This is a genomic window from Micromonospora eburnea, from assembly GCF_900090225.1.
Lineage (GTDB): Bacteria > Actinomycetota > Actinomycetes > Mycobacteriales > Micromonosporaceae > Micromonospora > Micromonospora eburnea.
Window position 1 is genome coordinate 6,625,770 of record NZ_FMHY01000002.1, and the last position, 55,339, is coordinate 6,681,108.

56 protein-coding genes and 2 riboswitches (2 of these 58 only partly in view) are annotated in these 55,339 nt (G+C 72.9%); of the genes, 23 read left to right on the plus strand and 33 right to left on the minus strand.

Annotation, left to right across the window (positions count from 1 at the left end; genetic code table 11):
* From GA0070604_RS28930 to GA0070604_RS28940, 3 genes are all read right to left on the minus strand, one after another.
* Positions 1-200: the 5' portion of a DUF2516 family protein gene (locus GA0070604_RS28930; protein WP_091125622.1), read on the minus strand. It extends 121 nt beyond the left edge of the window; 200 of the gene's 321 nt are visible here — the first part of the coding sequence; its start codon is at positions 198-200; its stop codon lies beyond the left edge, outside the window.
* 72 nt (positions 201-272) lie between these two features.
* Entirely contained in the window at positions 273-1,082 is an 810-nt protein-coding gene (locus GA0070604_RS28935) for a hypothetical protein (RefSeq protein ID WP_091125626.1), read from the minus strand.
* On the minus strand, positions 1,079-1,768 hold the full coding sequence (locus tag GA0070604_RS28940) for a helix-turn-helix domain-containing protein (RefSeq protein WP_091125629.1): 690 nt from the start codon (positions 1,766-1,768) through the stop codon (positions 1,079-1,081). Before GA0070604_RS28940 ends, GA0070604_RS28935 begins: the two co-directional genes overlap by 4 nt.
* Positions 1,769-1,878: 110 nt before the next feature.
* On the opposite strand from GA0070604_RS28940, the gene GA0070604_RS28945 reads away from it, so the two are divergent.
* A complete protein-coding gene (locus GA0070604_RS28945) occupies positions 1,879-2,676 on the plus strand; it encodes an alpha/beta fold hydrolase (protein ID WP_141721406.1) in 798 nt (265 codons plus the stop codon).
* A 71-nt stretch (positions 2,677-2,747) separates the two neighbouring features.
* Here the strand turns inward: GA0070604_RS28945 and GA0070604_RS28950 are convergent, their stop codons facing one another.
* From GA0070604_RS28950 to GA0070604_RS28965, 4 genes are all read right to left on the minus strand, one after another.
* Positions 2,748-3,707, minus strand: coding sequence for an asparaginase (locus tag GA0070604_RS28950; protein WP_091125633.1), 960 nt, complete (start codon positions 3,705-3,707; stop codon positions 2,748-2,750).
* Positions 3,708-3,801: 94 nt separating this feature from the next.
* Entirely contained in the window at positions 3,802-4,629 is an 828-nt protein-coding gene (locus GA0070604_RS28955) for a beta-keto acid cleavage family enzyme (protein WP_091125636.1), read from the minus strand.
* Between the two features lie 116 nt (positions 4,630-4,745).
* Positions 4,746-5,858: a CAF17-like 4Fe-4S cluster assembly/insertion protein YgfZ gene (gene ygfZ / locus GA0070604_RS28960; protein ID WP_091125640.1), complete on the minus strand. Its 1,113-nt coding sequence runs from the start codon at positions 5,856-5,858 to the stop codon at positions 4,746-4,748.
* Positions 5,855-6,283 (minus strand): Fur family transcriptional regulator, encoded by a 429-nt coding sequence (locus GA0070604_RS28965; RefSeq protein ID WP_091125643.1) that lies wholly within the window; start codon positions 6,281-6,283, stop codon positions 5,855-5,857. The genes ygfZ and GA0070604_RS28965 overlap by 4 nt, the downstream gene beginning before the upstream one ends.
* Positions 6,284-6,352: 69 nt before the next feature.
* Between GA0070604_RS28965 and GA0070604_RS28970 the strand changes: the two genes are divergently transcribed.
* Positions 6,353-7,345, plus strand: coding sequence for an aminotransferase class IV (locus tag GA0070604_RS28970; RefSeq protein ID WP_091125647.1), 993 nt, complete (start codon positions 6,353-6,355; stop codon positions 7,343-7,345).
* Here GA0070604_RS28970 and GA0070604_RS28975 read toward each other — a convergent pair.
* Positions 7,309-7,896 (minus strand): heme-binding beta-barrel domain-containing protein, encoded by a 588-nt coding sequence (locus tag GA0070604_RS28975; protein WP_091125651.1) that lies wholly within the window; start codon positions 7,894-7,896, stop codon positions 7,309-7,311. The genes GA0070604_RS28970 and GA0070604_RS28975 overlap by 37 nt on opposite strands.
* Before the next feature lie 37 nt (positions 7,897-7,933).
* Positions 7,934-8,038, minus strand: a complete 105-nt coding sequence (gene mtfM / locus GA0070604_RS34040; RefSeq protein ID WP_274534545.1) for a small membrane protein MtfM — start codon at positions 8,036-8,038, stop codon at positions 7,934-7,936.
* A gap of 23 nt (positions 8,039-8,061) precedes the next feature.
* Here mtfM and GA0070604_RS28980 point away from each other — a divergent pair, with 23 nt between their 5' ends.
* The gene (locus GA0070604_RS28980) at positions 8,062-8,424 is read left to right on the plus strand and encodes a DsrE family protein (protein ID WP_091125654.1); all 363 of its coding nucleotides are present in this window, start codon (positions 8,062-8,064) and stop codon (positions 8,422-8,424) included.
* Positions 8,425-8,457: 33 nt separating this feature from the next.
* On the opposite strand, the gene GA0070604_RS28985 is transcribed toward GA0070604_RS28980, so the two are convergent.
* From GA0070604_RS28985 to GA0070604_RS29005, 6 genes are all read right to left on the minus strand, one after another.
* A complete protein-coding gene (locus tag GA0070604_RS28985) occupies positions 8,458-9,324 on the minus strand; it encodes a hypothetical protein (protein WP_091125658.1) in 867 nt (288 codons plus the stop codon).
* Positions 9,325-9,499: 175 nt separating this feature from the next.
* Positions 9,500-9,823, minus strand: coding sequence for a DUF1416 domain-containing protein (locus tag GA0070604_RS28990; RefSeq protein WP_091127491.1), 324 nt, complete (start codon positions 9,821-9,823; stop codon positions 9,500-9,502).
* Between the two features lie 5 nt (positions 9,824-9,828).
* A complete protein-coding gene (locus GA0070604_RS28995; protein WP_091125661.1) occupies positions 9,829-10,677 on the minus strand; it encodes a sulfurtransferase in 849 nt (282 codons plus the stop codon).
* 206 nt (positions 10,678-10,883) lie between these two features.
* Positions 10,884-10,961, minus strand: coding sequence for an Ms5788A family Cys-rich leader peptide (locus tag GA0070604_RS34425; RefSeq protein WP_311202345.1), 78 nt, complete (start codon positions 10,959-10,961; stop codon positions 10,884-10,886).
* Between the two features lie 138 nt (positions 10,962-11,099).
* Complete coding sequence (locus tag GA0070604_RS29000; protein ID WP_091125665.1) at positions 11,100-11,885, minus strand: LmeA family phospholipid-binding protein; 786 nt, start codon at positions 11,883-11,885, stop codon at positions 11,100-11,102.
* An 83-nt stretch (positions 11,886-11,968) separates the two neighbouring features.
* Entirely contained in the window at positions 11,969-13,018 is a 1,050-nt protein-coding gene (locus tag GA0070604_RS29005) for a hypothetical protein (RefSeq protein WP_091125669.1), read from the minus strand.
* A 254-nt stretch (positions 13,019-13,272) separates the two neighbouring features.
* Between GA0070604_RS29005 and GA0070604_RS29010 the strand changes: the two genes are divergently transcribed.
* The 7 genes from GA0070604_RS29010 (at position 13,273) to pstB (ending at position 20,518) form a co-directional block, all read left to right on the plus strand.
* A complete protein-coding gene (locus tag GA0070604_RS29010; RefSeq protein WP_091125672.1) occupies positions 13,273-13,986 on the plus strand; it encodes a winged helix-turn-helix transcriptional regulator in 714 nt (237 codons plus the stop codon).
* Between the two features lie 176 nt (positions 13,987-14,162).
* Positions 14,163-15,014, plus strand: a complete 852-nt coding sequence (locus GA0070604_RS29015; protein ID WP_091125675.1) for a polysaccharide deacetylase family protein — start codon at positions 14,163-14,165, stop codon at positions 15,012-15,014.
* Between the two features lie 93 nt (positions 15,015-15,107).
* Positions 15,108-16,034, plus strand: a complete 927-nt coding sequence (mshD, locus tag GA0070604_RS29020) for a mycothiol synthase (RefSeq protein ID WP_091125679.1) — start codon at positions 15,108-15,110, stop codon at positions 16,032-16,034.
* Positions 16,035-16,399: 365 nt separating this feature from the next.
* Positions 16,400-17,506 carry a phosphate ABC transporter substrate-binding protein PstS gene (gene pstS / locus GA0070604_RS29025; RefSeq protein ID WP_091125682.1) on the plus strand — a complete coding sequence of 369 codons (1,107 nt, stop codon included), beginning with the start codon at positions 16,400-16,402 and terminating at the stop codon, positions 17,504-17,506.
* 44 nt (positions 17,507-17,550) lie between these two features.
* Entirely contained in the window at positions 17,551-18,636 is a 1,086-nt protein-coding gene (gene pstC / locus GA0070604_RS29030; protein ID WP_091125686.1) for a phosphate ABC transporter permease subunit PstC, read from the plus strand.
* Complete coding sequence (gene pstA / locus GA0070604_RS29035; RefSeq protein ID WP_091125689.1) at positions 18,633-19,721, plus strand: phosphate ABC transporter permease PstA; 1,089 nt, start codon at positions 18,633-18,635, stop codon at positions 19,719-19,721. Before pstC ends, pstA begins: the two co-directional genes overlap by 4 nt.
* Before the next feature lie 20 nt (positions 19,722-19,741).
* A complete protein-coding gene (pstB, locus tag GA0070604_RS29040; RefSeq protein ID WP_091127492.1) occupies positions 19,742-20,518 on the plus strand; it encodes a phosphate ABC transporter ATP-binding protein PstB in 777 nt (258 codons plus the stop codon).
* Positions 20,519-20,598: 80 nt separating this feature from the next.
* Here pstB and GA0070604_RS29045 read toward each other — a convergent pair whose 3' ends face one another.
* Positions 20,599-21,786: an epoxide hydrolase family protein gene (locus GA0070604_RS29045; RefSeq protein ID WP_091125691.1), complete on the minus strand. Its 1,188-nt coding sequence runs from the start codon at positions 21,784-21,786 to the stop codon at positions 20,599-20,601.
* Positions 21,787-21,848: 62 nt separating this feature from the next.
* Here GA0070604_RS29045 and GA0070604_RS29050 point away from each other — a divergent pair, with 62 nt between their 5' ends.
* Positions 21,849-22,805 (plus strand): helix-turn-helix transcriptional regulator, encoded by a 957-nt coding sequence (locus GA0070604_RS29050; protein ID WP_091125694.1) that lies wholly within the window; start codon positions 21,849-21,851, stop codon positions 22,803-22,805.
* Between the two features lie 10 nt (positions 22,806-22,815).
* Here the strand turns inward: GA0070604_RS29050 and GA0070604_RS29055 are convergent, their stop codons facing one another.
* The gene (locus GA0070604_RS29055; RefSeq protein ID WP_091125698.1) at positions 22,816-23,637 is read right to left on the minus strand and encodes an NUDIX hydrolase; all 822 of its coding nucleotides are present in this window, start codon (positions 23,635-23,637) and stop codon (positions 22,816-22,818) included.
* Positions 23,638-23,779: 142 nt separating this feature from the next.
* Between GA0070604_RS29055 and GA0070604_RS29060 the strand changes: the two genes are divergently transcribed.
* On the plus strand, positions 23,780-24,772 hold the full coding sequence (locus tag GA0070604_RS29060; protein ID WP_091125701.1) for a Gfo/Idh/MocA family protein: 993 nt from the start codon (positions 23,780-23,782) through the stop codon (positions 24,770-24,772).
* A gap of 55 nt (positions 24,773-24,827) precedes the next feature.
* Here GA0070604_RS29060 and GA0070604_RS29065 read toward each other — a convergent pair whose 3' ends face one another.
* On the minus strand, positions 24,828-25,832 hold the full coding sequence (locus GA0070604_RS29065; RefSeq protein ID WP_091125704.1) for an inorganic phosphate transporter: 1,005 nt from the start codon (positions 25,830-25,832) through the stop codon (positions 24,828-24,830).
* Between the two features lie 4 nt (positions 25,833-25,836).
* Positions 25,837-26,463 carry a DUF47 domain-containing protein gene (locus GA0070604_RS29070; RefSeq protein ID WP_091125708.1) on the minus strand — a complete coding sequence of 209 codons (627 nt, stop codon included), beginning with the start codon at positions 26,461-26,463 and terminating at the stop codon, positions 25,837-25,839.
* A 399-nt stretch (positions 26,464-26,862) separates the two neighbouring features.
* Between GA0070604_RS29070 and sigJ the strand changes: the two genes are divergently transcribed.
* Positions 26,863-27,816 carry an RNA polymerase sigma factor SigJ gene (gene sigJ, locus GA0070604_RS29075; protein ID WP_091125712.1) on the plus strand — a complete coding sequence of 318 codons (954 nt, stop codon included), beginning with the start codon at positions 26,863-26,865 and terminating at the stop codon, positions 27,814-27,816.
* Between the two features lie 8 nt (positions 27,817-27,824).
* On the opposite strand, the gene GA0070604_RS29080 is transcribed toward sigJ, so the two are convergent.
* Positions 27,825-28,331 carry a DUF402 domain-containing protein gene (locus GA0070604_RS29080; protein WP_091125717.1) on the minus strand — a complete coding sequence of 169 codons (507 nt, stop codon included), beginning with the start codon at positions 28,329-28,331 and terminating at the stop codon, positions 27,825-27,827.
* Between the two features lie 126 nt (positions 28,332-28,457).
* Between GA0070604_RS29080 and GA0070604_RS29085 the strand changes: the two genes are divergently transcribed.
* Positions 28,458-30,593, plus strand: a complete 2,136-nt coding sequence (locus GA0070604_RS29085) for an ATP-dependent DNA helicase (protein ID WP_091125721.1) — start codon at positions 28,458-28,460, stop codon at positions 30,591-30,593.
* Between the two features lie 303 nt (positions 30,594-30,896).
* Here the strand turns inward: GA0070604_RS29085 and GA0070604_RS29090 are convergent, their stop codons facing one another.
* The gene (locus GA0070604_RS29090; protein WP_091127493.1) at positions 30,897-32,165 is read right to left on the minus strand and encodes an AI-2E family transporter; all 1,269 of its coding nucleotides are present in this window, start codon (positions 32,163-32,165) and stop codon (positions 30,897-30,899) included.
* A 170-nt stretch (positions 32,166-32,335) separates the two neighbouring features.
* On the opposite strand from GA0070604_RS29090, the gene GA0070604_RS29095 reads away from it, so the two are divergent.
* Positions 32,336-32,683, plus strand: coding sequence for a GroES family chaperonin (locus GA0070604_RS29095; RefSeq protein ID WP_091125724.1), 348 nt, complete (start codon positions 32,336-32,338; stop codon positions 32,681-32,683).
* An 80-nt stretch (positions 32,684-32,763) separates the two neighbouring features.
* Positions 32,764-32,931, plus strand: coding sequence for a hypothetical protein (locus GA0070604_RS32815; protein ID WP_167363591.1), 168 nt, complete (start codon positions 32,764-32,766; stop codon positions 32,929-32,931).
* 66 nt (positions 32,932-32,997) lie between these two features.
* Here GA0070604_RS32815 and GA0070604_RS29100 read toward each other — a convergent pair whose 3' ends face one another.
* Positions 32,998-34,488 carry a PrsW family intramembrane metalloprotease gene (locus tag GA0070604_RS29100; protein WP_091125728.1) on the minus strand — a complete coding sequence of 497 codons (1,491 nt, stop codon included), beginning with the start codon at positions 34,486-34,488 and terminating at the stop codon, positions 32,998-33,000.
* 23 nt (positions 34,489-34,511) lie between these two features.
* A riboswitch (SAM riboswitch) is annotated at positions 34,512-34,632 on the plus strand.
* A gap of 50 nt (positions 34,633-34,682) precedes the next feature.
* On the opposite strand from GA0070604_RS29100, the gene GA0070604_RS29105 reads away from it, so the two are divergent.
* The gene (locus GA0070604_RS29105; protein WP_091125732.1) at positions 34,683-35,972 is read left to right on the plus strand and encodes an aminotransferase class V-fold PLP-dependent enzyme; all 1,290 of its coding nucleotides are present in this window, start codon (positions 34,683-34,685) and stop codon (positions 35,970-35,972) included.
* Between the two features lie 19 nt (positions 35,973-35,991).
* Here GA0070604_RS29105 and GA0070604_RS29110 read toward each other — a convergent pair whose 3' ends face one another.
* On the minus strand, positions 35,992-37,251 hold the full coding sequence (locus tag GA0070604_RS29110) for an FUSC family protein (protein ID WP_244162258.1): 1,260 nt from the start codon (positions 37,249-37,251) through the stop codon (positions 35,992-35,994).
* A gap of 76 nt (positions 37,252-37,327) precedes the next feature.
* Between GA0070604_RS29110 and GA0070604_RS29115 the strand changes: the two genes are divergently transcribed.
* Positions 37,328-37,969: an HD domain-containing protein gene (locus GA0070604_RS29115; protein WP_091125739.1), complete on the plus strand. Its 642-nt coding sequence runs from the start codon at positions 37,328-37,330 to the stop codon at positions 37,967-37,969.
* Here the strand turns inward: GA0070604_RS29115 and GA0070604_RS29120 are convergent.
* On the minus strand, positions 37,935-38,222 hold the full coding sequence (locus GA0070604_RS29120; protein WP_091125744.1) for a DUF4031 domain-containing protein: 288 nt from the start codon (positions 38,220-38,222) through the stop codon (positions 37,935-37,937). The genes GA0070604_RS29115 and GA0070604_RS29120 overlap by 35 nt on opposite strands.
* A 7-nt stretch (positions 38,223-38,229) precedes the next feature.
* Entirely contained in the window at positions 38,230-40,044 is a 1,815-nt protein-coding gene (locus GA0070604_RS29125) for a glycerol-3-phosphate dehydrogenase/oxidase (RefSeq protein ID WP_091127494.1), read from the minus strand.
* Between the two features lie 160 nt (positions 40,045-40,204).
* On the opposite strand from GA0070604_RS29125, the gene GA0070604_RS29130 reads away from it, so the two are divergent.
* The 3 genes from GA0070604_RS29130 to GA0070604_RS29140 all read left to right on the plus strand — a co-directional run bounded on the left by GA0070604_RS29130 (position 40,205) and on the right by GA0070604_RS29140 (position 44,035).
* A complete protein-coding gene (locus GA0070604_RS29130) occupies positions 40,205-42,700 on the plus strand; it encodes a S8 family serine peptidase (protein WP_091125747.1) in 2,496 nt (831 codons plus the stop codon).
* Between the two features lie 69 nt (positions 42,701-42,769).
* Positions 42,770-43,699 carry a GNAT family N-acetyltransferase gene (locus tag GA0070604_RS29135; RefSeq protein WP_091125750.1) on the plus strand — a complete coding sequence of 310 codons (930 nt, stop codon included), beginning with the start codon at positions 42,770-42,772 and terminating at the stop codon, positions 43,697-43,699.
* Between the two features lie 93 nt (positions 43,700-43,792).
* A complete protein-coding gene (locus GA0070604_RS29140; protein ID WP_091125753.1) occupies positions 43,793-44,035 on the plus strand; it encodes a hypothetical protein in 243 nt (80 codons plus the stop codon).
* Between the two features lie 63 nt (positions 44,036-44,098).
* Here GA0070604_RS29140 and groL read toward each other — a convergent pair whose 3' ends face one another.
* From groL to GA0070604_RS29155, 3 genes are all read right to left on the minus strand, one after another.
* Positions 44,099-45,721: a chaperonin GroEL gene (gene groL / locus GA0070604_RS29145; protein ID WP_091125757.1), complete on the minus strand. Its 1,623-nt coding sequence runs from the start codon at positions 45,719-45,721 to the stop codon at positions 44,099-44,101.
* Between the two features lie 275 nt (positions 45,722-45,996).
* Positions 45,997-46,872, minus strand: coding sequence for a hypothetical protein (locus GA0070604_RS33800; protein ID WP_244162115.1), 876 nt, complete (start codon positions 46,870-46,872; stop codon positions 45,997-45,999).
* 674 nt (positions 46,873-47,546) lie between these two features.
* Positions 47,547-47,750, minus strand: a complete 204-nt coding sequence (locus GA0070604_RS29155) for a cold-shock protein (protein WP_013288855.1) — start codon at positions 47,748-47,750, stop codon at positions 47,547-47,549.
* Between the two features lie 221 nt (positions 47,751-47,971).
* On the opposite strand from GA0070604_RS29155, the gene GA0070604_RS29160 reads away from it, so the two are divergent.
* The gene (locus GA0070604_RS29160; protein ID WP_091125764.1) at positions 47,972-48,496 is read left to right on the plus strand and encodes a GNAT family N-acetyltransferase; all 525 of its coding nucleotides are present in this window, start codon (positions 47,972-47,974) and stop codon (positions 48,494-48,496) included.
* A 114-nt stretch (positions 48,497-48,610) separates the two neighbouring features.
* Here the strand turns inward: GA0070604_RS29160 and paaN are convergent, their stop codons facing one another.
* From paaN to thrC, 3 genes are all read right to left on the minus strand, one after another.
* Positions 48,611-50,284, minus strand: coding sequence for a phenylacetic acid degradation protein PaaN (paaN, locus tag GA0070604_RS29165; protein WP_208602189.1), 1,674 nt, complete (start codon positions 50,282-50,284; stop codon positions 48,611-48,613).
* 53 nt (positions 50,285-50,337) lie between these two features.
* Positions 50,338-51,357 carry a GNAT family N-acetyltransferase gene (locus GA0070604_RS29170; protein WP_091125771.1) on the minus strand — a complete coding sequence of 340 codons (1,020 nt, stop codon included), beginning with the start codon at positions 51,355-51,357 and terminating at the stop codon, positions 50,338-50,340.
* Positions 51,358-51,715: 358 nt separating this feature from the next.
* The gene (thrC, locus tag GA0070604_RS29175; RefSeq protein ID WP_091125774.1) at positions 51,716-53,005 is read right to left on the minus strand and encodes a threonine synthase; all 1,290 of its coding nucleotides are present in this window, start codon (positions 53,003-53,005) and stop codon (positions 51,716-51,718) included.
* Positions 53,006-53,017: 12 nt separating this feature from the next.
* Positions 53,018-53,150: riboswitch (SAM riboswitch) on the minus strand.
* A gap of 185 nt (positions 53,151-53,335) precedes the next feature.
* Here thrC and GA0070604_RS29180 point away from each other — a divergent pair.
* Positions 53,336-53,881: a DUF4232 domain-containing protein gene (locus GA0070604_RS29180; RefSeq protein WP_091125778.1), complete on the plus strand. Its 546-nt coding sequence runs from the start codon at positions 53,336-53,338 to the stop codon at positions 53,879-53,881.
* A gap of 85 nt (positions 53,882-53,966) precedes the next feature.
* Here the strand turns inward: GA0070604_RS29180 and GA0070604_RS29185 are convergent, their stop codons facing one another.
* On the minus strand, positions 53,967-54,419 hold the full coding sequence (locus tag GA0070604_RS29185; RefSeq protein ID WP_091125782.1) for a DoxX family protein: 453 nt from the start codon (positions 54,417-54,419) through the stop codon (positions 53,967-53,969).
* Between the two features lie 165 nt (positions 54,420-54,584).
* On the minus strand, positions 54,585-55,339 hold the 3' portion of the coding sequence (locus GA0070604_RS29190; RefSeq protein ID WP_091125785.1) for an ABC transporter permease. Its footprint extends 133 nt past the window's final position; the window shows 755 of its 888 coding nt (coding positions 134-888); its start codon lies beyond the right edge, outside the window; its stop codon occupies positions 54,585-54,587.

The window sequence follows — 55,339 nt, forward strand, 5'->3', positions numbered from 1 at the left end:
GGCAGCGTCAGAACCAGGCAGAGCGCCAGAATCGCGATCCAGCCGCCCTTGGGCAGCGTGCCGATCGCGGCGAACGCATCGGAGCGCTGGGTGATCGCATGCACCAACGCCACTCCCTCGATCACCAGGGCGAAGACGAGCAGGATCAGCTCGATCACGTAGCGGACTTCGTACACGAAGATCGGCGCGGCGTAGGCCATGTCGGCAAGCTTATGCCGAGACCCCGGAAACGTCCGAGAGGACGCCGTCCGGGGTCTCGGTCCAGGATCGACCTACTCGGCGGTCGGACGGGTCCGCCTGGTGGTCTTCGGCAGCTTCGCCGACGGGGTGTCCGGCTTGGCCGCAGCGGACTTGGCGGCCTTGGCGGCGGTGGACCGGGTGGCCCGGGTCCGCTTCACCGCGGCCGGCTTGCCCTCGACCGGCTTGGCCTCGGCCGGGCTGGGCACCTCGGCCGGGCTGGGCACCTCGGCCGGCTGCTCGGCCTCGACAGCCGGCTGCGCGACCTCAGCGACCGGCTGCCCCGCCTCGGCGGCCGGCGTGCGGTCGGCCTCGGTCGCCTCGATGTCGGCGTTCACCGTGTCCGCGGCCTCCAGTACGCCGCTGCCGACGACCCGCTCACCCCGGGCCACCAGATCGGCGTACGCCGCCAGGGCGCGCTCCTGGGCGTCGGCCATGGCGCGCTCGGCCCGGGCCTGCGCGGACTGCGCGCCGGCCAGCACGGCGGCGGCGTTACGGGCGGCCGCCTCGCGGAGCTTGGGCAGGTCGAACTCGGCCGCGGCCCGCTCCCGCAGGCCGCTCGCGCTCACATTGGCCGCCCGCTCCCGGAGGCCGCTCGCGCTCACATTGGCGGCCCGCTCCCGGAGGCCGGTCGCGGTGAGGTTGGCGGACTTCAGCGTCTCGGTCGCCTTCTGGCGCAGCTCGACGCCGGTGACGACGGCCTTGCCGCCGAGGTCGGCGACGACCCGGGGGCCCAGCTCGCCCACCACGCCGGGGAGCTTGCGCAGCTGTTCGAGAGCCAGCTCACCGACGCCAGCGGCGGCGTAGAGCGGGGCCGGAATGCGGTTGGTCTTCGGCTGGGTCATGACTTCTCCTCCTCGGCCGCACCGGCGGCCTGCCGGACCGCCCCACGGGCGGTCTCCTCCTCGGTAGCGGCGACGGTGTTCGGGGCGGGGGCCGGCCCCGCCTCGGTGACGGCGACCGACTCCAGGACCGCCTCGGTCGGGCTGACGCCCGGCGTCGCGGGGCCGGTCGCGGCCGGCGTGACGGTGGCCGGAGCCTGTGGCGCCTCGCCCGGCGCCCCGGCCGTCGGGGCCGGTCCGGCCGCCGCCCGCGCGGCGGGGCTCTCAGCCGGCCCGGCCGCCGCCTGCCCGGCGGCGCTCTCGGCCTGCTCGGCGGCGGCCTGCGCGGCGGCGGTCGCCTCGGCGAGCCGGGCGTTCTCCCGGCGGAACGTCTCGTAGATCTGGGTGAGCGACTGCTTCTGGGCCATGGTCAGCTCGGGGTCGACGGAGATCGCCGCGAGCACGCCCTGCCCCTCCTTGGCGTCGAGCAGCCCGGCCCGGAGGTACATCGCCGGGGTGGAGACCCGCAGGGCGCTGGCGAGTTGCTGGAGCACCTCCGCGCTCGGCTTGCGCAGGCCGCGCTCGATCTGACTGAGGTACGGATTGCTGACGCCGGCCTGCTCCGCGAGCTGGCGCAATGAGATCTTCGCGTTCCGGCGCAGGTCGCGAATGAACCCGCCGACGTCGGGAAGGTCCTTGCTGGTGGCCATGACTCCACGCTAGCTCGCCCCGCTAGCTGCTGCAAGCAAAATGCTTGCCACAGTTAGCAGGCCCCGGCCGGCCGGTTGCGCGCACCGAATCCGGTCCGTACCGTGCCCACGTGGCCAAGATCGAAATCAATGGCGCCCTGCTCGCGTACGACGAGGCGGGCAGCGGCAGCCCGGTGGTGCTGCTGCACGCCGGGATCGCCGACCGGCGGATGTGGCAGGGCCAGGTCCCCGCGCTCGCCGCCCGATATCGGGTGATCTCCGTCGACCTGCGCGGATACGGCGAGTCCGAGTTGCCGCCCGCACCGTTCACGCATCACGACGACGTGGTGGGGCTGCTGGACGCCCTCGGCATCGCGCAGGCCGCCCTGGTGGGCTGCTCGTTCGGCGGCAAGGTCGCGGTGGACACCGCGCTCGCGTACCCGGGGCGGGTCTCCGCGCTGGCCCTGTTCGGCGCCCCGGTCTCCGGTAACGAGTGGTCCGAGGAGGCCGAGCAGCTCTGGGAAGAGCTGGTCGGCGAGGTGGACCCGGAGGACTTCGCGGCGACCGCGGCCGGAGAGGTGCGGTTCTGGGTGGTCGGCCCGACCCGCCGACCGGAGGACGTCGACCCCGAGCTGATCCGGTTCGCCGAGGAGATGGACCGGCGGGCGCTCGCCGCCGAGCAGGCGCTCAGCGCCGTCGACGTGGAGGAACTCGACCCCCCGGCGATCGACCGGCTGGCCGAGCTGCCGATGCCGGTACTGGTCGGCACCGGCGCGGACGACCTCGCGGACCTGCGGCGCCTCGCCGACCGGATCGCCGCCGAGGCGCCGCAGGGCGTACGCATGCCGGACGTTACGGACGCCGCCCACCTGCTGCCGCTGGAACGCCCCGAACCGGTCAACGCCGCCCTGCTCGACTTCCTCCCCTGACCGGATGCGGATCTTGGCGGGTCGGCCCTCCCGGGGCCAGTTCCCGCCGAGATCCGCCCGGGTGGGGCCGGCTACCAGACCGGGCGCACCGCGCCGACCGGAAGGCCGCCGCCGAGCAGCGGAATCTCGGCGTACTCGCTCAGCACCGGGGCCTCGACGCCGAGCCGGCGCAGCGCCGACACCAGCACCGGCATCCGGGCCCGCCCCGCGCCGTCGTCGATCTTGAGGGCGACCGCGCCGACCTCGGGGACCGCCGCCGCGATCACACCCTCCGCGCCGACCTTGGCCAGCAGCCCGGGTACGCCCCGCATCAGCCGGGTGTCGTCCGCCCGGGTGCCGCCCACCAGCTCCGGGTACGCCCGCATCGCGTCGGCCACCGTCCGCTCGACGGTGCCGGGCTCGGCGGAGACCAGCCGCAGGAACGCCCGCGCCAGCCCGGTCAGCGAGACGGCGAGCACGGGCGCGCCGCAGCCGTCCACCCCGACCGCCGCCACCGACTCCCCGGTGAACTCCTCGATCGTGGCGGTCAACCGCTGCTGGAGGGGGTGCTCGGGCCGCCAGTAGCCGTCCACCGGCCAGCCGGCGGCCAGGCAGGTCAGCAGCATCCCGGTGTGCTTGCCGGAACAGTTCATCTGGACCCGCCTCGGGCCGCCGCCGGCCCGCAGCACCGCCTCCCGGGCCGCGTCACCGACCGGCAGGTCCGGCGGGCAGTGCAGCGCCTCCTCGGTCAGGCCGGCGCGGCCCAGCAGGCCGGTGACCCGCTCCACGTGGAACTCCTCGCCGGCGTGGCTGGCCGAGACCAGCGCCACGTCGGCCCGGTCGGTCAGCGGCAACCCGGCCCGCAGCATCCCGACCGCCTGCATCGGCTTGTTGGACGACCGGGGGAAGATCGGCCCGGCAGTGTCCCCGGCCTCGGCGACGGGGGCCCCGGCGCCGTCGAGCACCACCACGGAACCGCGGTGGATGCCCTCCACGAACCCGGACCGGACCACCTCGGCGAGCGGCACGCCGCCCTCGTACGTCTTTCCCACGAAGTGGACGGTACCGACGGGCGCGGCGGCCCCGGCACCGGGGTGACCTGCGGTGCCGGGTGGACGGGTACAGGGATGCCGGGCAGGCCGTGACTTACAGGCCGAGCAGCAGCCGAGCCTCGGCGGTGGTCAGCGGCGGACGCTGGGCGAGCTGGGCGAAGCCGACCGCGCGGGCGACGAGCTGCATGTTGGACTCGACCGGCTGTCCCTTGGCGTAGGTGACGGTGTCCTCCATGCCGACCCGGAGGTGACCGCCCGCCGAGAGGGACGCCAGCATCACCGGGATGGTGCTGCGGCCAATCCCGGTGGCCGAGAAGGTGGTGCCCTCGGGCAGGTCACGCAGCATCTGCTGGGCGGCGACCAGGGTCGCGGCGGTGCCCGGCATACCGCCCGGCACGCCCATCACGAAGTCGACGTGCACGTGCCCGCCGTGTGGCAGCCCGTACTTGCCGAGCAGGCGCTGGAGGGCGGTGAGATGACCGAGGTCGAAGATCTCGTACTCGGGGACGACGCCCTTCTCCTGCATCCGGGTGTGCAGGTCGACAATGAACTCCCAGCGGTTCAGGAAGACGTCGTCGCCGAAGTTGACCGTGCCCATGGTGCAGGAGGCCATGTCCGGGCCGGCATCCAGCACGGCCAGCCGGTCGGCCTCCGGGTCGGTCACCGCGCCACCAGAGGAGAGCTGCACGATCAGGTCGGTGCCCTCCCGCAGCGCCGCCACCGTCTCCCGCAGCCGGCCCTGGTCGAGGGTGGGCTTCGCCTCGTCGTCGCGAATATGGACGTGGATCACGGAAGCGCCGAGCGCCTCGCACTCCTTGGCGGTCAGCAGCAGCTCGTCAAGGGTCACCGGCAGCGCCGGCACATCCGCCTTGGCCGACTCCGCGCCGGTCGGGGCAACCGTGATCAACGTCCCTGTCGTCATGTCGGCGATCCTAGACCGCCGACTCCTCTGCGTCGACCAGCGAATGCAGCAGGATTCCTTGAATCCGCCTCGGTTACCGGAAGATTTCCGTCTTGTGGCGGCCGAGGCGACATCCCTTACGCCGGCTCGATGGCGGCGGCGCTCTCGCCCACCGTCAGCCGGGCGTTGTCGGGAACGTTGCGCTTGACCACCGCGAGGGCGATCTGGCCCAGCTCGTGGTGGTGCACCGCGGTGCCGACGAACCCGACCGCCCGGCCGTCGAGGGTCACCGGCGTGCCGGCGGCCGGCGGCTGGTCGGTGGTCACCCCGTCCAGGTGCAGGAGTACGAGGCGACGCGGCGGTTTCCCGAGGTTGTGCACCCGGGCCACCGTCTCCTGCCCCCGGTAGCAGCCCTTGTCCAGGTGCACGGCCGGCGCGATCAGGTCCACCTCGGCGGGGATGGTGCGGTGATCGGTGTCCACCCCGACCCGGGCCCGCCGGGCGGCCACCCGGGTCGCCTCGTACGCCCACAGCCCGGCCACCGGCACGCCGGCCCCGCGCAGTTCGTCCACCACCCCAGCCATGGCCGGGCGAGGCACCAGCAGGTCCACGCCGAGCGCCACCCGCCGGGCCCACCCGCCGATCGGCAGCGCCTTCACGTCGTACAGCGCGGTGGGCCGGGATGGCAGCTCGCCGGAGCGGAACTTCGGACCGGGCACCGCGACCTGGTCCGGCGCGGCCAGCCCGGTGACGCCGAGGGTGTCGAGCGCGCCGGTGGCCGCCGGCCCGACCAGCGAGAGCAGCGCGTGGTCGGCGGTGGCGTCGCGCGGCTCCACCTTGCTGAAGAACCGCATCTTCTCCAGGTACGACAGCAGCCCGTCGGTCATCCCCGGCTCGGTGTCCAGCCAGGTGGTCTCGCCGTCATCGACGACCATGGCGTGCTGCTCGACGTGCCCGTGCGGGGAGAGCACCAGCAGTTCCGTACCCTGCCAGGGGCGCAGCGCGGCGAGATGCTGGCTGGTCAACGTGTGCAGCCAGCCGGTCCGTTCCTCGCCGGGCACCGCCACGACGCCCCGGTGCGACCGGTCGACCAGGCCGACGTCGGTGGCGAGGACGCGCTGCTCACGCATCGGGTCGCCGTAGTGGGCGGCCACCGGGCCGACCCCGGCCGCCCGGTGGGCCGGCTGCGGCTGGTCCCGGGTCTCCTCGTCGATCGCCTCGGTGGCCACCGCTCCCGCGATGTCGATCATTTGCCTTCCCCGTCCTCGCACTGGCCGCAGACGCCGAAGAGCGCCACGTGCCCGATGTCGACCCGGAATCCTCGCTGCGCGGCCAACTGGTCGGCGAGCGGGCGGAGCAGCTCGGGCTCGATCTCGTCGATCGCGCCGCACTCCCGGCACACCAGGTGGACGTGCTGGTCCTCGCCGGCCGCATGATAGGTCGGCGAGCCGTGCGAAAGGTGGGTGTGCGTCACCAGGCCGAGCCGTTCCAACAGCTCCAGCGTCCGGTAGATGGTGGTGATGTTGACCCCGGCGGCCACCTCACGGACCGCCGTGTGCACCTGCTCCGGCGTCGCGTGCCCCAGCTCCATCACTGCTCGCAGGACAAGCTGCCGCTGCGCCGTCAGCCGCAGCCCACGGGAGCGGAGCAGTTCGGCGAGGGAGGATTCGGACACCGTCCGATCATAGTTCGGCCGCCGTGCCGGTCCGGCCGGCGGCGTCGTACCCGGCTACCCTCGGCCCTCGTGGAGGCGTCGCGGGTGGCCGTGCTGGGTCGGGGCGTGGCACCGGCCGGGGAGGCGGTGCTGCGCGGCGACGACCGGGGCGTGCTGCACGGCGACGGCCTCTTCGAGACCATGCACCTGCGCGGTGGGGAGCCCTGGCTGCGCGACGCCCACCTGGCCCGGCTGCGGGCCGGCGCGGCGGCGGTCGCGCTGGACCTGCCGCCAGCCGACGCGCTGGTCCAACTGCTCGACACGGTACGCGCCGGGTGGCCGCCCGAGGTGGAGGGCGCGCTGCGGCTGGTCTGCACCCGGGGGCCGGAGGGCGGTGGCCCACCGACCGTCTACGCCACCCTGGGCGAGGTGCCGGCGGCCGTACGGCGGGCCCGGCGGGACGGGTTGTCCGCGGCCACCCTGCCACTCGGGGTGGCCGCCCGGTCCCGCCCGGAACTGGGCTGGCTGCCGGTCGGGGTGAAGTCCACCTCGTACGCGGTGAGCACCGCCGCCCGCCGCTGGGCGGCCCGCGCCGGATTCGACGACGTGCTCTGGGTCTCCACCGACGGGTACGTGCTGGAGGGGCCGAGCGCGAACGTGGTCTGGCTGGCCGGGAAGACGCTGTGCACGGTGCCGGCGGCGGTCACCGGGGTGCTGCCCGGGGTGACCGCCCGCTGGCTGCTCGACCACGCCGCCGACCTGGGCCTGGCCGCCGAGGAACGCCTGGTCACCCCGGCCGAGCTGACGGACGCGGACGGCCTCTGGCTGACCTCGTCCCTCCGTGGCCTGGCGGAGATCAGCTCCCTCGACGGAACCCCGTTGCCCCCCTCCCCCCGAACCTCCGCCCTCCAATCCCTCCTGGCCTTCCCCGTCCCGCCCCCGACCCCGCCCCAGGGCGTTGATCAAGAAGTTTGCGTCTCCTGGAGAACGTTTCCGGACGCAAACTTCTTGATCAACCAGAGCGGGGGCGGGGGCTGGGGGTGGGGTCAGCCGGCGACGCGGGTCAGGCGGGCGGACAGGTGAGGGCTGAGCGGCTGGCCCATGGCGGCCATCTCCTGGGCGTAGAGCAGAGCGCCCTCGACGATGCCGAAGAGGCGGGCACCGGCGGTGACCTCCTTGGCGGTGGCCGTACGGACCACCGCGTCGGTGGCGAACTCGATCTGGGTGCCCCGGCGCTTGCCGATGTGCAGCTCCATCACGCCGGTGGGCGTGGTCATCAGGGCTTCCAGTTCGTCGGTGACCCGGTCACCGGCCATCACCGGGCGCCACCAGCCGACCTCACGGCCGGCCGGGCGGACCGGGCGGCTCTGCTCGTCGAGGATCCAGGCGCGGGACTCGTAGAACAGGAACGGCCGGCCGTCGTGGCTGATCCGGATCTCCTGCGCGTAGTCGAAGTCCTCGATGGTCGGGAACCCGCCCCGGCCGCGCCCGCGCCACACCCCGATGTACGGCAGCAGGCCGTCCAGGCTCGGGTGCAACTTCGGCCCGACCCGCAGGTCGTGGCTCTCCTCGTACGGGTACGGCTCGACAGGCGGCGCGTTCAGCCACGGCGGCTGCAGCGGGTTCTCGCTCACCGGTTCTTCTCCGTTCGCGACTGCGGGGCTCGCCGACTCACCATTTTCCTCTCGAGATCTTCACAGCCAGGTAGACCAGGCCACCGGCGAGCGCGCCCAGGCCGGCGACCAGCAGGCTGACGAACCCGATCTCGGTAACCATCCCGGCCATCCTATGCTGGCGCCATGGCCCGCTCTCTCGTCGTCAAGGTGACCGCCGGCGCGGACGCTCCCGAGCGCTGCGCGCAGGCATTCACCGTCGCCGCCACGGCGGCAGCCGCCGGGGTCGACGTGTCGCTCTGGCTGACCGGGGAATCGACCTGGTTCGCGCTGCCCGGACGCGCGCAGGAGTTCGACCTGCCGCACTCCGCGCCGCTGCCCGAGTTGCTGCACGTGATCCTGGCCACCGGCAAGGTCACCGCCTGCACGCAGTGCGCGGCCCGCCGGGACATCGACCAGGGCGACGTCATCCCCGGCGTACGTATTGCCGGCGCGGCGGTCTTCGTCGAGGAGGCGATGGCCGAGGGTGCCCAGGCCCTGGTCTACTGACGCGTTTCCCGGCGCGTAGCGGTCGGGGTCGGGTCAGGCCGGACAGCCGGTGGTGACGGCGACGCGAACCCGGCCGTCGACGCGCTCGGCCAGCACCGCGGGGTGGGATCGCAGGGCGTACAGGTCGGCGGAGTCGCGTACCGCGGGGGTGCCGTCGGCGGCGTCGCGGAACGCACTGGCCAGCGGCCTGCCGGCCGACCCGCCGGTGGCCTCGGCGTAAGCGGTCCGGGCCGTGCCGCCCGCCGGGCAGGGCGCGGCGACCACCTCGACCGGGCCGGTCGCTCCGCCCCAGCGGGCGAGGGACCGGGTCACCTCGGCGGACTCGCGCTCGGCGCCGGCCGTTCCTGGCGCGCGGTAGCCCGCACCGACCGGCCGGCAGCCGGTGGTGGCGGTGATCAGCACCCGGCCCGGCCCGGTGGACCGGCCCTCGACCGCGACGAACTCGCCCGCGTCCGCCCTGAGCACCGGGCCGTCGCCCAACGTCCGGACGCCCGCCCGCCAGGCCGCCGGCAGCCGATCGGCCATCCGCCGGAGCAGGCCGCCCGCGTCGTCACCCGCGACGACGACCTCCACGCCGCGGGTCAGCTCGGCACCAGCGTCCATCGGGGTGATCCGGCAGCCTCGGTCGAGCCGGTCCGGCACGATCGCCGGGACGCCGTCCCGGCCGACAGCGGCCAGCAGTTCACCGACCGCCCGGTCGACCACCGGCCCGGACTGATCAAGCGAGCGCTGCTCCCGCACCGTCGGCGGGTCGTGCCGTACCGACCACCAGGTCAGCCCGGCGAGCAGCACCCCCCACGCCACCGTCGCGGCCACCAGCCAGCGCAGCCCGCGCCGCCCCGGCGACGGCTGGCCGGAAAGGACCGGCGGAGCGTACCCCCCCTGAACACCACCACTCACCGACACATCCTGTCACGCGCCTCCCGACCCGCCGTCGATCATGGAGTTGAGGTGCCGAACACTGCCACAAAGCCGGGCGGATCGGGTGCCACAAGTCCATGATCGACGAGCAAACGGGGGTGGCCCGCCGCCCGGGGTGGGGCGACGGGCCACTGGCGGGGCGGTGTGTGACGGGTCAGGGGATGACGGTGACGGTGGCTTCGTTGAGGCCGCGGGTGGCGGTGACGGTGATGTCGCCGTTGCCGTGGCGGGAGAGGGCGCGCAGGGTCCAGTCGCCCGGCGCGGCGAAGAACCGGAACTGGCCGGCCGGGGAGGTCACCACCTCGGCGGTGAACTCGCCGGTCGAGTCGAGCAGCCGGACGTAGGCGCCCGGCACGGCCTCGCCGGACTCGGCCCTGACCAGGCCGGTGATGACGGTTTCCTTCTCCAGGTCCAGGCTGGCCGGCAGCGGGGCGGCCTGGTCCGGTGCGGCGCAACCGGCGGCGGTGGGAGCAGTCATCGGGATCACGCCTCCCCGGGCTCGTCGCCGAGCGCGACCGGCACGCCGACCAGCGAGCCGTACTCGGTCCAGGAACCGTCGTAGTTCTTCACGTTGCGGTGACCGAGCAGCTCCTGGAGCACGAACCAGCTGTGCGAGGAGCGCTCGCCGATCCGGCAGTACGCGATGGTCTCCTTGCTGTCGTCCAGCCCGGCGTCGGCGTAGATCTTGCGCAGCTCGTCGTCGGACTTGAACGTGCCGTCCTCGTTGGCCGCCTTGGACCACGGGACGCTGATCGCGGTGGGGATGTGGCCGGCCCGCTGAGCCTGCTCCTGCGGCAGGTGGGCGGGGGCGAGGAGGCGGCCCGCGAACTCGTCGGGGCTGCGCACGTCGACCAGGTTCTTGGTGCCGATCGCGGCGACCACCTCGTCGCGGAACGCGCGGATCGAGACGTCCGGCTCCTGCGCGACGTACTGCGTCTTCGGCCGCTCCACCGCGTCGGTGACCAGCGGACGGGCGTCCAGCTCCCACTTCTTGCGGCCGCCGTCGAGCAGCTTGACGTCGCCGTGGCCGTAGAGCTTGAAGTACCAGTACGCGTACGCGGCGAACCAGTTGTTGTTGCCGCCGTAGAGGATCACGGTGTCGTCGTTGGCGATGCCGCGCTCGGAGAGCAGCGCCTCGAACTGGGTCTTGTTGACGAAGTCCCGGCGTACCGGGTCCTGGAGGTCGGTCCGCCAGTCCAGCTTGATCGCGCCGGCGATGTGGCCGGTGTCGTAGGCCGAGGTGTCCTCGTCGACCTCGACGAAGACGACGCCCGGGGCGTCGATGTTCTTCTCGGCCCACTCGGCCGAGACGAGTGCGGTGTCGCGACTCATCAGATCACTCCCTGGTGAGGATTGGATGGTGAGCCAGCGCGTGGAGATCGAAGCCGGTAGTTTGTCGCACCACGCGCGGGACCCAGAGCTAGGAACGGATCACGGGTACGTGCGACGGCGCCGCTGCCGGGCGATCGGGAGAACACCGGAGGGTACGCGAACCCATCGTGCCGATGGCCGCTAGGCGGCCGAGGACAGCCCCGCCGTCAGATGACGGGGCGACACAGGCAGGTGGCCACGCGGCACAGGTCGACCGCGCGCCGTTTGGTGAGGAGCGTCCCCATGGGGACGGACACTACCAGCCAGCTCGGCCGATGCCACCGGCCCGACCAGCATCCGGGACACGGCGTGGGACCGCGGAAGGCCGGCTGCCGGGTCGTGAGCGGGACTGCCGCCAGCCGGGGCGGGTGGCGTCCCGCCGGTCACCCGGCGGTGTTGATCGGCACGTTCTGCGCGTCGGCGGTGACCAACAGGCCGTCCGGCTTCGGTTCCACCTTGCGGACGGTGAGCTGGAACGGCAGTTCGGGCAGGGGCAGGTTGACCGAGATGCTGTTGGCGTAGTTGGCCAGCAGCCTCCGGGCCAGCGGCAGATTCGGCAGGCCCTCGGCGGTGAGATCGTCGAACCGCAGCCCCACCTTGCCGTCGGTCACGGTCAGGTCGGCGGTGCCGGTGACGGTGAGCCTGGTGCCGAGGATGTCCGCCGGCGCGGTGACGACGAGCTTGCCGTCCCGCTCGCCGAGGGTGAGCCCCGGCCGGTCGAGGAGCTTGGCCATGCTGTCGTAGGAGACGGTGGCACGGCCGTCGACGCGCTCGGCGACCACGTCACCCCGACGGGTACGCAGCGTGTCCAGCGACGCCCGTACGTTGTGGGCGTCCACGTCGAGCCGAGGCACGCTGACCGCGTCGCCCTGCACGTTGCCCTGCACGTCGGTCAGCACGATCGAGATGCGCTCGTACTTCCCGTCGAGCACCTGGGTGACGAACGGGAACCCGGCCACCTCGACCGTGGGCGCCCCGGACCGTACGTCCTTCCGGGCGACCTCCTGCCGCACCTGCTCGGCGATGGCCCGCTCGGCCACCCCGGCCGCCACCCGGTCGACGACCACCAGCAGCCCGCCGAGCACCAGCAGCAGGACGACGAAACCGATCAGGACCTTCCGGCCGCGTCGCCGCGGCCGATCCCCGTACGCCCCGTGCGCCTGCGCCACGCCGCCTCCTCCTCGCCGTCCGCTGTCGTCCGTCTCGCGGCGCAACGGTACTTACCCGAGGCGCGAAATCCCCAACCGTCGGCTCAGAGGAAGAGCACGCACATGGCGTACGCGGCCGGCGCGGCGAGCGCGAAGCCGCCCAGCGGCCCCTGCATGTGCCGGGCGATCCACATCGTCGGCGGCTCGCCGGCCATCAGTCGACCCGCCTCGGCGTACCCGACGGCGAGGTCGGTCAGCACCGCGGTGGCCGCGGTGACCAGCCCGACCAGGGCGGCGCTGGTCGGGGTGAAGCCGACCAGGTAGCTGCCGAGCACCGCACTGGTCAGGGTGCCGAGCATGGCGCCCACGACCACGCCGGCGGCGCCGCGGGGCACCTGCGGGGCGAGCCGGGGCCAGGGCGCGATCGCGTCGGTGAGGCGGGCGACGAGCAGCGCGACGGCGGTGGCGGTGAGGCAGACGGTGATCGCCTGGGTGCCCTTCGGGATCCGGCCGAGCACGATCAGGCTGGCGAAGGCGACCACCCCCACCACGATCAGCAGGGTGCTGCCGAGCGAATCGGTCACCCGGACCCGGTCCACCCGGCGGACGAGCTGGCCGAGCACACCGAGCACGAAGCCGGCGGCGGCGGCGTACCCGAGCGGGGCCAGTCCGGCGATCTCGGACTGCACCGCCGCGACGTCGGCGATGGCGGCCGTCCCGGCGCTGATCAGCGCGACCACCAGCAGCGCCGGCGGGCGCATGGCCATCGTCCAGGCGAGCACGAAGAGCAGCTGTACGCCGAAGACGATGAACGCGAACGGCAGCCGGTGCCCCGGGCCGGCGGTCTGCGCGCCGAGCACCAGGCCGACGCCGAGCAGCGCGGCGAAGCCCGCGATGGTCAGTGCCAGCGGCCGGCGTACCGGGACCGGGGGTTCCTCCTCGTCGGGCAGGTCGGCGGGCTCGTCGTCCGTACGCCGCCCCGGGCCACCCTTGCGGAGCCGGCGCGGCCCCTTCCGGTCCTGCCGGTCCCCGCCGTCGTCGGCCGCGCCGCTACGCGGGCCTGGCGGGTAGCCACGGGAGGGGCCGTCCGGCCCCGGACGCGCGTCGTCGGCCCACGGGTCACGGCCGGTCTCGGGCGAGGTCGAGGGAAACACGCCCCGATCGTGCCAGACCGGGCCGGGCTGGCGGAGGCCACGGTTTCGGGGACGTTAAAACCTGAGCCGCGATCGGGGGCAGAAGGGGCAAACAGGAAAGGACCCAAAGGTGAAGGGCGGGCGATCCGTTACGCTCGACCCGTTACCCGCCCCCGCCAGCGACGCCGGGACCACGCAAGCTCTCAGCGTCACCCACCCCAGGCGTGCCGCTGGTCACGCGCGGCCGGAGAGCCGCCCGGGACGGAGGTGATCGTGTGGAGATCCTGCTGCTGGTGACCGCACGCGCAGGTGAACCATCGGCGGTGCTGCCGGCGCTCGACCTGCTGCCGCACTCGGTCCGCACCGCGCCCCGCGACGTCCGCACGTTGGTGTCCGGCCCGACCCCGGACGCCGTCCTGGTGGATGCCCGCGCCGAGCTGAGCGAGGCCCGGGCGACCTGCCGAATGCTGCACGCCACCGGGTTGGGCGTGCCGCTGGTCGCGGTGGTCACGGAGGCCGGCCTGATCGCGCTGAACGCGGACTGGGGCGTGGACGACGTCATCCTGGCATCGGCGGGTCCGGCCGAGGTGGAGGCGCGGCTCCGACTCGCGGTCGGTCGGCGGAGCAGCGCGACGGCCGGCACCGGCGGCTCGGTCCGGGCCGGTGAGCTGACCATCGACCCCGACACCTACGCGGCCAAGCTCAAGGGCCGCCCGCTCGACCTCACGTACAAGGAGTTCGAGCTGCTGAAGTTCCTGGCCCAGCACCCGGGCCGGGTGTTCACCCGGGACCAGTTGCTCCGCGAGGTCTGGGGATACGACTACTTCGGCGGCACCCGCACGGTCGACGTGCACGTCCGGCGGCTGCGCGCCAAGCTCGGTTCGGAGTACGAGTCGATGATCGGCACGGTGCGCCAGGTCGGCTACAAGTTCGTCGTGCCCCCGTCACGTTCATTACCGGAGTCGGAGCCTGCCCCGCTGCCCGTCTGACCGGAAATCTCCGCGTTCCCTCCTTCGGTGGAACTGATCCGATAAGCCCGTTTTATCCCGGTTAGTGAGATCTATTCTCACTGGCGGACTTATCGGACGAAGGAGGCGGCGGTGCGTGCGGTGACCACGGGGGCGACGACGGATCCGTACCGGAATCCGAGCGGGCGGGGATACTGATGCCCGCCACGACACTACGCGCGGCCGGGATCGTGACCCTGGTGGCGGCCGCGCTGCTCGGCTCGGCGTACGCGCTCGGCCGCAGCCTGATACCCGAGGCATCGCCGCGGGCCACCTCGGTCACGGCCGACGACCCGCGCTACGCGGACCAGCCCCCGGAGACGGACCCCACACCGCCACCGACGGCCTCCAGCAGCCCGAGCCCGCAGAGCCGTGCCGAGCAGCGGCAGTTGGTCCGCGAAGGGGACGGGCCGTTCGGCAGCCTGACCACCACCGAATCCTCCCGGGTCGCGTTGACCTTCGACGACGGACCGGACCCGCAGTACACGCCGCAGGTGCTCGCGCTGCTCAAGGAGTACGGCGTCAAGGCCACCTTCTGCCTGGTGGGCGAGAACGTGCAGAGCTACCCGGAGCTGGTCCGGGACATCGTGGCGGACGGGCACACCCTCTGCAACCACTCGTGGGAGCACGACCTGAGCCTGGGCCAGCGGTCGTCGGACGCCATCCGGGCCGACCTGCGCCGCACCAACGAGGCGATCCTGTCGGCGGCGCCGAACGCACGGATCGCGTACTTCCGGCAGCCCGGCGGCAACTGGACCGCCCCGGCCGTGTCAGTCTGCGAGGACCTGGGCATGACCCCGCTGCACTGGGCGGTCGACCCGTCCGACTGGCAGGTGCCCGGCGCGGCGCAGATCACCAGGGTGGTCATGACCGAGACCGGACCCGGCTCGATCGTGCTGATGCACGACGCCGGTGGCGACCGGACGGGCACCGTCGCGGCGTTGCGGAACCTGCTGCCCGAGCTGATGAGCCGGTACCAGTTGGAGGCCCTGCCGACCGGCACCACGTGACGGCCAGCCCGACCGGCACCACGTGACGACCGCCACGGGCCGGTTCACGGGTCCGGGACGAGCGGGGGCGGGCCGGCCCGCTACGGTGACGGAATGAGCAGCACGGAGCCGACCGTCGACCGAGTCGCCCGCGCCGACCGGCTGGCTCCGGTCGAGGTGGCCGAGGTGCTGGCGCTGGCCCGCACCGCCGGGGACGCGGACGGGGCCGACCCGCTCGACGAGCACGTGCTGCTGCGGCTGCGGGACCCGGAGGCGCCGGCCGTGCACCTCACCGCCCGGGCCACCGACAACACCCTCACCGGGTACGCCCACCTCGACACCACCGATCCGGCGGGCGGCATCGGGGTGGAGTTGGTCGTGCATCCGACGTACCGGCGGCGGGGCACCGGGCGGGCCCTGGCCCGGGGGGTGCTGGCCGCGGCGTCCGGCCCGCTGCGCGCCTGGGCGCACGGCGATCACCCGTCCGCCGCCGCGCTCGCCGTGGACCTGGGCTTCGCCCGCGCTCGGGTGCTCTGGCAGCTGCGCCGCCCGCTGACCGCGGCGCTGCCCGAGCCCGTCCTGCCCGACGGCGTGCAACTGCGCGCGTTCCGTCCAGGCGAGGACGACGACGCCTGGCTGGCACTGAACAACGCCGCCTTCGCCGAGCACCCGGAACAGGGCCGGTGGACCCGGGCCGACCTGCGGGTACGCCTGGCCGAGCCGTGGTTCGACCCGGCCGGTTTCCTGCTCGCGGTGGACTCGGCCACCGGACGGCTGCTCGGCTTCCACTGGACCAAGGTCCACGAGCGCCCCGGCTCGGCCCGGATCGGCGAGGTCTACGTGCTCGGCGTGAGTCCGTCGGCGCACCGGGGCGGGCTCGGCCGGGCGCTCACCACCGCCGGGCTGGCCCACCTGCGGGACCGGCGGGGGCTGGACCGGGTGATGCTCTATGTCGACGAGTCCAACACCCGTGCGGTCGCCCTCTACGAAGGGCTCGGCTTCGCTCGCTGGTCCGCCCACGTCAACTACCAGCTCGGCTGACGGACGAGCGACACCCGGCGCCGCGTACCGGCGAGCGGTCGGCGTCCCGTAACGGCTGAGCGGCCAGCGCGTACGTACCGGTGAGCGGTCGGCGGCGCATCACGGTGGCGTCACGGCCAGGTTCCGGCGCGGTCACGGCCAGCCCGACATGAGCGGATAAAGGGGACACCTCCCCGCCAGTTTACGTAATGGACAATCCGCCCTCAGCAGACCGTCGCCTGGCGGAGCGTGCCTGTTCACCCCCTGTTCACTTCCCACGGGCGAGCCGGCTACCTGGCACTTCTAGCTTTCGTACCAGCCGGTCAGCGCCGGCACCCGGGCCAACCCGGGCGACCTGACCAAAGATGTGAAGGGAAACCCCTCAGGTGAAGCTCCAGCGGCACGGTGCCATTGCCTGCCTCGCTCTTTCCGCGGTGCTCGGTCTCAGCGCCTGCGGCTCGGACAACAACGAGCCCTCCACGGACGCCTCGGCCTCCGGGTCGGCCGCCGCCGCCGACTGCGGCAAGGGCACGCTGAACGCGCAGGGCTCCTCCGCCCAGAAGAACGCGATGGCCGAGTGGATCAAGGCGTACCAGCAGAAGTGCGCCGGCACGACGATCAACTACGAGCCCACCGGCTCCGGCGCCGGCATCGAGGCCTTCATCGCCGGCACCGCCGACTTCGCCGGTTCCGACTCCGCCCTGAAGGAGGCGGAGCAGCCGAAGGCGGACGCCAAGTGCACCGGCGGGCAGGCCCTCAACCTGCCGATGGTGATCGGCCCGGTGGCCGTCGTCTACAACGTCAGCGGCGTGGACAACCTCCAGCTCACCCCGGCCACCCTGGCGAAGATCTTCGCCGGCAAGGTGACCAAGTGGGACGACCCGGCGATCAAGGCCGACAACCCGGACGCCAAGCTGCCGGCCACCGCGATCCAGGCTGTGCACCGCTCCGACGAGTCGGGCACCACCGACAACTTCACCAAGTACCTCTCCAAGACCGCCGAGGCGGACTGGACCTTCGGCAACGCCAAGGCGTGGAAGGCTCCGGGCGGCGTGGGCGCGGCCAAGTCCGACGGTGTGGCCAGCAAGGTCAAGAGCACCGACGGCACCATCAGCTACGTCGAGTGGTCGTACGCCGAGAACGCCAGCCTGAAGATGGCCAAGGTCAAGAACGGTGCCGGCGAGTGGGCCGAGCTGACCGCCGAGTCGGCCGGCAAGGCGATCGCCGGGGCCAAGATCGAGGGCCAGGGCAACGACCTGAAGATGTCGATCGACTACAACACCACGGAGGCCGGGGCGTACCCGATCGTCCTGGTGACCTACGAGATCGTCTGCAGCAAGGGCATCGCCGCCGAGAAGCTGCCGCTGGTCAAGGGCCTGCTGAGCCACGCCGCCAGCGCCGAGGGCCAGAACTCGCTGACCGAGCTGGGCTACGCGCCGCTGCCCGACCCGGTCCGCACCAAGGTCGAGGCCGCGGTCAAGAGCCTCGCCTGACCCGCTGACCGACACCACCTCCTCAATACGAAGCGAGCGAGCAGATGGGTGATAACCCTCACCGCTCGGCGCACGCCGGCACCGGCGGGACCCGCGTGGCCACGAGCCACGAGGGACCTGCCGGTGCCTCGGCGCGTGTGGCCGAGCGTCCCGGTAACCCTCGTAGGACCGACAAGGCCCTGGGCGGCGGCGGGGCCCTGCCCCGGGCCCGGGCCTTCGGCGCGGAACGGGCGTTCCGTGGCCTGACCCTGGCCGCCGGCACCGCCGTGCTGGTCGTCATCGCGGCGATCGCGATCTTCCTGATCGCCAAGGCGGTTCCGGCACTGCGGGCGAACACCGAGTCGTTCTGGACCTACGAGGGCTGGTTCCCGAACGAGAACCCGCCGAAGTTCGGCATCGGCGCGCTCGCCTTCGGCACCGTGCTCAGCTCCGCGCTGGCGCTGCTCATCGCGGTGCCGGTCGCGCTGGGCATCGCCCTCTATCTCTCGCACTACGCCCCGCGCCGGCTCGGCAACACCCTCGGCTTCCTGATGGACCTGCTGGCCGCCGTGCCCAGCGTGGTCTTCGGTCTCTGGGGTCGCGACTACTTCGCGAAGCCGGTCGCCGACCTGTCGGCCTGGCTGCACAAGTACTTCGGCTGGATCCCGATCTTCGGCGAGGGCCCGTACGGCAGCTCGATCCTGCTGGGCTCGCTGGTGCTGGCGATCATGGTGCTGCCGATCATCACCTCGCTCTCCCGCGAGGTGTTCCGGCAGACCCCGACCGCCAACGAGGAGGCCGCCCTCGCGCTGGGCGCCACCCGCTGGGAGATGATCCGCACCGCCGTCCTCCCGTACGGCCGTCCGGGCGTGATCGCCGCGGTGATGCTCGGCCTGGGCCGCGCGCTCGGCGAGACCATCGCCCTGGCGCTGACGCTCGGCTCGACGTACGCCATCTCGTTCAACGTTCTGGAGAGCGGCGGCAACTCGATCGCGGCGAACATCGCGAACCGGTTCGCCGAGGCGAACGCCACCGGGCGGGGCGCGCTGATCGCCTCCGGCCTGGTGCTCTTCGCGATCACGCTGATCGTCAACATCACCGCCCGGGCGATCATCCACCGCCGCCGCGAGTTCACGGAGGCAGCGGCATGACCAGCACCGTCACCTCCCACCGCCCGCAGCCGCCGGCACGGCCGGTCACGCTGCGGGCAAACCGGCTTCCCGCGTACGCCGTGCCGGCCATCGCCGTCGCGGCCCTGCTGCTCGCCGCCGGCATCGTGTACGGCGCCGGCATCGGCGGCCCGGTCCTGGTCGTGGTCGTCGGCGCGCTCCTCTACCTGGCCGGCCTCTTCGTCGCCACGAACGCGGTGGAGGGGCGCCGGTCCGCCCGCAACCGGACCTGGAGCGCGCTGATCCACTCCGCCTTCGTGCTGGCGGTGCTGCCGCTGGCCTCGGTGGTCTGGACCCTGGTCAGCAAGGGCGCCGAGCGGCTGGACGCCGACTTCTTCCTCACCTCGATGAACAACATCGGGGCGCGGGACGCGAACGGCGGCGCGTACCACGCCATCGTGGGCACGCTGGAGCAGGTCGGCATCGCCACGCTGATCACCGTCCCGCTGGGCGTGCTCTGCGCCATCTACGTGGTCGAGTACGGCCGGGGCCGGTTCGCCTTCGCCATCCGCTTCTTCGTCGACGTGATGACCGGCATCCCGTCGATCGTCACCGGCCTGTTCGTGCTGGCGTTCTGGGTGCTGGTCGTCTCGCCGTGGTTCAACGACGGCCAGCCGGGCTTCTCCGGCTTCGCCGCCGCGCTGGCGCTGAGCGTGCTCATGCTGCCGACCGTGGTCCGCTCCACCGAGGAGATGCTCCGCCTCGTCCCGGCTCCGCTGCGCGAGGGCGCGTACGCCCTCGGCGTGCCGAAGTGGAAGACGATCCTGCGGATCGTGCTGCCGACCGCGCTGCCCGGCATCGTCACCGGCATCATGCTCGCCATCGCGCGGGCGGCCGGCGAGACCGCCCCGGTGCTGCTCGTCGCGGGCGGCGGCGCGGCGATCAACTTCAACCCGTTCGAGAACAACCAGTCGTCGCTGGCCCTCTTCGTCTACCAGCAGGCCGGCGAGGCGTCGAAGTACTCGCCGGCTCGGGCGTGGACCGCGGCGCTGACCCTGGTCGCCCTCGTCCTCATCCTGACCGTCGCGGCGAAGTTGCTGGCCCGCCGCAACCGGCTCGGCCGATGAACCCCGGAGGTACCACCACCATGGCCAAGCGCATCGAAGCCACCAACGTCACCGCGTACTACGGCGCGTTCAAGGCGATCGAGAACATCAACCTGACCGTCGAGCCGAAAACGGTCACCGCCCTGATCGGCCCCTCGGGCTGCGGCAAGTCCACCTTCCTGCGCTCCATCAACCGGATGCACGAGGTGCTGCCCGGCGCCCGGGTCGAGGGCAGCCTGACCATCGACGACCAGGACATCTACGACCGGGACGTGGACGTCACCGCGGTCCGCCGGATCATCGGCATGGTCTTCCAGCGGCCCAACCCGTTCCCCACCATGAGCATCTTCGAGAACGTGGTGGCCGGCCTTCGCCTCAACGGTGTGCGGAAGAAGTCGATCCTGGAGGAGGCGGCCGAGAAGGCACTGCGCTCGGCGAACCTGTGGGACGAGGTGAAGGACCGGCTCGGCAAGCCGGGCGCCGGGCTCTCCGGTGGCCAGCAGCAGCGCCTCTGCATCGCCCGGACCATCGCGGTCGAGCCGCAGGTGGTGCTGATGGACGAGCCCTGCTCGGCGCTGGACCCGATCTCCACGCTGGCCATCGAGGACCTGATGTTCCAGCTCAAGGACAAGTTCACCATCATCATCGTGACGCACAACATGCAGCAGGCCGCCCGGGTGTCGGACCGGACCGCCTTCTTCTCGATCGAGAAGACCGGCGACCCGGGCCGGCTGATCGAGTACGACAACACCCAGAAGATCTTCAGCAACCCGAGCCAGAAGAAGACCGAGGACTACATCACCGGCCGTTTCGGCTGAGGTGCAAGGAGGGGCCCCCTGTTAACGCCTCGCGTTGTAAAAGGGGCCCCTATTAACACCCCGGCCTCGGGGAGCAGCGCTCAACGCAGCTTTGCGAAGAACTGCCGGAGGTCCCGCACCAGCAGATCCGGCACCTCGTGGGCGGCGAAGTGGCCGCCCCGGTCGTACGTGTGCCACGAGACGATGTTCTTGTGGTCCCGCTCCGCGAGGGTACGGATCGACTGGAAGTCCCAGGCGAAGTTGGCCAGCCCGAGCGGCACCGTGGTCGGCTCCAGCGGTTCCGTGCCTCGGCCGTTGACCTTCTGCGTCGGGTGCACCACCTCGGCGTCCTCGTAGTAGTAGCGGGCCGAGGAGGCGGCGGTGTTGGTCAGCCAGTAGATGGTCGCGTTCGCCAGCACGTAGTCGGGGTCGAGTTGCTCCCCCATCAACTGGGCCACCCAGCCGAGCAGGCCGGCCGGCGAGTCGGCCAGCGCGTGCGCGACGTTCTGCGGCTCGGTCGAGTGCAGTTTGTCGTAGCCGCCCCGCCGCTGGACGAACCAGTCGGCGAACGTCACCTTGCCCCGCTCCTCCTCGCTGAGTGCGGCGAGTTCGTCGGCGTCGCCGGACGGCAGCGAGAAGACCTGGGTGACGTGTACGCCGAGCACGTGCTCCGGGTCGGCCCGGCCCACCTCCGGGCTGACGAAGGCGCCGAGGTCGTTGCCGGCCGCGCCGTAGCGGTCGTACCCGAGGCGGCGCATCAGCTCGGCCCAGGCCCGGGCCACCCGGAAGCGGTTCCATCCCCGCTCCCGGGTCGGCCCGGAGAAACCGAACCCCGGCACCGACGGGATGACCAGGTGAAAGGCGTCGGCCGGTTCGCCACCGTGCGCCCGGGGGTCGGTGAGCGGGCCGATCACGTCCAGCCACTCGACCACGGTGGTCGGCCAGCCGTGGGTGAGGATCAGCGGAGTGGCGTCCGGCTCGGGCGAGCGGACGTGCAGGAAGTGCACGTTCTGCCCGTCGATCTCGGTGGTGAACTGCGGGTACGCGTTGAGCCGGTTCTCCCAGGCCCGCCAGTCGTACGCCGTCTGCCAGCGCTCGACGAGCCGCTGCACGTAGCCGCGCGGCACGCCGTACTCCCAACCGGGCGGGACCGGGCCGGTCGGGGAGGCCGAGGGGTCGGCGGGGAGTTCCTCGGCCCAACGGGTTCGGGCCAACCGGTCGGCGAGGTCGTCGAGCTCGGCCTGCGGGACGTCGATACGGAACGGGCGGATCGCGGTGTTGTCAGCCATGCCCCGAGCGTAGAGATCAATTAGGAACACTTCGTTCCTAAAGATCCGGCAGAATCCGGAGAATGCTGGAGACCTCGGCGCGGCTGCTGCGCCTGCTGTCGCTGTTGCAGACCCCGCGTGAGTGGACCGGAGCCGAGCTGGCCGAGCGCCTCTCGGTGAGCACCCGGACAGTCCGCAACGATGTGGAGCGGCTGCGTGCCCTCGGCTACCCGGTGCACGGCACCCGGGGCGCGGTGGGCGGGTACCGGCTCGGCGCGGGGGCCGCGCTGCCCCCGCTGCTCCTCGACGACGAGGAGGCGGTCGCGGTGGCGGTCGGGCTGCGTACCGCCGCCGGGGGCGGCGTCGCCGGCATCGAGGAGACGTCGCTGCGGGCGCTCGCGAAGCTGGAACAGGTCCTCCCCCACCGGCTGCGGCGCCGGGTCAACGCGCTGCACACGCACACCGTGCGGGTGCCGCACGACGCGCCCGGCCCGACCGTCGACGCGGACACGCTCCACACGATCGGCGCCGCCTGCCGGGACCGGGACCGACTGCGCTTCGACTACGTCCGGCACGACGGCACCGCCGACCGGCGGGACGTCGAGCCGTACCGGCTGGTCAACTGGGGCCGCCGCTGGTACCTGGTGGCCTTCGACCCGGCACGGGACGACTGGCGGACCTTCCGGGTGGACCGGATCACGCCGCACACTCCGACCGGTCCCCGATTCCCGGCCAGGGAACTGCCCGAGGACGTCGTGGACCGCGTCCGACGCGGCGTCTCGGCGGCGGCCTGGCGGCACCGAGCCCGGGTGCTGGTGCACGCGTCGGCCGAGGTGGTGGCCGAGCGGATCAATTCGGCCGTCGGCACCGTCGAGCCGATCGGTCCGGATAGCTGCCTGCTGCACACCGGCGCCGACCGGCTGGAGACGATCGCGGTGTGGCTCGGCCTGCTGGACGCCGACTTCACCGTCCAGGACCCGCCGGAACTGGCCGAACTGCTGCGTACCCTCGGCGAGCGCTACCTGCGCGCGGGCGGCTGACGGGCGGCGGTCAGTCCGGCACGAACCGGGGTTCGCCGTTGAGGTCGAGGCGAGGGGTGACCGGGGTGGCGGCGTCGCGGGTCGCGGCGGCCCGGGCCACGCCGGACAGGTCACCGGCGGCGGCGACCTCGGCCAGGGTGACCACGGTCGGCGGCAGCATGTTCAGCTCGCCGGCCTCCGCCCGGGCCAGGGCGTCCGCCGGCCGGATCCACAGCGTACGGTCGGCCTCGCCGGAGACGTCCCGGGTCCGCTGCCCCTCCGGCAGCAACGCCACGAAGAAGTACGTGTCGAAGCGGCGCGGCTCGAACTCCGGTGTGATCCACCGGCTCCAGGGCAGCAGCAGGTCGGACCGGAGGGTGAGCCCCCGGCCGGCCAGCAGGTCGGCGAAGCCGGACCGGTGGGCCTCCAGATCCTGCCGGGCGGCCTCCCAGTCGTCCCCGCTCACGTCGCCCACCACGGTCGCGGCGTCCGGACCGGCCAGCAGCACGCCGGCCTCCTCGAACACCTCGCGGGCGGCGGCGCAGACCACCGCCTGGGCGTCGTCCGGAGCAAGCCCGAGGCGGTCCGCCCACTCGGCCGCGCCCGGACCGGCCCAGCCCAGGTGCGCCTGCGAGTCGGAGCGGTCCACCCCGCCGCCGGGGAAGGCGTACATCCCGCCGAAGGCCATCGCGGCGACCCGGCGGATGAGGTACGCCTCGAACTCGGCGCCAGCGGGGCGGAGCAGCAGCACGGTGGCGGCGACCCGGGGTACGGCCGGCACGCCGCCCTCGGCGTAGAAGCGGCGGGCGTGCTCCACCAGGGCGGGGGGTGCGGCGAAACCATCGGTGGTCATCCCGCGAGCCTAGTTCGAGATAAGTGGATCATGGTGGGGCGGAGCAGGTGAGCTTGCCTCGGGATGGGGGGTGGGGAAGGCTCTGATCTCGCGGGCAGGGAAGTGCCGGAGCAGCCGGCGGCCCGCCGGGTGGAGGGGTGACATGGTCCAAGGAATCAGCACCGGGAAGACGCGCTGGGGAATCCTCTCCACCGGGTGGATCGCCGCCCGGTTCGCCGAGGACCTGCGGCTGGTGCCGGGGGCGGAACTGGTCGCGGTCGGCTCACGTACGCGGGAGAGCGCCGAGCTGTTCGCGGCCCGGCACGACGTGCCCCGGGCGTACGCCTCCTGGGCGGAACTGGCCGCGGACCCGGACCTGGACGTGATCTACGTGGCCACCCCGCACGCCGCGCACCACGAGGCGGCCCTGGCCTGCCTGGCCGGCGGCAAGGCCGTCCTGGTGGAGAAGCCGTGCACCCTCGACCTGACCACCAGCACCGAACTGGTCCAGGCGGCACGCGCCCGCGACCTCTTCCTGATGGAGGCCATGTGGATGCGATGCAATCCGACCATCCTGCGGGTGCTTGAGCTGGTCGCGGAGGGGGCGATCGGCGAGGTGACCCAGGTACGCGCCGACTTCGGTGTGGCCGGGCCGTTCCCGCCGGAGCACCGGATGCGGGCCCGGACGCTGGGCGGCGGCGCGCTGCTCGACCTCGGGGTCTACCCGGTGAGCCTGGCCCACCTGCTGCTCGGCGTGCCGCAGCACACGCACGCCTGGGCGAAGCTGAGCCCCGAGGGCGTGGACGAGAACACCGGCATCGTGTTCGGCTGGGACTCCGGCGCGGTGGCGACGCTGAGCTGCGGAATGGTCGGGGCCACCGCGATCACCGCCTCGATCACCGGCACCTCCGGTCGGATCGACCTGCCCGAACCGTTCTTCCGGCCCGGGTCGGCGGTGCTGCACCGGCCCGGCGCGGAGCCGCAGACCATCCCGGCCGACCTGACCGGCAACGGCTACCAGTACGAGGCCGCCGAGGTGCAGCGGTGCCTGGCCGCCGGGCTGGTCGAGAGCCCGCTGGTCCCGCACTCGGCCACGCTCGAGGTGATGGCCCTGCTGGACGACATCCGCGCCCGGGTCGGCGTCTCCTACGCATGAAAGGAGGGGCCCCTTGTTAACAGGCGTCTGTTAACAAGGGGCCCCTCCTTGCACCTCAGAACAGCGGGCGGACCAGCAGGTACGCCAGGCAGGCGATGGCCGCGGCGGCCGGGAAGGTGATGATCCAGGCCATCACGATGTTGCCGGCCACGTTCCAGCGGACGGCGGAGAGCCGCTTGGTCGCGCCGACGCCCATGATCGCCGAGGTGATCGTGTGGGTGGTGGAGATCGGAGCCTGCAGCACCTGGGCGTTGAAGTAGAGCACCGCGCTGGCGACCGTCTCGGCCGCGAAGCCCTCTGGCGGGCCCAGGTCGATGATCTTGCGGCCGAGGGTACGGATGATCCGCCACCCGCCCGCGTAGGTGCCGGCCGCGAGCATGGCCGCCGAGGTCCAGTACACCCACTGCGGAATGTGGGTCGTGTTGGACTGGAACCCGCCGGTGTAGAGGGCCAGCACGATGATGCCCATGGTCTTGGCCGCGTCCTGCATGCCGTGGCCCACCGACATCGCGGCGGCGGAGACGGTCTGCGCCCAGCGGAAGCCCCGGTTGAGCTTGCCCGGCTGTCCCTTCCGGAAGAGCCACAGGATCCCCAGCATCACCAGGAAGCCGAGCACCAGGCCGACCACCGGCGAGAGCACCATCGGGACGATGACCTTGTCGACGATGTTGCCCCACTGCACCACGCCGTCGGCGGCGAAGAGGGTCGCCCCGACCAGACCGCCGAAGAGGGCGTGCGAGGAGGACGACGGCAGGCCGAAATACCAGGTGATCAGGTTCCAGGCGATCGCGCCGATCACGCCGGCGAAGACCACCCCGAGGCTGGTCACCCCGGTGGGCAGGGTGACCAGGCCGTCGCCGACCGTCTTGGCCACCTTGGTACCGAAGTGCGCGCCGACGAAGTTGCCGACGGCCGCCAGGGCGAGGGCGACCCGCGGGGTCAGCGCCCGGGTGGAGACGCTGGTGGCGATCGCGTTGGCCGCGTCATGAAAGCCGTTCGTGTAGTCGAACGCCATGGCGGCCACGATCACCGCCAGCACGGCGATGAGTTCGGGACTCACGGGATCAGGACTCCTTGACCGCGATGGTCTCGACGGTGTTCGCCACATGCTCGAAGGCGTCGCAGGCGGCCTCCAGCTCGTCGGCCACCTCCTTCATCTTCAGCACCGTGAGCGCGTCGTACTCACCGGAGAAGAGGCGGACAAGCAGCATCCGGTACGCCTGGTCGCCGTCGTTCTCCAGGCGGTTGCACTCGATCCAGTAGGGCTCAAGGTTCTTCATCGACCGCAGCTGCGGCATCGCCTCGGCGGTCAGCCTCGCCTGCTGGTCCAGCACGTTCACCAGCTCGTGCAGCTCGCGCGGCAGCGCGGGGAGCTTGGTCAGGCCGTACAGGTAGAGCAGGTTGCCGACCGCCTCCAGGTGGTCCATCACGTCGTCGAGCAGCGAGCCCAGCCGGTAGATGTCCTCCCGGTCGAACGGGGTGATGAAGGTAGAGTTGATCTTCTTGTACAGCTCGTGGGTGATCTGGTCGCTGTCGTGCTCGACCTCGGTCAGCCGCTCGCTGACCGACTGGACGTCGACACCGGGCAGCGCCAGCTCGTTGAGGAGTTCGGTGCCCCGCACGAGGTTCTGCGCAGCCCTGGTGAAGAGCTCGTAGAAGGCGCCCTCGGTGGGACGGAAGGAAAACTTCACAGCACGGACCTCGTCGTGTCGGTGGAAGGGTGGGCCGCCGCCCCACTGGGCGCCTGCAGAGGGCATGCTAGGTACCCCACCGAACCGGGCATCAGTCGGCCTACCCCTGGTCAGGCCCGATTTACCGCCAGTTAACCCGCCGTTCACCTACCTCATCGGCCTCCCGCTTCCGCCCCTCCCGCCGCGCCTCGAAACCCCCATCCAGATACCCCCGACCCCCCGCCCCAACCCCCTCGCCGAAGCTCCCGCCGATCGGAAGTTGCGGCACCGGTCGAACCGGGCAGAAGAGGATGAGCCGGCCACCACCACTTCATGATCGACGCCGGCGGAGGCGGGGCGGGGGCAAGGTGGGGGCAAGGTGGGTGGTGAGGAGAATGGGGTTGGCGGGAGGGAGCGGATATGGGGGACCTGGCGGCGGAGTTCGAGGCGGAACGGGGGCACCTGCTGGCGGTCGCGCACCGGATGCTGGGCACCCGGAGCGAGGCCGAGGACGCGGTGCAGGAGACCTGGCTGCGGTACGCGAAGGCGCTCGCCGACCCCACCGACCGGGCCCAGATCCGCGAGCTGCGCGGCTGGCTGACCACCACCTGCTCGCGGATCTGCCTGGACGTGCTCCGCTCCGCTCGGGTACGCCGCGAGGCGTACCCCGGCCAGTGGCTGCCGGAGCCGGTGGTGGCCGAGGTGCCCGCGGTGGACGGCTTCGCCCCCGACCCGGCCGAGCGGGCCGTACGCGCGGAACAACTCGGCACCGCCCTGCTGGTGGTGCTGGAGCGGCTGACCCCGGAGCAGCGGGTGGCGTTCGTGCTGCACGACGTCTTCGCTGTGCCGTTCGTCACCATCGCCGACGTGCTCGGCACCACCGCCGTCGCCGCCCGGCAGCTCGCCTCCCGGGCCCGCCGTGCGGTCAGCGCGCCCGACGCCCCGCGGCACACCGCCGACCTGGCCGAGCAGCGGCGGGTGCTCACCGCGTTCGCGGCCGCCGTGGAGTCCGGAGACCTGGACCGGCTGGTCCAGGTGCTCGCCCCGGACGTGGTGATGATCGGCGACGGTGGCGGGCACATCCCGGCGGCCCGCCGGCCGGTGATCGGCGCCGTCGCCGCGGCCCGCCTCGTTCTCGGTCTCTTCGGCCAGGCCACCCGGCGGGGCGGCCGGCTCGCGGTCCGGCCCGTGCTGGTCGACGGCGCGCTCGGCTGGCAGGCGGAGACGGTGCTCCGGGGGCAGCCGGTCCGCATGGTCACCTCGTTCGCCGTGCACGACGGCCGGGTCACCGGCGTGTTCAACCAGGTCAACCCGGAGAAGGTGGCCCACCTGGCCGGGCTCGGGGCGGACGCCGGCTGGCCGCCGCGCTGGTAGCGGCCGGCTCAGACCACCAGGGCCAGCCACTTCCGGTACGACGTGGCGAACGGCTCGGTGCCGTCCCCGAGCGCGACGAGGAGCCGGCGGGCGGCGGCCTCCGCCTCGACGACCACGTCGTCCGGGTAGCCGAAGCGCGCCCGGTTCTCGGCGAACTCGTCCTCGTCGCGCAGCTCGACGATGCCGGTCTCCCGGCGGCGGACCACGTCCAGGTCGAGGTCGATCAGGTGGACCGTGCTCTCGCCGTCCCACCGTGCCGGGGTGGTGATGTCGCAGTAGACCTCGCTGGTCCGCGGCGGCGGGTTGAACATGCCGGTCCACCAGCCGTGCCGGGGCACCAGCAACACGAACGGGATCTGCTCGACCGAGGGCCGGCCGTGGTAGACCGATTCGGTGCCGGCCGGCACGCCGAGCCACACACCGAGGTCGTCCTCGGCGAGCCGGCGGGCGGGGTAGTCACGGTGGGCGCTGCCGTCGTACTTGCGGTAGATCACGCGGACCACATCGCTCGGCATGACTGGCACCCTAACCGATTCCGGCCACGCGACGCGATCGGCAGGTAACCGGACGCGATCCGACCGGACCGCGCCACGAAGCGGTTCGACGCGACCCCTGTCAGCGGCGGCGGGTACGGTCGCACGGTGACCCTGCCCCGTACCGCCACCGGTCCCACCGTCCGAAAGAAGCGCCGGGGCAACCGGCCCAGCGGCGGCGAACTGCTGGCCGCGGCGATCGGCGCGGTCCCCGGCGGCGCGGCCCGCCCCGGCCAGCAGCAGATGGCCGAGGCGATCGAGCAGAGCATCAGCTCCGGCGAGCACCTGCTGGTCCAGGCCGGCACCGGCACCGGCAAGTCGCTGGCGTACCTGACCCCGGCGCTGACCGTGGATGGCCCGGTGGTGGTCTCCACCGCCACCCTGGCGTTGCAGTCCCAACTGGTCGATCACGACCTGCCCCGGCTGGCCGACGCGGTGGAGTCGCTGCTCGGCCGCCGTCCGACCTTCGCGGTGCTGAAGGGCCGGCACCACTACCTGTGCCTGGCCAGGTTGGACAGCTCCACAGAGGAGGAGCCGGAGGACACCCTCTTCGACGCACCCCGGCCCGGCGGCGGCACCAAGTGGCTCGGCGAGGCGGGCCGGCTCGGCAAGCAGATCCAGCGGCTGCGCGACTGGGCGGAGAAGACCGCCACCGGCGATCGGGACGAGTTGGATCCGGGGGTCGACGACCAGGTCTGGCGGACCGTGTCGATGCCGGCGCGGGAATGCGTCGGCGCGGCCCGCTGCCCGTTCGGGCAGGAGTGCTTCGCCGAGGCGTCGCGGGCCCGGGCCCGCGAGGCCGACATCGTCGTCACCAACCACAGCCTCCTCGCCGTCGACATGCTCGCCGGCCGGCACATCGTGCCGCCACACAAGCTGCTCATCGTCGACGAGGCGCACGAGCTGGCCGACCGGGTCTCCTCAGCGGCCCAGGCCGAGCTGGTCCCGGAGCTGATCGACAGATCCGCCCGCCGGGCCCGGCCGCTGCTGCGCCCGGAACTGGCCGAACGGCTCACCGAGGCCGGCGACGCCCTCGCGGTGGGGCTGGCCGAGGTGCCGGCCGGGCGGCTCACCGCCGGGCTGCCGCCCGCGCTACGCGAGGCGTGCACACTGCTGGACGGGGCCACCCGGGCGGCGTTGGAGTCGATCGGCGACGTCAAGTCCGACGACCCGGACCCGGTCCGCAAACAGCAGGCCAAGGCGGTGCTGGACGAACTGTCCAGCACCGCGCAGCGGCTGCTGGAAGAGGCCGACCACGACGTGGCCTGGGTGGAGAAGCCGGAGAACGGCAGCCGCCGCGCCCTGGTGGTCGCGCCGCTCTCCGTCGCCGGCACCCTCGCCACCCACCTGTACGACGAACGTACGGTGGTCGTCACGTCGGCCACCCTGGCGCTGGGCGGGCGCTTCGACACGGTCGCCCGCGCGCTGGGGCTGGACGCGCCACCACCCGCCCCGCCATCCCCGGCCGCCGCCGCGCTGGCCGCCACGGCCGCTGCCGGTCGGCCCCGGACCGGGGCCGCGGACACCGAGGGCAGGCAGAGCGCAGCCGGCACGGCACCGGCCACCGAGGGGCCCGGTTGGCGTTCGCTCGACGTCGGCTCGCCGTTCGACTACGCGCGGCAGGGCATCCTGTACGTCGCCGCACACCTGCCCCGCCCCAGCGTCTCCGGGCTGCCCGACGCGGCCGGCGAGGAGCTGTTGGCACTGGTCGGGGCGCTCGGCGGGCGTACCCTCGGGCTCTTCTCCTCGCGGCGGGCCGCGCAGCAGGCGGCGGAGCTGCTCCGCGCGCGGACCGACCTGCCGGTGCTGCTACAGGGCGAGGAGGCGCTGCCGCTGCTGGTCCGCCGGTTCCGGGAGGAGCGGGAGAGCTGCCTGTTCGGGGTGATGTCGCTCTGGCAGGGGGTGGACGTGCCGGGTGACTCCTGCCAGCTCGTGGTGATCGACCGGCTGCCGTTCCCCCGGCCCGACGAGCCGCTGGCCGCGGCCCGCGCGGCGGCGGTGGACGCCGGCGGCGGCTCCGGTTTCGCCGCGGTCAGCGTGCCGATCGCGGCGGTCCGGCTGGCCCAGGGCGTCGGCCGGCTGATCCGGGCCACCGGCGACCGGGGGGTGGTGGCGGTGCTCGACTCCCGGCTGGAGACCGCCCGCGGCTACGGACCGTTCCTGCGCCGCTCGCTGCCGCCGTTCTGGTACACCACCCGGTCCGACGTGGCCCGGGGCGCACTGGAACGGCTCGGCCGCTCCTGACCGGCCGCCTCTCGGCAGCCGGACCCGCCCGCGTTGATCAACCGCCGCCCGCGTTGATCAACTCCACGTGCGGCACACCGTGGTCTCCGCAGAGCCACCCGCGTTGATCAACTCCACGTGCGGCACACCGTGGTCTCCGCCAGCCCGGAGACCGCACGTTGCCGCAACCCGCGCTGATCCACTCCAGATGCCGCACATCGCGGTCTCCGCCCAGCCACCCGCATTGATCAACTCCACGTGCCGCACATCGTGGTCTCCGCCAGCCCGGAGACCACACATTGCCGCACCTGGAGTTGCCAAGACCTAGGGAGCCTGGGAGGCCACCACGACGGCGTCCGGCGGGGTGTCCGGCACGGTCCGGGCGGCGAGCCGGCGGATCGCGGTGTTGAGCACCGCGATCAGCGGCACCGCGACCAGCGCGCCGGCGATGCCGGCGAGGACCACCCCGGCCGCGATCCCGATGATCACGGCGAGCGGGTGGATGGCCACCGCCCGACCCATGATCAACGGCTGGAGCACGTGCCCCTCCATCTGCTGCACGCCGATCACCGCACCCAGAATGATCAACGCGGTCACCGGGCCGCTGTCCACGAGCGCGACCAGCACGGCCACCCCGCCGGAGAGCGCCGCCCCGACGATCGGGATGAACGCCCCCAGGAAGACCAGGGCGGCCAGTGGGAACGCGAACGGAATGTCGAAGATGACCAGGAAGACGCCGATGCCGACGGCGTCTATGAAGGCGACCAGCACGGTGGCCCGGACGTACGCGCCCAGCGTCGCCCAGGAGGCCCGGCCGGCGTCATCGACCTTCCAGCGGGCGGCCACCGGCAGCAACCGGACCAGGAACCGCCAGATCTTGTTGCCATCGCGCAGGAAGAAGAAGGTCGCGAAGAGCACCAGGACGGTGCCGGTCAGCACCTCGGCCAGCGTCGCCGTGGCGGAGAGGGCGCTGGTGGTGACCGTCTTGGAGTTGCCGGTGATCCAGGTCTGCGCCTCGTCGATGTAGTGGTTGAGCTGGCTGTCCGAGACGTGCAGCGGGCCCGTCCTGAGCCAGTCCTGGATCTGCCGTACGCCCTGCGACGACTTCTCGCTCAGCTCGGGCACGCCCCGGATGAACTCGTTCACCGCCAGGGTGAGCGTGCCGACCACCGCGGCCAGGCCGCCGACCAGCACCACACCGGTCGCCAGCGAGCGCGGGAAGCGGGCCCTGAGCAGCCAGCCGACCGCCGGGGCGAGCAGCGCGGAGAGCAGCAGCGCGATCGCCAGCGGGATGATCACGATGCGGATGGTGCCGACGATCCTGAGCAGCGCCCAGGCGACGATGCCGATCGCGATCAACCGCCAGGACCAGGCGGCGGCGATCCGCAGCGCGTGCGGCACGTCGGCGTCGTCCTGGCTGGCGGTCGACGGGTGCGGGGCGCTCGACGGTTCCGGACCGGCCGTGGTCGCCGCTCCCGCAGTCGCCGGGCCCGACGGAATGTCCGGCTCCCCCGGCGCGTCCACGGGGTCGACCCGGCGGGCCCGGGCCGACGCGCGGCCCGAATCGTACGCGCGGCGGAGCCGTCCGCGCATCCGCTCGAAGCGGCTCAAGCGCACCTCCCGGAAACTGGTCCGCCCACGGCACAGGGGGGACAGAATAGTCGTCCGTCCCACCCTAGGTCGGGTCCGCCACACATCGCCCCTGCCCCATTCCGGCCAACCACGCCGACGATCGACCGTGGCGTACGCGGTAGCGTCTTCGCGTGACCGTCGACCAGAACCTCGACTCCGGCCTGCCGATCCGTCTGCTGCACGACCGCGTGCTGGTGCGGACGGAGGGCAGCGACGGGGAACGCCGATCCACCGCCGGCATCGTGATCCCGGCCACAGCAGCGGTGGGCAAGCGACTGGCCTGGGCGACCGCCGTGGGGGTGGGCCCGAACGTGCGCTCCATCGTCTCCGGGGACCGGGTGCTCTTCGACCCCGACGACCGCTCCGAGGTCGAACTGCACGGCCGGGCGTACGTCCTGCTGCGCGAGCGCGACGTGCACGCGGTCGCCGCCGAGCGGGTGGAGAAGGAGCCCTCGGGCTCGACCGGCCTCTACCTGTAGCCCCGCCCCGCCCACCCGGGCGTCGTTTGCCGCGCTGCCCGGCGGGAAGCCCAGGCACCACAGCGCCCTGGGGAGGGACCATGCCGATTGTGCTCAAAAAGCTACTGGCCTGGGGACTCGTCGCGTTCCTGATCTACTACGTGGCCTTCCGCCCGAACGGCGCGGCGCAACTGGTCAAGACGATCGGGGCGGGCCTGATGGCCATCGCCCAGGGCATCGGCGACTTCCTCACCAGCCTGATGGGCTGACCCCACGCCCTGGCCGGCGCCGCGCGTTCCGGCACCGGGGTCCAGGGGGGGTGCGGCTGGGGCCGGTCAGCCGCCGGGGTGCCAGGGCCCGGCAGGAGGGTGGGTGCCGTACCAGCCGGGTGGGCCGTAGCCGGCCGGGTGGGTCGGGGGCGGCGGTGGCGGGGTCAGCACCACCGGGATCGGCACCACCGGCTCGTCCGGGGCCTCGACCGCGCGCCGCGACCCGTCCGGGAACCGCAGATGGTAGTGCCGCCCATCCCAGATCCCGATCGGCGCCTGCGGGTCGCGGCCCACGAAGAACGCCCGGTACGCGCCGATCGAGTCCAGCAACTCCCGCTCCTCCCGCGCCGTCCGGTCCCGTTCGGCCGGCGTCCGGTCCAGCCCTCGGCGCATACCGTCACGCAGCAGCGCCAGCCGGGTCGCGGCGAACTGGTAACCCCGCATCGCCTGCACTCCGCCCTCGCCGGCCACCCGCCGGGCCCAGGTACGCGCGGCGTGCCGCCGGCCGAGGCTGCCCAGTGCGGCCACCTCCGGCGGGGTGAGCCAACCGGCCCGTACATAGTCCGGCAGGGTGCGCTCGGTGAGCCGCCCCTCCCAGGCGCGCAGCCAGATCGCCAGCCCCACCATCGCGAAGAAGATCGGCACCATCACGCCGATGTAGCCGTACAGGACGATGACCGGCTGCCCGGTGGCGACGGCCAGCGAGGGCAGCAGGTTCCAGGTGCCGTGCAGCATCATCGCCACCAGCAGGCCGGCGATCGGGGCGAGAACGCGGACCCGCCGGTCGGCCGTACGGGCGGCGATGCCCAGCCCCACCCCGGTCATCGAGGTGAACAGCGGGTGGGCGAAACCGAAGAGCAGGATCCGGACGATGAAGATGGCGATCACCTGTTGGGCGCCGGTGGCCGGGCCGTACTCCTCGACGCCGGCCCGGTAGCCGTACCCGCCCAGGTAGAGGATGTTCTCCACCATGGCGAACCCGATCGCGGAGAGCCCGCAGTAGACCAGCCCGTCGGTGATCCCGGAGAACTCCCGGCGACGGAAGATCAACAGCAGGATCGGGAAGGCCGCCTTGGTCAACTCCTCGATGAACGGGGCGACCAGCACGGCGGTCAGCGCCGCTGGCAGCCCCCAGTGCTTGAACAGGCTGGCAAAGGCCTCGTTGACCGTCAACGAGATCGACGTCGCGACGAACGCGCCCCAGACGAAACAGAAGATCAGGTACGGCAGCGGCTCGGGTTCGTACCGGTCCAGCCAGAGGAAGCAGGCGACCAGCACCGGCACCGGCAGGATCGCCGCGATCACCCCGACCAGCAGGGCCTGCGGGCCCAATCCGGTGCCAAGCGTGTAGAGAATGAAGACCGCGCCGGCGGCGATCACCACCAGAAGCCCGACGAGGGCCACGATCCGCCACCAGTTCAGCTGGCGCTTCGGCAACCGGGGAGTCGACGACCCCGGCGGCGGGAGGGCGGGCACGGGCGGCGGCGGGGCTCCGCCGGGCGGGGTGTCGGCCATGGCGTCAGCGTAGTCACCCGCGCCGCTCTGGTTCGGCCGCATCGGTGCGCGTATGCTCCCGGACAGGTCACGAGCGCCAGCGTCAAGCCCCGGCTTGCTGGCCGGCAACCCTCGTCGAGTTCGCGGTGGGGTGCCCCGGGTGATGACCGGGCCCAGCCCGAACCGCGTGCTGGGCAAGCGCGGACCCCGTCCCGGTAGCCACGCCCCGGGGTCCCCTGGACCCGGGAGGTTCCGGCATGACCGTCACCCTCGTACCCGCCCCGCTCACGTTGTCCGCGCCGCCGGCGCCGCACCGGCCGGACCCGCTCGCCGTGCTCGGCGTACCAGGGGAGATCAACCTGGACCACGCCGCCAGCGCGCCGTGCGCACGGGCCGCGGCCGACGCGGTGGCCGAGCTCCTGCCCTGGTACGCGAGCGTGCACCGCGGCGCCGGGGCGCTGTCGCGACGCTGCACCCTCGCCTACGAGCGGGCCCGGCAGACGGTGGCCGACTTTCTCGGCGCCCGCCCCGGCGACCATGTGATCTTCACCCGGAACACCACCGACGCGGTCAACCTGCTCGCCCGGGCGCTGCCCGCCGGCACCACCGTGGTCACCTTCGCCGGCGAGCACCACGCCAACCTGCTCCCCTGGCCGCGCGGCTCGGTCCGGCTCCCGGTGCCGGCCAGTCCCGCCGAGGCGGTACGCGCCCTCGACGCGGCCCTGCGCGAGCTGCGCCGGGTCGGCCCCCGGTCGGGCGGCGGCGCATCCGAGCTGCCCGTCCTGGTCGCGGTGACCGGCGCGAGCAACATGACCGGGGAACGCTGGCCGGTGGCCGAACTGGCCCGGGCGGCCCGCCGGCACGACGCCCGGATCCTGGTGGACGCCGCGCAGCTCGCCCCGCACGCCCCGGTCGACCTGGCCGCGCTGGACGTGGACTACCTGGCGCTCTCCGGCCACAAGCTGTACGCCCCGTTCGGCGTCGGCGTGCTGGTCGGGCGCGGGGACTGGCTGGACGCCGCGCCGCCGTACCTGGCCGGTGGGGGCGCGACCAGCCACGTCGGTGCGGCCACCCACGACGTACGCTGGGCCACCGGGCCGGCACGGCACGAGGCCGGCACCCCGAACCTGCTCGGCGCGGTGGCGCTCGCCGCGGTCTGCGCCGCGCTCGGCGAGGCCGATCGGGACGCGCTGCACGCCCGCGAGCAGGCGCTGCTGACCCGGCTGCGGAACGGGCTCGCCGCCCTGCCGCACGTGGTGGAGCTGCGTATCTTCGGGCCGGACGCGCCCCGGGTCGGCATCGTCTCGTTCGTGGTCGCCGGCCGGGACTCCGCCGAGGTCGCCGCCCAGCTCGCCAGCACGCACCGGATCGGGGTGCGGGACGGGCTCTTCTGCGCCCACCCGCTGGCCCGGCGGCTGCTGGTCGAGGCGGCGGCGCGCAGCGGGCGGCGTGACCTGCCCCCGACCGCGCTGCGGGCCAGCCTCGGCCTCGGCACCACCGCCGCCGAGGTGGACGCCCTCGTCAGCGCACTCGCCCAGCCGGGCTGAAACCGCGCGACACGGTGGGTCAGCCGACCGGAGGTGCCGTGGGCGGCTTGGGGGCGGGGCTCTGCTCGCTCGTGCCGCCCCCGCGCTCCTCCCGCTCGCCGAACGCCTGCCGGACCAACCGGTTCGCCTCCTCCTGGTCGATGCCGGAGGCCACCATCAGGTCGCTCGCCGCGGTACGGACCTGCGCGATCACCACGCTGCCGGAGAAACCGACCCCCTCGGCGTAGCCCCGGCCGGCCTCGCTGACCGCGCGCAGCGCCCGCTCCCGGGCCCGCTGGGGTTCCTCCCCGACGGCGAACTCGTGCTGGAGCAGGCGTACCGACTCGGCGAGGTGGGCGATGGCGGCGGGCATCGGTTCGGGCACCGGCTCCTCGTCCTCGATCAGGGTCACCGAGCGGCGGATCAGCGTGCCGCTGTTGCGCATCGCCCGATCGATCGGGTCGGCCGCCTCGGCGTAGTGGGTCAGTTCGTTGCGTCGGCGCCAGCGGACCGGAGCGATGGTGATGGTCTCCTTGGCGCCCTCGATCGCCTCCGTGAACGCGGCCAGCTCCTCCTTGTTCTCCCGCAGCCGGTGCAGCGCCCGCTGCGCCGCGTCGCGGTCCCGCGTACGCAGCGCCTCGGCGCAGATGTCGAGCTGCCCCGCGAGCAGTTCCAGCGCCGGCCGGGCGGCCCGGTTGATCACGCGCAGCGGATTGAGTGGCAGCAGGATCGCGGTCACCAGCAGCGCGATCGAGCCGCCCACGGCCGCGTCGATGAAGCGGGGGATCTCCAGGTTCTTGGTGGATGGGCTCAGGGTCACGATCAGCACGGCGGTGGCCGCGGCCTGGATCACGACCGCCACGCTCGCCCCGGCGAAGATGCTCAACAGGATCGCCGCGGTCACCACCATGCCCAGCTGCCATGCGCCGGTCCCGAGCGCGAGGATCAGGCCGTCGCCGATCGCCACCCCGAGCGCCACCCCGATGATCAGCTCCACGGTCCGGCGGAACCGCTGGCCGACGGAGGCGGCCAGGGTGCCTACCGCGGAGATCGGGGCGAAGACCGGTTGCGGGTTGCCGAGCACCCGGTGGGCGACCAGGTAGGCCAGGGCGGCGGCGAGGCCCGCCTGGACCGCGAGACCACCGGCGGTACGCACCCGGTGCAACCGGTCGTGCCAGGTGGCTCGACCTCGTTGGCGCAGCGTCTCCATCGCCTCGGCGATCCGGGCCGAGTCGACGTCGACCAGCCCCTCGCGCAGCCGGGTACGCCGCAGGAACGAGGGTCGCCGGTCCCGGGCAATGGTCATGGCCGGTACTACCCGTCCCACACCTGGTGAATCCTCGCCGTGCCGGCGCCGGCACGGCAGACTGCACCGGGTGGACGAGCTGATGCGACGGTGGCGGGACGCGGCGCACGCGGCGGGGGCATCCGAACCGGCCGAGGTCGAGCGGGCCGGGGCACGGCTGCTGGCCGCCTGGCGGGAGCCGCACCGGCGTTACCACACCACCACCCACCTGCGGGCGGTGCTGGACGTGGTCGACGCGTACGCCGGGTCGGCCCGCCGGCCGGCACTGGTCCGGCTGGCGGCCTGGTGCCACGACGCGGTCTACGACCCGCGGGCCGGCGGGGACGCCAACGAGCGGGCCAGTGCCGAGTTGGCCGGGGACCTGCTCGCCGCCGCCGGGTTGCCGGCGGACGCGGTGACCGAGGTACGCCGGCTCGTGCTGCTCACCGCCGGACACGTCGCGCGGCCCGACGACCCGGACGGTGCCCTGCTCTGCGACGCCGACCTGGCGATCCTGGCCGCCCCGCCGGACGACTACGACCGCTACGCCACCGCCGTCCGCCACGAGTACGCGCACGTCCCCGACCCGGACTTCCGGACCGGCCGGGCGGCCGTGCTGGCGGGCCTGCTGTCTTTGCCCACCCTCTACCGGCTGCCCGCCGCGCAGGCTCATTGGGAGGTCCGTGCCCGGACCAACGTCACCCGCGAACTCGCGGCCCTGGCAGGCGGGTGAGGTGCTTGGGGCGGCGGAGGCCGGAGTCACGCAGGAGACGGACGAGGTCGCGGGAGGGAACCACCCGGGCACCGAGCCAGACGGCCATCGGGAACCGTTCCGCCGGCAGGTCGTAGTGGTCCCGGTCGAAGCCACGGCGGGGCGCGCCCAGCGCCTCGGCGAAGACGTGCAGCTCCTCGTACGAGACGTCGCTGATCAGGTGTGACCAGAGCCGTCCCCGCCAGGGCACCACAGGGCGGTCCAGATACAGCATGCTCCGCCTAGCGGGACGACGGAAGCTCGACGCTGTCGTCGTCGCCACCCCGATCGGCCGCGAAACCGCGGACGTCCGGGGCACCCAGCCGGGCCGCGTCGGCGGCCACGTCGTCGGGCATCAGCTGCGACCGCCGCTCGGCGTCCACCCGGGCCCGGTAGTGGGCCACCTCGCGGGCCCGGGTCGCCTCGTCCCAGCCGAGCACCGCGCCCATCAGCTCCGCGGCGTGCTCCGCCGACTCCAGGCCCCGGTGGCTGGTCTCGAAGTCGATCCGGGTACGCCGGGTCAGCACGTCCTCCAGGTGCAGCGCACCCTCGGCGCGGGCCGCGTACGTCACCTCGGCGGCCAGGTACTCCGGGGCGCCGGCCAGCGGCGAACCGAGCAGCGGTTCGGCGTCGATCAGGGCGAGCAGGTCCCGGGTGAGCGTGCCGTACCGCTCCAGCAGGTGCTCGACCACACCCACCGGCACCCCGTGCCGGCGGGCCAGGTCGGCCCGGTCCCGCCACATGGCCGCGTACCCGTCGGCGCCGAGCAGCGGCAGGTCTGCGGTACGCGACGGGCGGGTCCCGCCCAGCCGGTGCACGGCCCGGTCGACCACGTCCGAGGCCATCACCCGGTACGTCGTGTACTTGCCGCCGGCCACCAGCAGCAGCCCGAGCATCGGCTCGACCACCGCGTGCTCCCGGGACAGCTTGGAGGTGGAGTCCGCCTCGCCGGCCAGCAGCGGGCGCAGCCCGGCGTACACGCCCTCGATGTCGTCGGTGGTGAGGGGCCGGTCCAGCACCGCGTTGACCTGCTCCAGCAGGTAGTCGATGTCGTGGGCGGTGGCCGCCGGGTGGGACCGGTCCAGCCGCCAGTCGGTGTCGGTGGTGCCGATGATCCAGTGACCGCCCCACGGGATCACGAAGAGCACGCTGGTGGCGGTACGCAGGATCAGCCCGGCCTCGCCGGTGATCGCCGAGCGGGGCACCACCAGGTGCACCCCCTTGGAGGCCCGGACCCGCAGGCCGGGGCGCAGCCCGACGTCGTTGAGCATCCGCGACATGTCGTCGCTCCACACGCCGGTCGCGGCGATCACCGTGCGGGCGCGTACCTCGAACTCGGCGTCGGGCGACCCGGCGGGCGCCTCCAGGTCGCGGACCCGGACCCCGGTCACCTCGCGGGCCTGCCGGATCAGCCCGACCGCCCGGGCGCTGGTCACCACGGTCGCCCCGAGGCTGGCCGCCGTCCGGGCCAGCGTCACCACCAGGCGCGCGTCGTCGACCTGCCCGTCGTAGTAGCGGATCGCCCCGGCCAGATCGTCCGCCCGCAGGCTCGGGAAGACCCGACGGGTGCCCTCCCGGGACAGGTGTCGGTGCATCGGCATGCCCCGCCCGCCGCCGAACATCCCGGCGAACGCGTCGTAGGCGGCCACCCCGGCGCCGTAGTAGGACCGGCGGAAGAACCGCCCCGGCAGGTCCCGCAGCCCGCCCTCGGCCCGAAGCGGAACCAGGAACGGCACCGGGCGCACCAGGTGCGGGGCGAGCCGGGTGGCGAGCAGCCCGCGCTCGGTGAGCGCCTCGTGGACCAGGTGGAACTCCAACTGCTCCAGGTAGCGCAGCCCGCCGTGGATCAGTTTGCTGGATCGGCTGGAGGTGCCGGCGGCGAGGTCCCGCGCCTCCACCAGCGCCACCTTCAGCCCTCGCGAGGCGGCGTCGAGGGCGGCACCGGCACCGGTCACCCCACCGCCGATGACCAGCACGTCGAACCGCTCGGCGCGGAGTCGGCGCAGGTCATCGGCGCGGCGCTCGGCGGAGAGCTGACCGGCCACGGCTCGGGACACGTTCGGGTCACGCACCCGTCCACCGTAACCGTCCCGGCGCTCCGGCGACATGTGCCGTCCCCGCGCATCAGCAGCCCGGCCCGTTCCGGCCGCCCGCTCGGCGGCCCGGCGTGTCGCGACCGGGCGGCGTCACCGGCGTCGCCCGTCATACGGTTTGCGGATGCCAGCCACCGCAGCGCACGGTCCCACACCCCACCTCCGGCCGACCGGGAGCAGTCCCTGGGCGGTGGTCGCCGCGGTGCTGGTCGGCGGCTGGGCCGTCCTGGTGACCGTGTCGAGCCAGGTCGTCGGCTGGGCGGTCGACCAGGTGGTGCTGGTTTCCGGCCTGCACCGGGCGGTGCTGGTGTGGCCGGTGGTCGCGCTGGCCACCGTACTGCTGGTGGGTGCGCCCAGCCTCGCGCTCGCGCTGCTCCCCCGCTCCCCGGCCGTCCGGGCCACCGGCCGCACCTGGCTGGCCGCGGCGCTCGCCCTGGGCGCGCTGACCCTGCTGCGTGCGATCCCACCGGTGCACGAGGAGGCGTACCTGGCCGCACTGGCCGCGACCGCCGCGGCGCTCGCGCTGGTCGTCGGTCGGTTGTCGTCCCGCCGCCCGGTCGCCGCGCCCGGCAGCGCCGCCGCCGGCCCGGGAGGTGAGCCGGCCGCCACTCCGGGTCCCCCCACGCCCGGCGCGGCGGCCGGTGGCCGTGGGCGGCGGCGGCTCGGGCCGGTGACCCTGCTGGCGGTCGCCGCCGGGCTGGCGGCGCTGCTGCCCTGGGCCTGGGTGGGCGCGCTCGGCGGGGCGCTGGAGACGCTACTCGCGGCCCTCGCCGCCGCCGCGCTCGGCGGGCTCGCCGGGGCGCTGCTCGACACCGCGTTCTGGGCCCGGTTCGCCGTCGGCACGCCACCGCGAGCGGCCCGGCTGGTGCTGGTCGGCGGCCTGGTCGCCGGGGTCACCCTGGTGCCGCTGGCCGGCGCGACCGGGCAGTCCGGGGCACAGCTACCGGCCCTGTTGCTGTTGCCGCCGCTCGGTTTCGTGCTGGCCGCGCTGGAGGCCGCCGCCCGCCGCACCGGCAGGTCGGCCGGCCGCGCCCCGGTCCGCTGGCTGGTCGGCCTCGCGCTGGCCGGGCCGCTCGCCTTCGCCGACCCGGAGGAGATCACCGTCCTGCTGGCGGCCGGCCACGACGTACCGTACTGGGTCGCCGTCGGGGCCGGCGCGTCGTTCGCCGTCGCGGTGCTGCTCGCCGTCGGGTACGGCGTCCTGCTGGCCCGGCCGCGCGCCGGCGCCCCCCGGCGCGCGGCGGCCGGGCTGGCCGCCGCGTCCCTGCTCGCCGCCGTGGCCGTGGTGTACGTGGTCCCCGGCCACCCCGGCCTGTACGGGGAGCGGCTGCTGGTGGTGCTGCGCGAGCAGGCCGACCTGAGCGGGATCCCGGCCGGGACGCCCGGCCGGGACGGGCGGAACACCCGGGCGGCGGAGGTCTACCGGCGGTTGGTGGCCACCGCCGACCGGACCCAGGGCGACCTGCGCCGGGAGCTGATCCGGCTGCGCCTGCACCCGACGCCGTACTACCTGGTCAATGCCATCGAGACGGACGGCGGGCCGGCGGTGCGGGCCTGGCTCTCCGGCCGGCCGGAGGTGGCCCGGGTGCTGGTCAGCCAGCGGCTGCGCCCGTTGCCGGCGGCGGAACCCCCGGCCCGTGGCGACCAGCCGGCACCCGCCGGTCCGGTCTGGAACGTCTCGCTGGTCGGCGCGGACCGGGTCTGGTCGGAGCTGGGGGTGACCGGTACCGGCGTGGTGGTCGGCAGTTCGGACTCCGGAGTGGACGGCCGGCACCCGGCGCTGGCCGCCGGCTTCCGGGGCGGCGACGACTCCTGGTACGACCCGTGGGAACACCGGCGTACGCCGGGCGACCGGGGCGGTCACGGCACGCACACGGTGGGCAGCGCGGTGGGCCGGAACGGGATCGGGGTGGCGCCCGGCGCGCAGTGGGTGGGCTGCGTCAACCTGGACCGCAACCTGGGCAGCCCGGCCCACTACCTCGACTGCCTCCAGTTCATGCTGGCCCCGTTCCCGACCGGCGGGAACCCGTTCACCGACGGCCGGCCGGACCGCGCGCCGGATGTGCTGACCAACTCCTGGGGCTGCCCGCCGATCGAGGGGTGCGACCCGGGGGCGTTGCGGCCGGCGACCGCCGCGCTCGCCGCCGCCGGCATCCTGGTGGTGGCCGCCGCCGGCAACACCGGCCCGTACTGCGGTTCGATCGCCGACCCGCCGGCCCCGTATCCGGACGTGGTGACGGTCGGGGCGGTGGACCGGGGGCGCCAGGTCACCCACTTCTCCAGCCGGGGCCCCGCCGCCGGCGGGCTCGCCAAGCCGGACCTGGTCGCGCCCGGGGCGGGAGTGCTGTCGGCGTTTCCCGGCGGCGGCTACGCCACTCTGGACGGCACCTCGATGGCCACCCCTCAGGTGGCGGGCGTGGTGGCGCTGATGTGGTCGGCGAACCCGGCGCTCGTCGGCGACCTGGCGCGCACCCGGCAGCTCCTCCTCGACACCACCACCCCGGCCCGCGTGCCCGCCGGCACGGACACCTGCGGCAACGCCCGCAACCTGACCGGCGCCGGCCTGGTCGACGCCTACGCCGCCGTCCGCGCCGCGATGAAAGGAGGGGCCCCTTCTTAACGTTTCCGGTAGAGCAAGGGCCCCCTGTTAACACCCCCGACCGTGTGGGATGGCCTAGGGTCGGCGACCATGGATGTGGAGATCATCGAGCTGGGCCAGGACCGCCTGCCGGCGGTCACCGACCTCTGCCGGCGGGCCCTCGACCTGCCCGAGGACGCGGCCGAGGCGCCGGCCATCGTGGACACGCTCGCCGCCCGCGCGGCGGCCGACCGGCCGGTGCTGACCCTCGGCGCCGTACGTGGCGACGAGCTGATCGGGGTGCTGGTCGGCTCGGTGGCGCCACGCGATCCCCGGCTCGGCCACGTCGACCTGCTGGCGGTTGCCCCGCAGGAACGGCGGCGGGGCGTGGGGCGGGCCCTGCTGGCCGAGGCGGAGCGGCGACTGGCCGGGCTCGGCGCGACGGAGCTGCTGCTCGCCGGGAATCCCCCGTACTACGCCTGGCCGGGCATCGACGTGCGGTACACCCCGGCGGTCTGCGCCGCGCTGCGCCTCGGCTACCGGCAGGACCGTACGGCGTGGAACATGACCGCGGACCTGGCGGAGGGGTCCCCGGCGCTGCGCACGACGGAGCCCGCCGAGCGCCGGCTGGCCGACCGGGGCGTGACGGTACGCCGGGCCGAGCCCGCGGACCTGCCGGCGCTGGCCGCGTTCGCCCGCGCCACCTTCGGCGGGGCGTGGGACGCCGAGCTGGCCGCGTCCCTGGGCCGGCCGGGCGCGGGCGCGCACCTGGCCGAGCGGGACGGCGAGCCGCTCGGCTTCGCCGCGTACGGTTCGTCCCGGCCGAGCTGGTTCGGGCCGATGGGTACGGCCCCGGCGGCCGAGGGCTCGGGCATCGGCGGGGTGCTGCTGCGGCGCTGCCTGCGCGACCAGGCGACGGCCGGCCACGGTACGGCGCAGATCGGCTGGGTGGGCCCGGTGCCGTTCTACGCGAACGCGGCGGGCGCGCGGATCGAGCGGGTGTTCTTCCTGTATCGCAAGGCGTTGACCGGACAGGAATGACTAAAGGAGCGAAAGGTACATAGACGCAAATAATGCCATTCCAGCCCGCCGGTCATTGACCGCCGCCTACGGTCGTGCGTAGAGGAGGCAGCCATGACGACGGATGACGAACTGACCGGCGACCAGCCGGCGAGCTGGCGCCCGGTCGGCGAACTCCCCGGCCAACTACCGTTCGACCGGCTCGACTACGGCGACGCCGAGCAGCTCGCGGAGATGGCCCACGTGGACGAGCCACCCACCGAGGAACCGCTGCAACTGGTGGACGAGCCGATCCGCATCGCGCCCCCGTACGACCGGACACACAAGCGACGCAACCAGCGACCGCTGCCGACGTGAGCGAACGGAAAGGGCGGACCGCTGACGCGGCCCGCCCTTTCGGCGTAACTGGTGGAGCTGGACTCAGAAGTCCATGTCCCCGCCACCCGGGCCAGCCGGGGCGGCCGGGGTCTTCTCCGGCTTGTCCGCCACGACAGCCTCGGTGGTGAGGAACAGCGCGGCGATCGAGGCGGCGTTCTGCAGCGCGGAACGGGTCACCTTGGCCGGGTCGATGATGCCCGCGGCCAGCAGGTCCACGTACTCGCCGGTCGCGGCGTTGAGGCCGTGGCCCGGCTCGATGTTGCGGACGTGCTCGACGACGACGCCACCCTCCAGGCCGGCGTTCACGGCGATCTGCCGCAGCGGGGCGTCCAGCGCGATCTTGACGATCTGCGCGCCGGTCGCCTCGTCGCCGGCCAGGTCCAGCTTGTCGAAGGCGGTCTTGCCGGCCTGCACCAGCGCGACGCCACCACCCGGGACGATGCCCTCCTCGACGGCGGCCTTCGCGTTGCGGACGGCGTCCTCGATGCGGTGCTTGCGCTCCTTCAGCTCGACCTCGGTGGCCGCGCCGACCTTGATCACCGCAACACCGCCGGCCAGCTTGGCCAGGCGCTCCTGCAGCTTCTCCCGGTCGTAGTCGGAGTCGCTCTTCTCGATCTCGGCCCGGATCTGGTTGACCCGGCCCTGGATTTGCTCGGCGTCGCCGGCACCGTCGACGATGGTGGTCTCGTCCTTGGTCACCACGACCTTGCGGGCGCGGCCCAGCATGTCGAGGCCGACGGCGTCCAGCTTGAGGCCGACCTCCTCGCTGATGACCTGGCCACCGGTGAGGATGGCGATGTCGGCCAGCATGGCCTTGCGACGGTCACCGAAGCCCGGCGCCTTGACGGCGACCGACTTGAAGGTGCCGCGGACCTTGTTGACCACGAGGGTGGCCAGGGCCTCGCCCTCGATGTCCTCGGCGATGATCAGCAGCGGCTTGCCCGACTGCATGACCTTCTCCAGGATCGGGAGCAGGTCCTTCACCGACGAGATCTTGCTGTTGACGATGAGGAGGTACGGGTCGTCGAAGACGGCCTCCATACGCTCCGGGTCGGTCATGAAGTACGCGGAGATGTAGCCCTTGTCGAAGCGCATACCCTCGGTGAGCTCCAGCTCCAGGCCGAAGGTGTTGCTCTCCTCGACGGTGATGACGCCTTCCTTGCCCACCTTGTCCATCGCCTCGGCGATGATCTCACCGACGCTCGGGTCGGCGGCGGAGATGGAGGCGGTGGAGGCGATCTGCTCCTTGGTCTCCACGTCCTTGGCGAGCTTGAGCAGCTCCTCCGAGACGTTGGCGACGGCGGCCTCGATGCCCCGCTTCAGGGCCATCGGGTTGGCGCCGGCGGCCACGTTGCGCAGGCCCTCACGGACCAGGGCCTGGGCCAGGACGGTCGCCGTCGTCGTGCCGTCACCGGCCACGTCGTCGGTCTTCTTCGCGACCTCCTTGACCAGCTCGGCGCCGATCTTCTCGTACGGGTCCTCGAGCTCGATCTCCTTGGCGATGCTCACACCATCGTTGGTGATGGTGGGGGCACCCCACTTCTTCTCGAGCACGACGTTGCGGCCCTTGGGGCCGAGGGTCACCTTCACGGCGTCGGCGAGCTGGTTCATACCCCGCTCGAGGCCGCGGCGCGCCTCTTCGTCGAACGCGATCATCTTGGCCATACGGCGTTGTCCTCCTGGACACTCACGGGCCACCCGAGTCTGTGTCCCCGGATGGGCCGCCTGGTGTACGCACCTTGGGACGTCGCCACCTGGCGACGACGACGTCCGTCGGCCGGGCCGGATAGCCCGCGACGACCGGCCCCGTGCCACTCCGGCGCCGCACGACGCCGGTGTGGCCGTGGCCCTACCGCCCCGACCATTGGCACTCAACGTACGCGAGTGCCAATGACCTGTTTAGCACTCTCCCTAGCCGAGTGCAAGCAGGACGCCCCCGCTCAGCCGAGTTCCGCGGCCAGTTGGGCGGTGTTCACCGGGCCTTCCTGAGCCCGCTGCTCGGCGTACGTGACCACCAGCCCGACCAGCTGCGCCAGGTAGGCGGGGGTGGCCAGCAGGGCGGAGAGCACGGCCACCGCGACGGCCCCCGCCGCCGTACCGGGGGCGTCCATCGGGTGGGTGCCCAACGGGAGCCGTCCGAACATCTCGATCGCCGCACCGACCAGGGCGCCGCCGACCGCCGCGACGGCAACCAGCGCGACCCGGCCCAGCACCATCCCGAACCGCCGGTGGAACATCTGGAAGGAGCGGCCGATCGGATTCTCCCGCTCGAAGAGGTAGACCGGGCCGGCCAGGGCCAGGGCGAACGCCACGTAGATCCCGGGCAGCAGGCAGAAGCAGGCGCCGACCGCGAACAGCAGCGTGGCGAGGATGGTCCAGCCCCAGAGACCGAGGGCGCGACGCAGGCCGTACCGGAGGGCGGCGCCCACCCCGGCGGGCTCGCCGGCCGCCTGACGGGTGATCACCCAGGAGCCGGCCGCCCAGCCGGTGCTCTGCAACGGCCCGAAGAGCAGGCTGGCCACGATGATCACGCCGTAGAAGGTGAAGGTCTGCGAGAAGTAGCCGTCCGGCAGGATCGGCGCGCCGTCCGGCCCGGTGGCGAACTGGTCCGGCGGGGCGAAGGCCGCCGAGAGAACCGACATCACCGCGGCCGGTACCGCCTGGGTGAGCAGCAGGATCGGCAGCAAGGGCCGCCAGCCTCGACGTATCGCCGCCGAGCAGCGGGAGAACCAGGCCCCGACCCCGGCGTGCGGCGGCGTGACCAGCGGATCACCGGGATCGATGCCCGGGTACCAGCCATAGGGTTGGCCGGGCATCGGGTAACCGGGATACCCCCCGACCGGCGCGGGACCACCCGCGGTCGGCCACACCCAGCCCTGCGGCTGCCCGGTGGGGTGCGCCGGGTACGCCCCCCAGGGCTGCCCGCCGTACGCCCCGAACCCCGGCGGGCCCGGAGCCGCGCCCTGGGCCGGCACGCCCCACTGATCAGGCGCCGCTTCAGGGAAAGGCGCGACCGGCTGACCAGGCACCGCTCCGGAGAACGGCGCGACCGGCTGACCAGGCACCGCTCCGGAGAACGGCGCGACCGGCTGACCAGGCACCGCTCCGGAGAACGGCGCGACCGGCTGACCAGGCACCGCTCCGGGGAAGGGCGTGGGCCCATCGGGTTGGGCCGGTGCCGCCGGGTCGGCGTGGCTGGACTGGGCGGGCACGCCCGGACCTGTCGGGGTGGACTGTCCGGACGCGGTCGACTCGCCCGCCTGCCCCGGCCGCGGTGCCGGCTCGGCGGTTGGCGGTGTGAACCGGGTCGGGTCGACCGGGGTGCCGGACGACGCCGGGGGCCCCGGCTCGACGGGATTCGACGGCGGCTGATCGGACATGAACCCTCCTCAGCGGCAATGGCTGGAACGGTTCATGATCCTCCACGGTGCGCACGCACCGCAGCCCCCCTGATGGGGGTGGAAAGGCCGCCGGACGAGCGGCGACGGGATCAGGCGATGACCCGGACCCGCTCCGCCTGCGGGCCCTTCTGCCCCTGTGCGATCTCGAACTCGACCCGCTGGCCGTCGTCCAGCGCCTTGTAGCCGTCCATCTCGATCGCGGAGAAGTGGACGAAGACGTCCTGCCCGCCGTCAACGGCGATGAAGCCGTAGCCCTTTTCGGCGTTGAACCACTTGACGGTGCCCTGTGCCACGGTGCACTTCCTCACTCTGCGCGGCGTTCCCACAAACCGGAGACCGGCGGACCGGCACCGGTGGCCGACCGGTTCGCGATCGGCGACGACCGCAGAATCGGTGACCGAAATCGCACGCTACACGAGGCGTGACGAGCGCGCACGACCACAAATCGGGCATATTCCGACCAGCATTCGACCCGGACAGTCGGGAAGCCGTCGCTCTCCGGTATGTATGCGGCATGACCAGCGCACCGACCACGACCCGGACCGCGAACATTCGCCGGGTCCGCCCCGAGGACGCCGCCAGAATGCGGGCGCTCCGGTTGGAGATGCTCGCCGACTCGCCGCTGGCGTTCCTGGAGACCGTGGCCGAGGCCGCCGCCCGGCCGCACGCCGGGTACGCGGCCCGGATCGCCGCGGTCTCCACGGGCCCGGAGACGGCCCAGTTCCTGGCCGATCCGGGCGGTCGTCTGGTCGGCCACGCCGGCGGCTCGGCCGTTCCGGACGAGCCGGGGCTGACCGTGATCCACGCTGTCTATGTCACGCCGGCCTGGCGCGGTGGCGGCCTGGTCGGCGCGCTGCTGGACGAGGTCGCCGCCTGGTCCCGAGCCTGCGGCCGGCCGGAGCTGATGCTGGAGGTGGTGGTCGGCAACGACCGCGCCTACCGGGCCTACCAGAAGCTGGGCTTCGTGGACACCGGGGTACGCGTCCCGCACCCGCGGATCCCCGTCCTGCGAGAACTCCAGATGCGCCGCCCGGCCTGACCCACCCGACCCCGCCGCCGGGCGCACCGCCACCACCCTGCGCGCCCGGCGCCCAGGTGTTAACCGGGGGCCCCTCCTCTACCGCAGGCGTTAAGAAGGGGCCCCTCCTTCACCTCAGACGTGGCGGCGCGACTGCACGATGCGGAAACGGTTGGCGACGTACGCGCCGTCGGTGAGCGCCGAGTTGGCCGCCGCGTTCGCCCCGCTCCCGTGGAAGTCGGAGAACGCCGCCGACTGGTTGACGAACACCCCGCCGGTGAGGTTGCACGACAGGTGCACCCCGACCTCGATCGCCGCCGTCTCGGCCGCGTCCAGCACCGACTCGTCGGTGGCGTACACCCCCGCGGTGAGCGCGCCCTTCTCGCCCACCGTCGAGCGGAGGATCTCCAGGCTGTGCGCGGTGGAGTTGGTCGCGATGGCGAACGAGATCGGCCCGAACCACTCCCGCGAGTAGGTCGCCGTGTCGGTCGCGTCCAGCTTGACGATGGTCGGCGTACGCACCACCGCGGCGGGGAAGGTCGGGTGCTCGACGGTCCGCGACTCCAGCACCACCTCGCCGACCTTGGCGACCTCCTCCAGCCGCTCCAGCACGCCGTCGTTGACGATCGCGCCGGTGAACTCGACCCCCCGGGCCGGGTCGGCGGTGAGCTTGCCGACCGCCGCGGCGATCCCGGCGGCCACCTCGTCGAAGCTCTTGTGCCCCTGGTCGGTCTCGATGCCGCCCCGGGGGATCAGCAGGTTCTGCGACGTGGTGCACATCTGGCCGCTGTAGAGGGCGAGCGTGAAGCCCAGGTTGCGGCACATCCCGGCGAAGTCGTCGGTGGAGTCGATCACCACCGTGTTCAGGCCGGCCTTCTCGGTGTAGACGGCGGCCTGCCGGGCGTTCGCCTCCAGCCAGTCGCCGTACTCGGAGGAGCCGGTGAAGTCGACGATCTTGACGGCCGGGTGCAGGGCCAGGGTCGAGGCGAGCTTCTCGTCCGCCGCCTCTGGGGCGAGCTGCACCAGGTTCGGGTCGAAGCCGGCCTCGGCGAGCACCTGGCGGGCGTACTTCACGGTGATGGCGAGCGGCAGCACCGCGCGCGGGTGCGGCTTGACGACCACCGGGTTGCCGGTGGCCAGCGAGGCGAACAGACCCGGGTACGAGTTCCAGGTCGGGAAGGTGTTGCAGCCGATCACCAGCGCCACGCCGCGCGGCACCACGTGGAAGGTCTTGCTCATCCGCAGCGGGTCGCCCTTGCCGGCGGGCTTCTCCCAGCCGGCCGTCCCCGGGTGGCGGGTCATCTCGGCGTACGCGTAGGCGATCGCCTCCAGCGCCCGGTCCAGCGCGTGCGCGCCGCCGGCCTGGAAGGCCATCACGAACGCCTGGCCGCTGGTGAACTGCACCGCGTTGGCCAGCTCGAACACGTTCTTGTGCAGCCGGTCGAGGATCTCCAGGCAGACGCCCACCCGGGCCTGCGGGCCGGCGTCGCGCCAGGCCGGCAGGGCGGCGGTGGCGGCGGCCACCAGCTGGTCGACGGTGGCGTGCGGGTAGCGCACGTTCAGCTCCACGCCGAACGGGCTGACCTCGGTGGCGACGGTCTGCCCGTCACCCGCCTGGTCGAGGGGGAAATCGCCGTTCAGGTACGCCTCGAAGGCGGCCCTGCCGTCGGCGGCGGCGGTCTCGCCGTACACCCGGGGGCTGGGCGACTCGGGATAGGCGGACCAGTAGCCCCGCTCCGTGATCGCGGTCAGCGCCCGGGTGAGGGTCTCGGCGTGCCTGTCGTACAGGGGGTGCGGGGTCTCCGTCATGCCCGCCATCATGCAACAGGAAGCCACCAGATCAGTAGGGGGCTGTCACAAACTCAGATCGCCCGCTGCCAGTTCGTCCAGGCGTCCACCGGCCGGAAGCCGAGCTGCTCGTTGATCGCGATCATGTGTCGGTTCTCGGCGGCGTTCCAGGTGTCGATCACGCGCAGCGCGGGCTCGTGGTGGAGCACGTACCGCAGATTTTCGATCTTGGCGAGCAGGCCGAGCCGGTGACCTCGGTGCTCCGGATCGACAATGGTGATCTGCTGCCAGGCGTGCCAGTCGGTGCTCGGCGCCAGGTCGATCAGAGTCCACGCGACCAGCCGGCCGGACGCCTCGTGCACCATCCCGTGGTGGTAGCGGCGGCGGCCCCGGGCGTTCAGCGTCCGCTCGGTCGCCCGTAGCCGCTCGACGTCGATCCGCTCGGGCTCCCACTCAAGATCCCCGATGGGCGCGTCGGCCAGCAGCCGACCGTCGAGGTAGGCCACGTCGGCGGCGTACTCCTCCGGGGTGTCACCGCGCCAGCGCACCGTGCGGTAACCGGCGGCGCTCACCTGAGCCTCGGCGGCGAGGCCGGCCAGCGCCGCGTGGTCGAGCTGGCCGGTGTCGAGCCGGCGGCGCACGTTGCCGAGCACCGGCCGCGCGCCCACCGCGGCGGCGAAGGCGTCGCCCGCCGCCGACCGCGCCACACCGCCGGGCAACGCGGACACGGTCATCCCGACCACCCGCTTACGGCCGTGCTCCCGCAGTAGGCGCAGGCCGTACTCGTGCAGCGCCCGCCCGACGCCCCGGCGCCGATACGCCGGATGCACCCTCAGTTCGAGATCGGCGTTGTCGGTGTTGTCCAGCTGGGGCAGGGAGAGCGCGAGATAGCCGGCCGGCACCCCGTCGAGCCGGGCCAGCGCCCGGCACTGCACGATGCCCGGCCACGGGTGCCGGGCACCGACGATGAACCGCTGCCGGCAGAACGGCGGAAAGTCCGGTACGTCGGCCCGCTCGGCCGCCGCACCGATCTGGTACGCCTCGTCGAGCGCGGCCGAATCGGCGGCGTCGAACGGCACGGTCGTGATGCCCATGCGGCTGAGCCTGCGCCACGCACCGCGAAGGGGCCAGCGGTTTTTCCCGCTGGCCCCTTCGGACGTTGGTCGGGAGGGACGTCCGCACAACGCCTCCGGCGTTGGGCCAAAAGACCTAAAAGTCTTCGGCGGATGCCCTCCCGCACCGGGTATCTTCCGCCGTCCGGTTCCTGCCGTCAAGTCCTTGTCGGCGGTTTTTTCGCACTCACAGCGAATATCCAGTTACCCCGTGAATCGACCCGATCCCCCACCCGGGCGATCCCCCCTCCCCCACCCCGATGAGTCGATCAAGAAGTTCGCGTCGCCGATCCGGTGGATCCTGACGCGAACTTCTTGATCGACAAGGGCGGCCCGGGGGTCAGCGGAGGAGGCCGGCGTCGCGGGCGGCACGGAGGGAGGGCTTGATGCGGTGGGTGGGGCCGACCTGGGCGGCCACCGCGTCGAGCGTCTTGAGGCCCTCGCCGGTGTTGAAGACGACGGTCTCGGCGGCCGGGTCGAGGCGACCCGACTCGACCAGCTTGCGCAGCACCGCCACGGTGACGCCGCCGGCGGTCTCGGCGAAGACGCCGGCGGTCCGGGCCAGCAGGCGGATGCCGGCGCGGATCTCCTCGTCGTCCACGTACTCCATCCAGCCGCCGGTGCGGCGGACCGCCTCCAGGGCGTAGAGGCCAGCGGCCGGGTCGCCGATGTTCAGCGACTTGGCGATGCCGGTCGGCTTGACCGGGACGATGGTGTCGCTGTCGCTGTGCAGCGCGGTGGCGATCGGGTTGCAGCCGGCGGACTGGGCGCCGAACACCTTCCAGCCCCCGGCCGGCGCCTCCACCAGCCCGATCTCGACCAGCTCGGAGAACGCCTTGTCGATCTTCGTGAGCAGCTCACCGCTGGCCATCGGGATGACCACCTGGGCGGGGATCCGCCAGCCGAGCTGCTCGGCCACCTCGTACCCGAGGGTCTTGGAACCCTCCGCGTAGTACGGCCGGACGTTGACGTTGACGAAGGCGGTGTCCTCGAACTCGTCGGTCTCCACCAGTTCGCCACAGAGCCGGTTCACGTCGTCGTACGAGCCGTCGATGGCGACCAGGTCGCCGCCGTAGACCGCGGTGGTCACCACCTTGCCCTGCTCCAGGTCACTGGGGATGAAGACCACCGAGGGCACCCCGGCCCGGGCCGCGTGCGCGGCGACCGAGTTGGCCAGGTTGCCGGTGGAGGCGCAGGCGTACCGGCTGAAGCCGAGCGCGCGGGCGGCGGTCAGCGCCACCGAGACCACCCGGTCCTTGAACGAGTGGGTGGGGTTGGCACTGTCGTCCTTGACCCAGAGCGGAGCGGTGATGCCCAGCTCGGCGGCCAGCTGCGGGGCGGCGACCAGCGGGGTCAGCCCCGGATCCAGGGTGACCCGGGTGGCCGGGTCCTGGCCGGCGGGGAGCAGGGCCGCGTACCGCCAGAGGTTCTTGGGGCCGGCCTCGATCTGCTCCCGGGTGACCGTGGCCAGGGCGGCGGCGTCGTAGTCGACCTCCAGCGGGCCGAAACACTCGTAGCAGGCGTGCTGGGCGGCGAGCGGGTAGCGCGCGGAACAGGCGCGGCAGACCAGGGCTCGGGCCGGGCTGAGGGTGGTGTCGATGCCGGAGGCGGCAGGAAGCGTCGACGTCATGTCGCGAAGTTCCTCTCATCTTTCCCCACATCGCCCTGTGCGGCGGGGACGGAATTGGCACCTGCCCGCCGTCGCTCGTCGTCGAGCGCGCGGGTGGTTGCCGGGGCGTCATCGGGCCGTATCCCTCAGCCCCTCTGGATGAGGTATGCAGTTGTGCCGTCGAGTCTATGCAGGCTCCTCCGCCCGCGCGAGCGCACGTTCCACCTGGTGAGCCAGGGGCCGCCACGGCATGCGGCCGCCGGCGCTCCGGCGGCACCCGGAACGAGATCAAGCGCACCGACGCGCGGCACCACCGGCGAGACGAACAGCGCGCGTGGCAGCATCGACCGGATGAGGACGATGGCGCGACTCGGCGTACTGGCCGGCACCGTAGTGCTCGCCGGCTGCACGTCCGCACCGACGCCCACGCCGGAACCGTCCCCCACCGCCGTCACCCCGTCCGCTCCCACCTGCTCACCGGAGGGGATTCGCATCACCGCGCTCGAGGTGGAGGCCGCGATGGGCCTGCGGGCGATGGGCGTGGAGCTGGTCAACTGCGGCACCGGCCCGTACGCGCTGGAGGGTCACCCGGTGCCCCGGCTCTGGAACGCCGACCGGGACCCGCTGACCGTCCAGGTCATCCCCGGAGCCCGTTCGATCACCTCGGGGTTCGACCAGCCGCCCCGACCGATCGAGCTGCGCCCCGGCGAGCGGGCCACCGCCGCCCTGCTCTGGCGCAACCTGGTCACCGACTCCTCGGTGGTCGCGAGCGACGGCGCGTACCTGGAGATCAGCCCGGTGGCGGGGCGGCCGGCCGTCCCGGTGGACTTGGACGGGCCGATCGACCTCGGCAACACCGGCCAGCTCGGGGTCAGCGCCTGGAAACAGGCCGACTGACCCGGTTCGAGATCTTGGTGGGGGTCGACCCCTGGAGGAGCCATTCACCACCAAGACCTCGAACCGGAGCGGAGCGGAGCGGCGCTCAGGACGAGCGGCGGGTCAGGCTGGGATGAAGGGGCGCTGAGGTGGGTGGGGCCGGGCGGCGGCGCAGCATCGCGTCCAGCGCCCAGGTGCCCGGGCCGAGCACCGCGATGAGCACGAGCGACCAGCAGAACAGGGCGGCCAGTTCGCCGCCGTTACGGATCGGCAGCATGCCGTGCGGCTGGTGCACCGTGAAGTACGCGTACGCCATCGAGCCGGAGGCGAGTAACGCCGCGGGCCGGGTCACCAGGCCGACGAGCACCAGGCCACCACAGACGAGCTGGATCAGTGCGGCCCACCAGCCGGGCCACTGACCGACCGGGATCGCCTCGCCGCTCCCTCGGTTGCCGCCGAGCACGCCGAAGATCGACGCCGCGCCGTGGCAGAGGAAGAGCAGGCCGATGACCATGCGGAACAGGGAGAGTGCGGGACCGTTCAGTCGCGCCGGAACCATCAGGAACCTCCATTGGTGTAGCTGGATTTGTTCCAGGATGAGGCGCGAACGTATCGATGTTAATAAATTCCTTCCTGGTGAGACGATTTACAACGTCCCTGTTCAAAGGACTGGGAACGCTCCCATGATACCCCCGTTTTGTCAACAGTTAACCGCCTGGTTCGGTCAGCTCGTGACGTCCTTGCGGGTGAAGCGCCAGAAGGCCAGCGCCCAGAATCCGGTGGCGTAGACGATCGCCGAGATGGCGCCGCGTACCAGGTCGTCGGTCTGCACCGGGGTGGAGAGCAGGCCCAGCCAGGCGCTGCTGTAGTGGGTGGGCAGCAGCGCGCGCAGCCCGCCCAGCGCGGTGATCTGGTCCAGGATGCTGGACAGGATCCACAGCAGCACCGCCCCGCCGACCGCACCGAGCGCGGCGTCCGTGGTCACCGAGAGCAGGAACGCCAGGCCGGCCACCACCAACAGGACGACCGCCAGGTAACCGAGCACCGCGAGCAGGCGGAGCAGCCCCTCGGCCGGGGGCAGCTCGGCGGAGACCTGGCTGCGCAGCGGGGACCAGCCGTACCGGAGGGTGCCGGCGAGCAGCGCGGTGCCGGCGAGCAGCAGCAGGGCCAGCCCCGAGTACGCGAGCGCGACCAGCAGCTTCACCGTCAGCAGCCGGGACCGGGGCACCGGGATCGCCAGCAGGTAGCGCAGGCTGCCCCAGCTCGCCTCGCTGGCCACCGTGTCCCCGCAGAACAGCGCCACCACCACGACCAGCAGGAACGACGACGACACGAAGATCGAGAACAGGGTGAAGTTCAGCCCGCCGGAGACGGCCAGGTCGACCAGGCTGCCGAACTCGTTGTTCCGGTTCCGGTCCGCGTTGCCGGAGTTGAACTGGAACGCGACCAGGATGATCAGCGGCAGCAGCACCATGAACC

Excerpts from the sequence above, each read along its gene's own strand:
- ygfZ (WP_091125640.1), bottom strand. The coding sequence starts at position 5,858 with ATGATCGACATCGCGGGAGCGGTGGCCACCGAGGCGATCGACGAGGAG.
- GA0070604_RS28990 (WP_091127491.1), bottom strand. The coding sequence starts at position 9,823 with ATGACTGCTCCCACCGCCGCCGGTTGCGCCGCACCGGACCAGGCCGCC.
- GA0070604_RS29090 (WP_091127493.1), bottom strand. The coding sequence starts at position 32,165 with ATGCGCGGACGGCTCCGCCGCGCGTACGATTCGGGCCGCGCGTCGGCC.
- GA0070604_RS29130 (WP_091125747.1), top strand. The coding sequence starts at position 40,205 with ATGCCAGCCACCGCAGCGCACGGTCCCACACCCCACCTCCGGCCGACC.
- mshD (WP_091125679.1), top strand. The coding sequence starts at position 15,108 with ATGAGCAGCACGGAGCCGACCGTCGACCGAGTCGCCCGCGCCGACCGG.
- GA0070604_RS28935 (WP_091125626.1), bottom strand. The coding sequence starts at position 1,082 with ATGACCCAGCCGAAGACCAACCGCATTCCGGCCCCGCTCTACGCCGCC.
- GA0070604_RS33800 (WP_244162115.1), bottom strand. The coding sequence starts at position 46,872 with ATGCCCGGCCAACCCTATGGCTGGTACCCGGGCATCGATCCCGGTGAT.
- sigJ (WP_091125712.1), top strand. The coding sequence starts at position 26,863 with ATGGGGGACCTGGCGGCGGAGTTCGAGGCGGAACGGGGGCACCTGCTG.
- pstA (WP_091125689.1), top strand. The coding sequence starts at position 18,633 with ATGACCAGCACCGTCACCTCCCACCGCCCGCAGCCGCCGGCACGGCCG.
- GA0070604_RS28940 (WP_091125629.1), bottom strand. The coding sequence starts at position 1,768 with ATGGCCACCAGCAAGGACCTTCCCGACGTCGGCGGGTTCATTCGCGAC.
- pstB (WP_091127492.1), top strand. The coding sequence starts at position 19,742 with ATGGCCAAGCGCATCGAAGCCACCAACGTCACCGCGTACTACGGCGCG.
- GA0070604_RS34425 (WP_311202345.1), bottom strand. The coding sequence starts at position 10,961 with ATGGGGACGCTCCTCACCAAACGGCGCGCGGTCGACCTGTGCCGCGTG.
- GA0070604_RS29135 (WP_091125750.1), top strand. The coding sequence starts at position 42,770 with ATGGATGTGGAGATCATCGAGCTGGGCCAGGACCGCCTGCCGGCGGTC.
- GA0070604_RS32815 (WP_167363591.1), top strand. The coding sequence starts at position 32,764 with ATGCCGATTGTGCTCAAAAAGCTACTGGCCTGGGGACTCGTCGCGTTC.
- GA0070604_RS29050 (WP_091125694.1), top strand. The coding sequence starts at position 21,849 with ATGCTGGAGACCTCGGCGCGGCTGCTGCGCCTGCTGTCGCTGTTGCAG.
- GA0070604_RS29185 (WP_091125782.1), bottom strand. The coding sequence starts at position 54,419 with ATGGTTCCGGCGCGACTGAACGGTCCCGCACTCTCCCTGTTCCGCATG.
- GA0070604_RS28980 (WP_091125654.1), top strand. The coding sequence starts at position 8,062 with ATGGCCCGCTCTCTCGTCGTCAAGGTGACCGCCGGCGCGGACGCTCCC.
- GA0070604_RS29160 (WP_091125764.1), top strand. The coding sequence starts at position 47,972 with ATGACCAGCGCACCGACCACGACCCGGACCGCGAACATTCGCCGGGTC.
- GA0070604_RS28995 (WP_091125661.1), bottom strand. The coding sequence starts at position 10,677 with ATGAGTCGCGACACCGCACTCGTCTCGGCCGAGTGGGCCGAGAAGAAC.
- GA0070604_RS29015 (WP_091125675.1), top strand. The coding sequence starts at position 14,163 with ATGCCCGCCACGACACTACGCGCGGCCGGGATCGTGACCCTGGTGGCG.
- GA0070604_RS29045 (WP_091125691.1), bottom strand. The coding sequence starts at position 21,786 with ATGGCTGACAACACCGCGATCCGCCCGTTCCGTATCGACGTCCCGCAG.
- GA0070604_RS29080 (WP_091125717.1), bottom strand. The coding sequence starts at position 28,331 with ATGCCGAGCGATGTGGTCCGCGTGATCTACCGCAAGTACGACGGCAGC.
- pstC (WP_091125686.1), top strand. The coding sequence starts at position 17,551 with ATGGGTGATAACCCTCACCGCTCGGCGCACGCCGGCACCGGCGGGACC.
- GA0070604_RS28955 (WP_091125636.1), bottom strand. The coding sequence starts at position 4,629 with ATGACGACAGGGACGTTGATCACGGTTGCCCCGACCGGCGCGGAGTCG.
- GA0070604_RS29170 (WP_091125771.1), bottom strand. The coding sequence starts at position 51,357 with ATGGGCATCACGACCGTGCCGTTCGACGCCGCCGATTCGGCCGCGCTC.
- GA0070604_RS29140 (WP_091125753.1), top strand. The coding sequence starts at position 43,793 with ATGACGACGGATGACGAACTGACCGGCGACCAGCCGGCGAGCTGGCGC.
- mtfM (WP_274534545.1), bottom strand. The coding sequence starts at position 8,038 with ATGGTTACCGAGATCGGGTTCGTCAGCCTGCTGGTCGCCGGCCTGGGC.
- GA0070604_RS29105 (WP_091125732.1), top strand. The coding sequence starts at position 34,683 with ATGACCGTCACCCTCGTACCCGCCCCGCTCACGTTGTCCGCGCCGCCG.
- GA0070604_RS29060 (WP_091125701.1), top strand. The coding sequence starts at position 23,780 with ATGGTCCAAGGAATCAGCACCGGGAAGACGCGCTGGGGAATCCTCTCC.
- thrC (WP_091125774.1), bottom strand. The coding sequence starts at position 53,005 with ATGACGTCGACGCTTCCTGCCGCCTCCGGCATCGACACCACCCTCAGC.
- groL (WP_091125757.1), bottom strand. The coding sequence starts at position 45,721 with ATGGCCAAGATGATCGCGTTCGACGAAGAGGCGCGCCGCGGCCTCGAG.
- GA0070604_RS29055 (WP_091125698.1), bottom strand. The coding sequence starts at position 23,637 with ATGACCACCGATGGTTTCGCCGCACCCCCCGCCCTGGTGGAGCACGCC.
- paaN (WP_208602189.1), bottom strand. The coding sequence starts at position 50,284 with ATGACGGAGACCCCGCACCCCCTGTACGACAGGCACGCCGAGACCCTC.
- GA0070604_RS29120 (WP_091125744.1), bottom strand. The coding sequence starts at position 38,222 with ATGCTGTATCTGGACCGCCCTGTGGTGCCCTGGCGGGGACGGCTCTGG.
- GA0070604_RS29180 (WP_091125778.1), top strand. The coding sequence starts at position 53,336 with ATGAGGACGATGGCGCGACTCGGCGTACTGGCCGGCACCGTAGTGCTC.
- GA0070604_RS29100 (WP_091125728.1), bottom strand. The coding sequence starts at position 34,488 with ATGCGGCCGAACCAGAGCGGCGCGGGTGACTACGCTGACGCCATGGCC.